This is a genomic window from Isoptericola sp. NPDC055881 (assembly GCF_053615895.1).
Genome location: NZ_JBSHCR010000009.1, coordinates 57,672 through 101,877 on the forward strand (window position 1 = coordinate 57,672; position 44,206 = coordinate 101,877).

Consider the following 44,206-nt stretch of genomic DNA (forward strand, 5'->3'; position numbering starts at 1 on the left):
TGCTCCTGCTCGCGGCCGCCGCGACGGGGGCCTGGGACGCCGCGCTGCGCGCCGTGCTCGGTGCCGTCGTCCTCGGCGGCGCGTACCTGGTGCTGCATCTCGTCAACCCGGCCGGGCTGGGCCGCGGGGACGTCAAGCTCGCCGTCCTGCTCGGCCTGGTGACCGCCTGGGCCGGGTGGCCCGTGCTGTGGGCGGGCCTGGTGCTGCCGTTCCTGCTCGGCGGCGCGGTCGCCCTCGTCCTCCTCGTCACCCGTCGGGCGGGCCGCGGCACGGCGATGGCCTTCGGGCCGTACATGCTCGTGGGCGCGGCGCTGGCGCTCACGGTCGCCCGGCTCTGAGGGATCGACGTCGCGGTTCCTCCTCGTCCCCGCGCAGGGCGCAGGAAGCGCTCCGTGACGGGCCGCCGAGCTAGACGGTGCGGTCCGCGAGGGTCTCGGCGAGGTCGGCGAGCGCCTGCCGGACGGGCCCGTCGGGCAGGGGCGCCAGCTCGGCCGCGGCCTCGCGTGCGCCGCGGGCCGCCAGGGCGCGGGTCTCGGCCAGCACGTCGTGGGCGCGCAGGTCGGCGACGACGGCGGCCAGCACGGCGTCGTCCGACAGGTCCCCGTCGAGCCGGGCGACGAGCGCGGCGTCCTGCTCCGTGCCCTCGCCGCGCGCGACGCGCTGCCGCAGCAGCAGCACCGGCATCGTCGGGACGTGCTCGCGCAGGTCGGTGCCGGGCGTCTTGCCGGACTCGTCACCGGTCGAGGAGATGTCGAGCACGTCGTCCGCGAGCTGGAACGCGACGCCCACCTTCTCGCCGTAGGCGGTGACCGCGTCCACGACCTCGGGGCCGCAGCCGCCGAACATCGCGCCGAGCCGCGCCGACGTCGCGAGCAGCGACGCCGTCTTGTCGCTGAGCACCTGCAGGTAGTGCTCCACCGGGTCCTCGCCGTCGCGGGGGCCGAGGGTCTCGTGCAGCTGGCCGAGGCACATCCGCTCGAACGTGCGCGACTGCAGCACCACGGCCTCGGGACCGAGGCCGGCCACGAGCGCCGAGGCCCGCGCGAACAGCAGGTCGCCCACGAGGATCGCGACGGAGTTGCCCCACACCGTGTGCGCGGACGGTGCACCGCGGCGCACCGGGGCGGAGTCCATGACGTCGTCGTGGTAGAGCGACGCCACCTGCGTGAGCTCCACGACGACCGCCGCGTCGACCAGCTCGGGGCGCGACCCGTCACCGAGCTCGCCCGCGAGCAACGTCAGCAGCGGCCGGAACCGCTTGCCGCCCGCCGCGACCAGGTGGCGCGACGCGTCGTCGGCCAGGGCGTCCGCCGAGGCCACGGCCGCGTCCAGGGCCGCGTCGACCTGCACCATGCGCTCCGCGAGCCGTTCGGCGAGCGCGGGGTCGGACAGCGGGATCGCCGTCGGCGGCGAGGGCGGCGTGTGCCCCGGCCGGGGGGCCGGTGCGGAAGGTGCGCGAGTCACTGTCCGAACCTATCCGTCCCCGGCGCTGAACACTGCACCGAAACCGCCCGCGGACCGCGTCGGTTCGCTCACGCCCGCCCCGCCGCCGCGCCCGTCACGGGCGGAACTGCGCCGCCTGTGCGGCGAGGTCCAGGGCGCCCGCGGGCAGGATGCCGAGCAGCAGCACGCCCACCGCGCAGACCGCGATCGCGAACGCCGCCGGGCCGCGCGACCCGACCACCGTCACCACCGTGCGCGAGACCAGCGTGCGGGTGGCCGCCCCCGTCAGGGTCGCCGTGCCTCCCGTCGTGCCCTCGCCCCGCTCCGCCGGCGACCCGGCGGGCGCGCCGGGCCCGGCAGCCGGTGCCGCGTCGTGCCCCGGCGCCGGGGTCAGCACCATGAGGACGATGACGCGGACGTAGAAGAAGACGGACACCGCGGACGCGAGGACGCCGAGCAGCGCCAGCGGCCACGCCCCCGCCTCGACGGCGGCGGAGAACACGCCGAACTTCGCCACGAAGCCCGCGGTGAGCGGGATGCCCGCCATCGAGAGGAGGAACAGCGAGAACGCGGCGGTGAGCCACGGCGCCTTCTGCCCCAGGCCCGCCCACTGCGCGAGGCGGGTGGCCTCGCCGAGCACGACGCCGTCGTCCGGGACCGGCCCGTCACCGGGAACGTCGTCCCCCGACACCGTGCGCTCCCGCACCAGCGTGACGACGGCGAACGCCCCGATCGACGCCAGCCCGTACGCGAGGAGGTAGAAGAGCACCGCCTGGGACCCGGTCTCGTCCATCCCGACCACGCCCACCAGGAGGAACCCGGCGTGCGCGATCGCCGAGTACGCCAGCAGCCGCTTGACGTCGGTCTGCACGGCACCGGCGACGGTGCCGACCAGCATCGTGAGGATCGCGACGGCCCACAGCGCGACCTCCAGGTCGTGGCGGATCGACGGGGTCAGGCCGTTCGCCAGGGTGAACAGCACGCGCACCAGCGCCCCGACCGCGGCGGCCTTCGTGCACGCGGCCATGAACCCGGTGATCGGGGTGGGCGCCCCCTGGTACACGTCGGGCGTCCAGGCGTGGAACGGCGCCGCCCCGATCTTGAACAGCAGGCCGCTGAGCACGAGCAGCAGCCCCACCACCACGAGCGCCGGCATGGTGCCGAGCGGCGAGGTCGACGGGTCCGCCAGCACCGCGACGACCTCCTGCAGGCGGACGGTGCCCGCGAAGCCGTAGACCAGCGCCACGCCGAAGATGAACAACGCGGAGGCGAACGCGCCCAGCACGAAGTACTTGAACGCCGCCTCCTGGCTGAGCAGGCGCCGGCGGCGGGCCGTCGCGCACAGCACGTACAGGGGCAGCGAGAGCACCTCGAGCGCCACGAACATGACGATGAGGTCGTCCGTGGCGGGGAACAGCAGCATGCCCCCGGTCGAGAACAGCAGCAGCGGGTAGATCTCGGTCTGCTGCAGGCCCGCCCGGCGGGTCTCGTCCTCGTACGCGGTACCAGGCACGGCGGCGGCCGCGGGCGCGAACGCGTCCTGGCCGGTGGTCGTGCGCTCCGCGACGACGAGCACGCCCAGGAGGGCGCACACGGCCACGACGGCCTGCACGCCGAGGCCGAAGGGGGTCAGCAGGTACGACCCGCCGACCACGGACACTGCGCCGTCCTGCACCCGGTCCCACAGGAGCCCGATCGCCACGAGCGACCCGGCGAGGGCCACGAGGGCCAGGGACAGCTGCGTGACGCGGCGCGCCCGGGCGGGGACGAACGCCTCCAGCAGGACGCCGAGCACGCCGGCGCCGAGCACGATCAGCACCGGGGACACGGCCGCCCAGTCGATGGGCGGAGGGACGAAGTCGTTCACAGCAGGCTCCCCTCGACGGAGGCGGACGGGCCGGGCGCGGCGTCGGCGGCCGACGACGAGAGGACGGGCGGCGGGTCGGTCTCCCCCACCTGCTCGACGGCGACCTCCCCGGGGGCGCGGACGTAGTCGAGCACCGGGCCGGGCACGAGGCCGAGCACCAGCAGCGCGCCGACGAGCACGCCGGCGACCGTCTTCTCCCGGCCGTCGAGGTCCCGCGCGCCGACGAGCTCGGGCGTCGTCGCGCCGGTGAACATCCGCTGGTAGGTGAGCAGCACGTACACCGCGGCGAGGACGACGGCGGGCACGGCCACGAGCACGGCCGCGGGCCAGCGGGAGTACGACCCGAGGAACACCATGATCTCGGAGACGAACGTCGCGAGGCCGGGCAGCGACGCGGCCGACAGGCCGGCCACGAGGAACGTGCCGCCCAGGATCGGCGCCACCCGGCGCAGGCCGCCGTAGTCGGCGATGAGCTGGCTCTGGCGCGGGTGCCGGGCGATCGCGAACCCGGCGACCAGGAACAGCGCCCCGGTCGAGATGCCGTGGTTGAGCATCATGAGGCTCGAGCCGGCGGTGCCCAGCGACGTGAACGTGAAGATGCCCAAGATGATGAACCCGAAGTGGGACACCGACGTGTACCCGATGAGGCGCAGCACGTCGCTCTGCCCGATGGCGAGGACCGCGCCGTACAGGATCGAGATCACCGCCAGCACGACGACGAACGGCGCCGCCCAGCGGCTGGCCTCGGGGAACAGCGGCAGGCACAGCGTGAGCATCCCGAAGGTGCCCACCTTGTCCAGCACGCAGATGAGCAGCGTCGAGGTGCCGGGCGTGGCGTGCTGCGTCACGTCGGGCAGCCACGAGTGCACGGGGAACATCGGCGCCTTGATCGCGAACGCGAGGAAGAAGGCGCAGAACATGAGCTTCTCGGTGGTCGGGTCGAGCGCCAGCCCCGTGAGGTTGTCGGTGAGGAACGTCTCCGGTCCGCGCTCCCCCGCCGGCACCTGCAGGTAGAGCGCGATGACGCCCACCAGCATGACCAGGCCGCCCGCGAGCGAGAACAGCAGGAACTTCACGGCCGCGTACCGACGCTGCGGGCCCTGCCCGAACCCGCCGACGAGGAAGTACGCGGGGATCAGCATCGCCTCGAACACCACGTAGAACAGGAACACGTCGCGCGCCGCGAAGACGGTCACCATGAACGCCTCGAGCACCAGCACGGTGGCGAGGTAGCGCCGCAGCCGCACGGTGTCGCCGCCCTGCTCGCGCCACGCGGCGAGGATCACCAGCGGCACGAGACCCACCGACAGCGCAATGAGCAGCAGGCCGACGCCGTCCACCCCGACCGCGTAGCTGGCGCCCAGCGCCGGGATCCACGAGTGCGTCTCGCTGAGCTGGTGGGCCCCGGCGTCGCCGGTGTCGAAGGCGGCGAACGCCCCCACCAGCAGCGCCACCTCGACGAGCGCGCCGACGAGCGCGACCGTGCGGGCCGCGCCCGCACCGAACCTGCCGCCACCCGTGACCGCGCCCGCGGCGGGGCGCCCCCGGCCCACCCCGGTGAGCGCCGTCGCGGCGGCCGCCACCAGCGGCCACACGATGAGGACCGTCAGCCAGGGGAACCCTGCGCTCATGGCCGTGGACGTTGCTGCGGACATCGTCATCCTTCCTTCGTCCGGGTCATCGGCGTCATCAGCGGGGCCCCGTCAGCTCGCCAGCGCCCACACGACGACGCCCACGACCCCGAGGCCGCCGAGCATCGTGGCGGCGTACGAGCGCACGTAGCCGTTCTGCATCCGGCGCAGCCTCGCGCCGAGCCGCCCGATCCCGCCGGCCATCCCGAGCCAGCCGCCGTCCACCGCCGCGCGGTCCGTGTAGACGAGCGACCGCGTCAGGTACTGGCCCGGCAGCATGACCAGGGACTCGTTGACGTCGTCCTGGTGCAGGTCGACGCGAGCGGCGCGCACGAGGGCGGAGGCCCGCGGCGGGTCCACCGGCACCGCGGCGACGACGTACTGGCGCCACGCCAGCACGATGCCGAGCGCCACGAGCAGCAGCGTGACCGTCACGAGCAGCCAGACCGGCAGGACGGGCTCGTGGTGCTCGGCGTGCCCGGTCACCGGCTCCAGCCAGGTGACGAACCGGTTCCCCAGCGCCAGGATCCCGCCGAGGGCCACGGACCCCACGGCCAGCACGATCATCGGCCACGTCATGAGCGCCGGGGCCTCGTGCGGGTGACGCACCGGGCGGCCGTCGTCCGCCGCCCCGTCGCGGCCGTCGTCCCAGCGCCGGCGGCCCAGGAACGTCATGAAGACCAGCCGCGACATGTAGTACGCGGTGATGCCCGCGCCGAGCAGCGCCGCGGTGCCGAACACCCACGGCCGCCAGCCCTCGCCGACGAACGCCGCCTCGATGATCTTGTCCTTCGACCAGAAGCCGGAGAACGGCGGCACGCCGAGGATCGCGAGCCAGCCCAGGCCCATCGTGACCGCGGTGACCGGCAGCAGCCGGCCCAGGCCGCCGAACCGGCGCATGTTCACGTCGTCGTCCATCGCGTGCATCACGGAGCCGGCACCGAGGAACAGGCCCGCCTTGAAGAAGCCGTGCGTGAGCAGGTGGAAGATCGCGAACGCGTACCCGACCGGGCCGAGGCCCGCGGCGAGCATCATGTAGCCGATCTGCGACATCGTCGACGCCGCGAGGGCCTTCTTGATGTCGTCCTTCGCGCAGCCGACGATCGCGCCGAACAGCAGGGTCAGCGCGCCGACGACGGCGATGACGAGCTGCGCGTCGGGGGCGACCTCGAGCAGCGGGCCGGAGCGCACCAGCAGGTACACGCCGGCGGTCACCATCGTGGCCGCGTGGATGAGCGCGGACACCGGCGTCGGGCCGGCCATCGCGTCCCCGAGCCAGGCCTGCAGCGGCAGCTGTGCCGACTTGCCGCACGCGGCGAGCAGCAGCATGAGGCCGATCGCCGTCATGACGCCCTGGCCGGCCGCCGTCGCCCCCTCGCCCGCCGCCGGCAGCACCGTCGCGAAGTCCACCGCCCCGAAGGTCGCGAGCATGAACATCATCGCGACGATGAGGCCCATGTCGCCCACACGGTTCATGACGAACGCCTTCTTGCCGGCGACCGCGTTCTCGCGCCTGCCGTCCCAGAACCCGATGAGCAGGAACGACGCCAGGCCCACGCCCTCCCAGCCGACGAAGAGCAGCAGGTAGGAGTCGGCGAGCACCAGCAGCAGCATGGCCGCGACGAACAGGTTGAGGTAGCCGAAGAACCGGCGCCGGTCGACGTCGTGGTCCATGTACGCCACCGAGTAGACGTGGATGAGCGTGCCGACGAACGTCACGAGCATCACGAACGTCATCGACAGCGGGTCCACCTGGAACCCGACGTCCACGTGCAGCGGGCCGGAGTCGATCCAGGTGCCCACGGTCTGGGTGCCCACCCGCTGGTCCGCGGGGGTGCCCAGCATGTCGAGGAGCATCACCAGCCCGACGACGAACGTCGCGGCGCTGGCCAGCACGCCCAGCCAGTGCCCCCACCGGTCGGTGCGCCGGCCCGCGACCAGCAGCACCAGGGCGCCGATCATGGGCGCCGCGACCAGCCAGGGGGCGAGGGAGAGAGTCTGCATCATCGCGTCGTCACCGGGGCCCTTCAGCTCTGGAGCAGGTTGACGTCGTCGACCGAGGCCGAGCGGCGGGAGCGGAAGATCGTGATGATGATCGCGAGCCCCACGACGACCTCCGCGGCGGCGACCACCATCACGAAGAAGGCGAGCACCTGCCCCGTCACGTCACCGTGGATGCGCGCGAACGTCACGAACGCGAGGTTGGTGGCGTTGAGCATCAGCTCCACGCCCATGAACACGACGATGGCGTTGCGGCGCAGCAGCACCGTCGTCGCACCGATCGCGAACAGGATCGCGGCCAGCCCCAGGTAGTTCGTGATCTCCATCAGCGCACCTCCCCGTCCTCGTCGCCCGCGCCGGCCGGGCGTCCGCCCGAGGCGTCGGCCGTGCCTGTCGCCACGGGGTCGCCCGCCTGCTCGACCGTCGTGTCCCCGGCAGGCCCCACGCCGATGAGGCGCAGGTCGTCGCGCGGCACGAGCGTCTCCTCCTCGGCGAGGACGGCCGTGGCGGACCGCTCCTGGCCGCGGATGCGCAGCACCCGGGGCACCGAGTGCGGCAGGGGCGCGCCGTCCGGCCCGAGCGCCGGCGTGTCCATCGCGTTGTTCTGCGCGTACACGCCGGGCGCGGGCAGGGGGGTGAGCGTGCGGCCCTGCTCGATGCCGGCGACCCGCGCGGCGGCCAGCACCCGCTGGGTGGGCCGCACGCTGAGCCGGCGGCGGTGCGTGAGCACGAGGCCCGCGAGCGCCGCGGTGACGAGCAGGACGCCGACCACCTCCATCGCGAGGACGTAGTCGCCGAGCAGCACCCGGGCGAGCGCGACGGGGTTGGTGACCGCGTTGGCGGTCTCCAGGCCGACGGCGGGCGGGAACTTCGCCTGCGCGAGCACGCCGAGCAGCACCACGACGAGCCCGAGGCCGAGCAGGACGCCCACCCAGCGCTGACCCTTGATGGTCTCGGTGAGCGAGTCGGCGGCGTCGACGCCCACGAGCATGAGCACGAACAGGAAGAGCATCATCACGGCGCCCGTGTACACGACCACCTGCACGACGCCGAGGAACGACGCCTCCTGCGCGACGTACAGGATGGCCAGACCGACCATCACGAACATGACGCAGACCGCGGCGTGCACCGCCTTGCGGGCGAACAGCAGCCCGAGCGCGGCGAGCACCATGAGCGGCGCGAGCACCCAGAACAGCGCGGCCTCCGCGCCCGACGCGGTCACGACCGGGCCTCGCTCTCGACGTTGCCGACGCTGCCGACGTTGCCGACGTGCCCGCCCTCGGCGGCCTGCCGGGTCGCGACGGCCGCCTTGGTCGCGCTGCCGCGCAGGCGGTGCCGGCGCGGCGTGGGGGGCGGCGCGTCCCCGTGGACGACGCGCGCGGCGGCGTCGAGGGAGGGGTCGTCGGGCCGGTGCTCGCGCACCCAGGCGACCTGCTCGGCCGTGGGCGCGCTGACCTCGCCGCGGTAGTACTCGGTGTCCGTGGTGCCCTCGACCATGGGGTGCGGGGCGGCGAGCATGCCCTCGGCGAGCGGGGCGAGCAGGTCCTTCTTCTCGTAGATCATCCCCGCCCGGTCGGGTCCGGCCAGCTCGTAGTCGTTCGTCATCGTGAGCGCCCGGGTCGGGCACGCCTCGATGCACAGCCCGCAGAAGATGCAGCGCAGGTAGTTGATCTGGTAGACGCGGCCGTACCGCTCCCCGGGCGACAGGTGGGCGCCGTCGGCCAGGTCGGCGTTGTCCGCGCCCTCCACGTAGATCGCGTCTGCGGGGCAGGCCCAGGCGCACAGCTCGCAGCCGATGCACTTCTCCAGCCCGTCGGCGTACCGGTTGAGCTGGTGGCGGCCGTGGTAGCGGCGCTGCGGCGGCGTCTTGGTGCGGGGGTACTGCTCCGTCACCGTGGGCCGGAACATGGAGGAGAACGTCACGCCGAACCCGGCGACCGGGGCGAGCAGGTCGCCCAGCGGCCCCTTGCTCGGGCGCAGCGGCTCGTAGGGCTTGTCGGTCATCGCGTCTCCTCGGATCGGTCGACGGCGGAGGCGGTGGCGGGGACCTCGGCGGCCTGCGGGACGTGCCGGCGCGCACGGGGCGACGGGGGCAGGGTCTGGCCCGGCAGCGGCGGCACGGGGAACCCGTCGGCGAAGGCGTCGAAGTCGCCGCCGGTCCGGCGGGCGCCGCCGGGCGGCCCGGAGGACCCGGACGCGGCGGCCGTGGCGGTGGCGCCCTTGCGGTCGGGCCACAGCCAGAGCAGCCCGACGACGACCGCGGCGGCGACGATCACGCCGGTGATGAGCTGGGTGCGGGTGATGCCCGCGAGGCCGAGGTACTGGAACACGGACAGCACCACGACCCAGCACAGCGCGACCGGGATGAGCACCTTCCAGCCGAACGACATGAACTGGTCGTAGCGCAGGCGCAACAGGGTGCCGCGCACCCAGACGAACACGAACATGACGAGCCAGAGCTTGGCGAGGAACCACAGCACCGGCCACCAGCCGGTGTTGAGCATGCCGTCGGCCACCGCCGACAGGGGCCACGGCGCCCGCCAGCCGCCGAGGAACAGCGTGGTGGCGACGGCCGAGACGTTGAGCATGTTGATGTACTCCGCCAGGAAGAACCAGGCGAACTTCATCGAGCTGTACTCGGTCATGTACCCGGAGACGAGCTCGCCCTCGGCCTCCGGCAGGTCGAACGGGAGGCGGTTGGTCTCGCCGATCATCGAGATGACGTAGACGACGAAGGCGGGCAGCAGCGGCAGGAACCACCAGACGCCGGCCTGCGACGCGACGATCTGCGACGTCGACATCGACCCGGCCATGATGAACACGCTGACCAGGGAGAGCCCCATCGCCAGCTCGTAGGAGATGACCTGGGCCGTGGAGCGCACGCTGCCGAGCAGCGGGTACGTGGACCCGGAGGACCAGCCGCCGAGCACGATGCCGTACACGCCCATCGACGCGCACGCGAGCACGTAGAGGATCGCGACCGGGAAGTCGGTGAGCTGGGCGGGCGTCGTGTAGTCGGTGAACGGGATCGTCACCTCGGGGCCGAACGGGATGACCGCGAAGACCAGCAGCGCGCAGAACACGGAGATCATCGGCGCCAGCAGGTAGACGACCCGGTCGGCGCGGGTGACGCTGACGTCCTCCTTGAGCAGCAGCTTCATCGCGTCCGCGAGCGACTGGAGCAGGCCGAAGGGGCCGTGCCAGTTGGGGCCGGGGCGCACCTGCATGCGTGCCACGACCTTGCGCTCGAACCAGATCGCGAACAGCACGCTCGTGAGCAGGAAGACGACGATGAGCACGGCCTTGATGAGCGAGACCCACAGCCAGTCGTTGCTGAAGTCGGCGGCGACTCCGGGGATCATGCGGCCCCTCCCTGTGCGTCGGTCGTGCCTGCGGTCGTGCCGGCGCCGACGGTCTCGACGGGCGGCCCGATGCGGACGAGGTCGCCGGGTGCGGCGCCGAGCGCGTCGTGCACGCGGCAGCCGCGCGACGCGAGCGGGAGCCACACGACGTGGTCGACCATGTCGGTGATCGCGACCGGGACGGTGATCTCGCCCCGGTCGGTCGCGACCGTCACGCGGTCGCCGTCGTACACGTCGACGGCGGCGGCCGTCGCGGCGGACATCCGTGCCACGGGCCGCTTGGCCGTGCCGGCGAGGAACTGCTCGCCGTCCTGCAGGGCGCCGTCGTCGAGCAGCAGGTGCCAGCTGGCCAGGACGGCGGATCCCGGCGGGACGGTCGGAGGTTCGACGGGCTCGCTCTCGGGGGCGGGCACCCGGGCCCCGCCCCAGGCCGGCAGGGCCGCGATCGCCCGGTGCGCGTCGAGCGGCGTGGCGGCGCCGAGGGTGATGCCCGCGTGCGTGGCGAGCGCGTCGAGCACCCGGTGGTCGGGCAGCGCGGCGCTCTCCAGCGCCGCACCGAACGCGCGGACGCGCCCTTCCCAGTTCCAGTAGGAGCCGGCCCGTTCGGCCGGCGGGGCGACCGGCAGGACGACGTCCGCCAGCCGCGTGACCTCGGACGTGCGCACCTCGAGCGAGACGACGAAGCCCGCGGCCGCGAGCGCCGTGCGGGCGTGCGCGGGGTCGGGGAGGTCGGCCAGCTCCACGCCGCCGACCAGGACGCCGCCGAGCTGTCCGACGGACAGGGCGTCGAGGATCTCCGCGGCGTCCCGGCCGGGGGCGGCGGGCAGGGCGCCGGCGTCGACGCCCCACGCGGCGGCGACCTCGGCCCGGGCGGCGGGGTCGGTCAGGGGCCGCCCACCGGGCAGCAGGCCGGGCAGGAGGCCGGCCTCGAGGCCGCCGCGCTCCCCCGCGCGCCGCGGGATCCACGCGAGGCGGGCACCGGTGACGGCGGCGAGCCGCAGCACCGCCGCGTACGCGCCGGGCGAGGAGGCGAGCCGCTCGCCCACCAGGATCAGCGCGCCGGGTCCGGCGAGCCCGTCGGCGACGGCGCCGAGCGCCTCCCCGGTCCTGCCCGTGTCGGAGTCGGCCGGCACGAGGCCGCCGCCGGCGCGGGTGGCGAGGATGCCGAGCCACTCGGCCTCGGTGCCGGGCGCGGCGGGCAGCAGGGTGCCGTCCAGGCGGGCCAGCCCGCGGCTGGCGAACGGCGCCAGCGACCAGACCTTCGTCCCGTGCTTGCGCACGCCCTTGCGCAGCCGCAGGAACGTGATCCCCGCCTCCTCCTCGGCCTCGAGGCCGGCGAGCAGGACGGCCGGCGCGGCCTCGACGTCGCCGAAGGTCACCCCGACGCCGGTGCCGGCCACCGCGTGGCCGAGGAACGCCGCCTCCTCGGCGGAGCCCACGCGGGCCCGCTGGTCGACGTCGTCCGTGCCGAGGACGGTGCGCGCGTACCGCGACCAGGCGAAGGCGTCCTCGACGGTGAGCCGGCCGCCCGGCAGGACGCCGACGCCGCCCGCGGCGCGGGCGGCGGCCAGGCCTTCGGCCGCCAGCTCGAGCGCCTCGGCCCAGGACGCGGGCCGCAGCTCGCCGCGGGACACGACGCGGCCGTCGGCCGCGAGCTCCCGGTCGCGCACGAGCGGGGTGGTGAGGCGGTCGGGCGCGGCCTGCCAGGTGAAGGCGAACCGGTCCTTGTCGGTGATCCACTCCTCGTTGACCGCCGGGTCCTCCCCCGACAGCCGGCGCAGCACGACGCCGCGGCGGTGGTCGACGCGGATCGCGGAGCCGCACGAGTCGTGCTCGGAGATCCCCGGGGTCGAGACGAGGTCGAACGGGCGGGAGCGGAACCGGTACGCCGCGCCCGTGAGCGCACCCACGGGGCAGATCTGCACGGTGTTGCCGGAGAAGTACGACGCGAACGGCTGCCCGCCGGCCGTGGCGGCGGCGGACCCGAACGTGGCCTCGGGGAGCTCGCCCTGCGGCGGCGCGAAGTCGAGCACGGTCTCGTCGAAGCGGCCGATCTGCTGGTGCGCGCCGCGCTCCTGCAGCGCGATGAACGCGTCGCCCGCGATCTCGTCGCTGAACCGGGTGCAGCGCTGGCACAGCACGCACCGTTCGCGGTCGAGCAGGATCTCGGTGGAGACCGCGATGGGCTTGGGGAAGGTGCGCTTGACGTCCTCGAACCGCGTCTCGGCGCGGCCGTTGCTCATCGCCTGGTTCTGCAGGGGGCACTCCCCGCCCTTGTCGCACACCGGGCAGTCCAGGGGGTGGTTCATGAGCAGCAGCTCCATGACCCCGTGCTGCGCCTTGTCGGCCACGGCGGAGGTGCGCTGCGTCTTGACGACCATGCCGGGCGTCACCGTCATCGTGCAGGAGGCCTGCGGCTTCGGCATGGGCCGCACGTTGCCCTCGCGGTCGGGCATCGCGACCTCGACGAGGCACTGGCGGCACGCGCCGGCCGGCTCCAGGAGCGGGTGGTCGCAGAACCGTGGGACCTGGATGCCCACCTGCTCCGCGGCGCGGATGATGAGCGTGCCCTTCGGCACGGTCACCTCGACCTCGTCGATGGTGAGCGTGACGGTCTCCACGGGTCGCTCGACCGGGCCGCCGCCCGCCGCGCCGGTGTTGTCGACGGTCGCCGTCATCAGTGACCTCCCGCCCCGGCGAGCGCCGGCGCCTGCTTGGGGGTGTAGGGGAACAGGGCGCTCGCGCGCGGGTCGAACGGGCACCCGTGGGAGTCGATGTGCGCCTGGTACTCGTCGCGGAACAGCTGGATGCTCGACGTCACGGGCGACGTCGCGCCGTCGCCGAGCGCGCAGAACGCGCGGCCGAGGATGTTGTCGCACAGGTCGAGCAGCAGGTCGACGTCGCGCTCCTCGCCGCGGCCCGCCTCGATGCGGTGAAGCACCTGCTTGAGCCAGTACGTGCCCTCGCGGCACGGCGTGCACTTGCCGCACGACTCGTGCGCGTAGAAGTCCGTCCAGCGGCTGACCGCCCGGACCACGCACGTCGTCTCGTCGAAGAGCTGCAGCGCGCGCGTGCCGAGCATCGAGCCGGCCGCCGCGACCGACTCGTAGTCGAGCGGGGTGTCGAGGTGGTCCGCCGTGAACAGGGGCGTCGACGAGCCGCCGGGCGTCCAGAACTTCAGCTGGTGCCCGGCCCGCATCCCGCCGGCGAGGTCGAGCAGCTCGCGCAGGGTGATGCCGAGCGGCGCCTCGTACTGCCCCGGGCGGGTGACGTGGCCGGACAGGGAGAACAGCCCGTGCCCCTGCGACTTCTCCGTGCCCATCCCGGCGAACCAGTCGGACCCGCGAGCCACGATGCCGGGGACCGACGCGACGGACTCGACGTTGTTCACCACGGTGGGCCGCGCGTACAGGCCCGCGACGGCGGGGAACGGCGGCTTGAGCCGCGGCTGGCCGCGCTTGCCCTCGAGGGAGTCGAGCAGCGCCGTCTCCTCGCCGCAGATGTAGGCGCCGGCCCCGGCGTGCACGGTGACGTCCAGGTCGAAGCCGGAGCCGAGCACGTCCTTGCCGAGGAATCCGGCGTCGTAGGCCTCCTGCACCGCGGCGAGCAGCCGCCGGTACACGTGCAGCACCTCGCCGCGCACGTACACGAACGCGTGGTCGCAGCCGATCGCGTAGCTCGTGATCGCGATGCCCTCCACGAGGTGCTGCGGGCTCGCCAGCATCAGCGGGATGTCCTTGCAGGTGCCCGGCTCCGACTCGTCCGCGTTGACCACGAGGTAGCGCGGTCCGCCGTCGGGCGGGGGCAGGAAGCCCCACTTCATGCCTGTGGGGAACCCGGCGCCGCCTCGCCCGCGCAGCCCGGAGTCCTTGACGGTCTGCACGATGTCGCCCGGCTCCATCGTCAGGGCCTTGCGCAGCCCGGCGTACCCGCCCGCCGCCTCGTAGGCGGCGAGCTTCCACGAGCGGTCCGCGTCCCACGTGTCCGTGAGCACCGGCATCAGGTCAGTCATCTCCGCGGCCCTCCTTCTCGGGCTCGGGCTTCGCGTCGCCGCCCGACGGCGACCGCCCCGGGCTCTCGTCCCCCGGCGCCGTCGCCGGCCGCTCGGCCGACGACTGCTCCCCGCCGGTCTCGGGCGGGACGTCGGCATCGGAGCCCGCAGAGGACGAGGAGGGGGCGGGGGATTCCTCGCCGCCGGGCTGGTCGGGCCTGGCGGGAGCCGAGGGAGGGACGACTGAGGCGGATGGCGCGCCCGGCGACGAGGAATCCCCCGCCCCCGCGTCGTCGACGGCCGCCGCAGCACGTGCGAGCCGGAGCCCGGCGAGCGACGGCTCTCCCGCCCCCACGCCCTCGTCGGCGCGGCCGTCGGGGAAGCCTGCCAGCACGCGGCTCATCTGCCGGAAGCTGCACACGGACGCCGCGCCGCGCGTGGGCGTCACGTCCTGCCCGGCGCGCAGCCGGTCGGCCAGCTCCGTCGCGGTCTCCGGCGTCTGGTTGTCGAAGAACTCCCAGTTCACCATCACGACCGGCGCGTAGTCGCAGGCGGCGTTGCACTCGACGCGCTCGAGGGTGATCGCGCCGTCCTCGGTCGTCTCGTCGTGCCCGACGCCGAGGTGGTCGCTGAGCTCGTCGAAGATGGCGTCGCCGCCCATGACGGCGCACAGCGTGTTGGTGCACACGCCCACCGTGTAGGTGCCGTTGGGGTGCCGCTTGTACTGCGTGTAGAAGGTGGCGACGGCGCTCACCTCGGCGGGCGTCAGCTCCAGCTGCTCGGAGCAGAACATGATCCCGTCCCGGCTCACGTACCCGTCCACCGACTGCACCAGGTGCAGCATCGGCAGCAGGCCCGAGCGCGGGTCGGGGTAGCGCGCCTTGATCGCCGCGGCGTCGGCGGCGAGCGACGCCAGCGTGTCGGCGTCGTACCGGGCCTGCGAGCGGGCGCTCGTGGGTTCTGCCGTCATCGGTCGACCCCTCCCAGCACGGGGTCCAGGGACGCGACGGCGACGACGACGTCGGCCACCTGGCCGCCCTCGCACATCACCGACACGGCCTGGAGGTTGTTGAACGACGGGTCGCGGAAGTGCGCCCGGTACGGCTTGGTGCCGCCGTCGGACACCGCGTGCACGCCGAGCTCGCCGCGCGGGTGCTCGACCGTCTGCCAGACCTGCCCGGCCGGGACGGAGAACCCCTCGGTGACCAGCTTGAAGTGGTGGATCAGGGCCTCCATCGAGGTGCCCATGATCTGTCGGATGTGGTCGAGCGAGTTGCCCTGCCCGTCCGCGCCGACGGCGAGCTGCGCCGGCCAGGCGATCTTCTTGTCCGCCACCATGACGGGCGCGCCCGCCGTGCGCTCGAGCCGGACCAGGCACTGCTCCACGATCCGCAGCGACTGGTAGCACTCCTCGATGCGCAGCACGACGCGGGAGTAGCAGTCCGCGTCGGTCGACGTCGGCACGTCGAAGTCGTACGTCTCGTAGCCGGAGTAGGGGAACGCCTTGCGCACGTCGTAGGGCAGGCCCGTGGAGCGCAGCACCGGGCCGGTGATGCCCAGCGCCATGCAGCCGGCGAGGTTGAGCACGCCGACGTCGGTGAGCCGCGCCTTGAAGATGGGGTTGGCGAGCATGAGGTCGCCGAGCTGCCCGAGGTACTGGCGCACCTTCGGCAGCGCCGCGCGCACCTGGGCCTCGAAGCCCTCCGGCACGTCCTGCGCGACCCCGCCGGGCCGCACGTACGCGTGGTTCATGCGCAGCCCCGTGACGGCCTCGAACAGCCGCAGGATCTCCTCGCGCGCCGTGAAGCCGATGGTCATGACCGTGGTCGCGCCCATCTCGTTGCCACCGGTGCCGAGGCACACGAGGTGGGACGCCACCCGGTTGAGCTCCATCATGAGCACCCGGATGATCGACGCCCGCTCCGGCACGTCGTCCGTGACGCCCAGCAGCTTCTCCGTGGCGAGGCAGTACGCCGTCTCCTGGAAGAGGGGCGCCAGGTAGTCCATCCGCGTGCAGAACGTGGTGCCCTGCGTCCAGGTGCGGAACTCCATGTTCTTCTCGATGCCGGTGTGCAGGTAGCCGATGCCGCACCGGGCCTCGGTGACCGTCTCGCCGTCGATCTCGAGCATGAGGCGCAGCACCCCGTGCGTGGACGGGTGCTGCGGGCCCATGTTGACGACGATGCGCTCCTCGCCCACGGCCTCGCGGGCGATCTCGTCCCAGTCGCCGCCCGACGCCTCGAACCCCGGGACGCCGGGGTCGAAGTCGTCGGTGGGGGGACGGGTGGCGTGCGGTGCGCCAGTGGTAGTCACGAGTACTGCCTCCTCGTGTCCGGCGGCGGCACCGTGGCGCCCTTGTACTCCACGGGAATGCCGCCGAGCGGGTAGTCCTTGCGCTGCGGGTGCCCGGGCCAGTCGTCCGGCATCTCGATGCGCGCCAGGCCCGGGTGGTCGTCGAAGACGATCCCGAAGAAGTCCCAGGTCTCGCGCTCGTGCCAGTCGTTGGTGGGGTACACCGCGGTGGTCGAGGGGATGTGCGGGTCGGCGTCCGCCACCGCCACCTCGAGGCGCAGCCGTCGGCCGTGCGTCACCGACGTCAGGTGGTAGACGGCGTGCAGCTCGCGGCCCGCGTCCTCGGGATAGTGCACGCCCGAGACACCGAGGCTCAGCTCGAACCGCAGGTCCTGGTCGTCGCGCAGCGCCCGGCAGACCGCCACCAGGTGCTCGCGCGCCACGTACAGCGTGAGCTCGGCGTGCGGGCTGGGCGGGTCGGCCTGCGGGTCGACGGCCACCCGCTGCACCGCGTCGTCGAACGCGACGCCCGACGCCGCGAGCACCTCCGCGAGCACGTCCACGGCCTCGTCGAACCAGCCGCCGTAGGGCCGCGTCGCCGCGCCCGGCAGCGCGACCGGCTGCACCAGCCCGCCGTAGCCGGACGTGTCGCCCGACCCCCGCACGCCGAACATGCCGCGGCGCACCTCGACGACCTCCGGCCCCTGCCCGCCGCGGCCGGCCTGCTCGCTGCCGGGCACCAGCTCCCCGGACCGGGGGCCGAGCACCCCCTCGGGCTGCGGGACGGGCTTGTCCGCCGCGCCCCCCGCCGTCGTGCCGTCGCTCATCGCAGCAGCCCCTTGAGCTCGAACGTCGGCGTGGCCTCGAGCGCCGCCGCCTCGGCGGCCGCGGCCGCCTCCCGGCGGTTGACGCCCAGCGGCGAGTCCTGGATGTGCTGGTGCAGCGCGAGGATCGCGTTGATGAGCATCTCCGGGCGCGGCGGGCAGCCGGGCAGGTACACGTCGACCGGGACGATGTGGTCCACGCCCTGCACGATCGCGTAGTTGTTGAACATGCCGCCGCTGGAGGCGCACACGCCCATGGACAGCACCCACTTGGGCTCGCTCATCTGGTCGTAGACCTGCCGCACGACCGGGGCCATCTTCTGGCTCACCCGGCCCGCGACGATCATGAGGTCCGCCTGCCGCGGCGACGCCCGGAAGACCTCCATGCCGAACCGAGACAGGTCGAACCGCGACGCGCCGGCCGCCATCATCTCGATGGCGCAGCACGCCAGCCCGAACGTCACCGGCCACACGGACGCCTTGCGCAGGTAGCCCGCCAGGTCCTCGATCGTCGTGAGCAGGAAGCCCGACGGAGCCTCTTCCAGGCCCATGAACCCTCCCCTTCGTGAGCATCGGTGCCGGATCTGCCCGGCACCGTCGCCGTCCGTCTTGCCGTGTCGTCCTGGGTGGTGCTGGTGGTGCTGGTGGTGCTGGTCGTGCTGGTCGTGCTGGTCGTGCGGGTGCTGCTACACCCAGCTGAGGCCGCCCCGCCGCCACTCGTAGACGAAGGGCACGGTGATGAGGGCGAGGAACGACAGCATCGCCACCAGGCCGAAGCCGGCGAGCGCGGCGAAGTCCACCGCCCACGGGTAGAGGAAGACCACCTCGATGTCGAAGACGATGAACGTCATCGCGACCAGGTAGTACTTGACCGGGAGGCGCCCGCCGCCGACCGCGTGCGGCGTCGGCTCGATGCCGCACTCGTACGCGTCGAGCTTGGCCCGGTTGTAGCGCTTCGGGCCGATGACGGCGCTCGCCGCCACACCGCCCACGGCCAGGACCAGGGCGACGCCCATGAGCATGAGGACCGGCACGTACGGGTTCGTCATCGTGCCGCCCCCGTCCGCGCCGTCGCGCTCGGACCTGCCTCGTGCATCTCGACCACTCCCTTGTGCTCGTGTGCGCTCATGCCGCTGGGACCACCCTGGTGAGCCCCGCGATGACCCGGTCCACCCAGTCACCGCCCCGCGGCTCGTAGCAGTCGGACAACAGCTTGAGCACGAACCGCATGACCACCTGCCGCGGCAGCCCGTACCGCACGCACAGCCGCATGATCTGCGGGTGCTCGATGAGCCGCACGAACCAGCGGCCCAACGTGTAGTAGCCGCCCAGGTCGGCGCGCATGCGGTCCGCGTAGGACGCGAGCGTGTGCTCCCGCGCGTCGTCGGTGGTGCGGGTCCGGGCCTGCGCGATGGCGTCGGCCGCGACCCGCCCGGCCTGCAGGGCGTAGGCGATGCCCTCGCCGTTGAACGGGCTGACCATCCCCGCGGCGTCACCCACCAGCAGCGCGCCCGCGGAGTAGAGCGGGCTGCGGTTGAACCCCATCGGCAGGGCCGCTCCGCGGACGGGGCCCACCTGGTTGTCGGGCGTGAAGCCCCACTCGGCGGGGGCGTTGCGCATCCAGGCCTGCATCATGCCGCGGTAGTCGTGCCCTGCCGCGGACTGCCGCGCGGGTGTGGAGCTCACCGAGCCGAGGCCGACGTTGGCCGTGCCGTCCCCGAGGGCGAAGATCCAGCCGTAGCCGGGAAGGAGGTTCGACGCGCCCGGCGCGCCGTCCCAGAGCTCGAGGTGCGACTCCATCCACGCGTCCTCGTGCCGCGACGTCCCCTCCGTGCGGAAGTAGGTGCGCACCGCCGTGCCGATCGGGCGGTCGTCACGGCGCGTGACGCCGAGGCCGGTCGCGAAGCGCGAGGAGACGCCGTCGGCGGCGACCACGACGGGCGCGCGGTAGACGGTCTCGGCGCCGTCGGCGCGACCGTCGCCGTCGAGGGGCTGGGTCCGCACGCCGACGACACGGCCGTCCCGCTCGTCGCGCAGGGGTGCGGTCACCTTGGTGCGCTCCAGCAGCTTGGCGCCGCTGGCCTGCGCGTGCTGCGCGAGGCGGTGGTCGAGAGACATCCGGGACCGCGCCATGCCGTAGCCGGGGAAGGAGTCCAGGTCGGGCCAGGGCAGCTCCCACGAGCGCGCCCCGGCCACCACGCGCAGGCCCTCGTTGCGGATCCACCCGTCCTCGGCCCGGGTGCCGAGGCCCATGCGGGCCAGCTCCCCGACCGCGCGGGGCGTGAGCCCGTCGCCGCAGACCTTGTCCCGGGGGAAGGACGCCTTGTCGAGCACGAGCACGTCGAGGCCGGCGGAGGCGCACCAGTGAGCGGTGGACGTCCCGGCCGGACCGGCACCCACCACGATGACGTCAGCGTCGTCCAGACGACCTGCCCGCACGTTCTCACCTCGCTCCCTCGAGCGCCCCGGCGACGGTGCCGGAGTCGATTTGTGAACCCCATCACAACTCTTGTCGAGCACTCTAGCCACGTTCGCGGGGCGATGTGTAGGAAGGTAACCCTTCCTCGTCGGCGGCCGGCCCCGGGTGCGCCGCGGTGGAGACGTCACCGCAGGTCCGGCGGGGTGCCACCAGTGTGCCAGCCGGGCCGCCCCAGGGGGATGTCGGGGACCTGCCGCAAGGTGCGTGGATCCCGTGACGTGCCTACGGTCGTGGGCACGGACCAAGGCAGCACCCGCACGAGACCCTCAGGAGGCTCGCCCCATGAAGGCAGGACCCGCATTCGTCGTCGGAGCAGCGCTCGGCTACCTGTTCGGCACCGAGAAGGGCCGGCAGAAGCTCGACCAGGCGAAGAACTGGGCGACGGAGACCTGGAAGGACCCGCGCGTCCAGGCCAAGGTCTCGGACGTCACGAGCACCGTGAGCGACTTCGCCAAGGAGCAGGGCGCCGCCCTCAAGGACCGCACCACCAGCGCCTGACCTCCGGCGCCCTGCACGAGGGCACGAGGGCCGGGCGACGACACCGTGCGTCGCCCGGCTTGTCCGCGCTCAGGCCCGAGCTCAGTTCCGTGCTCAGGCCCCCGCTCAGGTACTCAGGTGGCTCAGCTGCTCAGGTGGCTCGGCGGGCGGCCGCCGGCTCGGCGTCGTCGAGGTCCGCGCCGTAGCGCTCCCGCTCGATCGCCTTGAGGCTCTTGCCCGCGGTGTCCGGCGTCCAGACGACGCCGATGACGAGGGAGGCGACGAGCAGCGCGACCATGATGCCGCCCACGAACGGCACGCCCCGCTCGGCGAGCATCGTCGGGAACACGTAGCTCAGCAGGCCCACCGCGATGCGCGCCACGAAGAAGAGCACGCCCTGGGCCGAGGCCCGGTAGGCCGTGGCGAACAGCTCCGCCGTCCACAGCGCGTAGAACGCCTGGGCACCGATGCCGGCGGACACGCCCCACAGCACGGCGTAGGTGACGAGCAGCGGCATGGAGACGTGCGGCACGAAGGCCAGGATCATCCAGGCCGCCACGGCCAGGACCGCGCCGAGGCCGTAGAGCAGGCGGCGGCTCACCCGGTCGCCGTACCGCATGAAGCCCCAGAAGGTCGCGGCGGACGTCAGGCCCCAGACCAGCACCTGCAGGAGGTTCTGCGCGACGGCGCTCTCGACGCCGGCCGTCTGGTACACCCGGGGCATGAAGATGCCTGCCTGGCCCGCGACCGTGTTCCACAGGGCATAGACGCCGACGAGGAACAGCAGCGCCTTGACGTTCTGCGGGTGCGAGACCAGCTCGCGGAAGCCGCGGCGCCTGCGGCCGAGGGCGACCTGCTTGGCGTTCGACTCCTTCCACACGTCCGACTCCGCGAGCCCGCGCCGCACCCACCACGTGACGAACGCGATGACGAACAGGTGCGCGAAGACGATCCGGCTGCCGAGCAGCCCGAGGGGCACGAGCGCGGTGGCGAGCACGAAGCCGACGAACGGCCCGAGCGACCACGCGAGCTGTGCGGTGCCCACGTGCCGGGCCCGCTGGTGGTCGGGCGCCTCCTCGGCGATGTACGTCCAGGCGACGGGGACGCCGGCACCCACGGCGATGCCGGTGAGGACGATGCCGACGAACAGCATCCACGGGGCGGCGGCGAAGACGATGAACGCCGTGCCGAGCATGTACAGCAGCAGGTCGTAGGTGTAGATGAACTTGCGGCCGTACCGGTCGCCGAGCGGTCCCCCGACCATGGCGCCCACCGCCGCGCCGAACGCGTTGGCGCTCAGCGCGGCCGCGAGCCCCACGGCGAGGTTGCTGAGGCCGAAGTGCTCCTGCCACAGCGTGAGGCTGGTGGCCAGGGCGATGATCGAGCCCGCCTCGATGTAGTTGGACATCGCGACCGCGACGGTGGCCCGGTACCCGTGCAGCGGGGCCCCCGCCGTCGCGGGACGCGTCCCGTTCCCTGGTGTGGTCGTCGGTGTGGTCCCCGGTGTCGTCATCGACCCTGCCTTCCCTGCTGGGCACGTCACCGTGCCGCACGTCGTCCTTGAATCGTTTCAGGCGTCGGCGACGATACGTGCCCCGGTCCACGAGGTCAAAGGGCGCCGGAGGATCGCGGCGGCAGTTCGCGGTCCCGTCGGCACTTCGAAGTGCCGACGGAGCCGCGAGCTGCCGCGCAGAACGGTCAGGCGGGGCGCAGGCCCCGGTGCAGGGCGACGACGCCCCCGGCGAGGTTCCGGTAGGACACCCGCTCCCAGCCGGCGGCGAGCAGACGGCGGCCCAGCGCGGCCTGGTCGGGCCAGGCGCGGATCGACTCGGCGAGGTAGTCGTAGGACCCGCGGTCGCGGGTGACCGCGCCCGCCACCACGGGCAGCGCGCGCATCAGGTACTCCTGGTAGACGACGCGGAAGGGCGCCCAGGTGGGCGTGGAGAACTCGCACACGACGACGCGGCCGCCGGGCCGCACCACCCGCAGCATCTCGCGCAGGGCGGCGTCGGTGTCGACCACGTTGCGCAGCCCGAAGCTGATCGTCACGGCGTCGAAGGCGGCGTCCGCGAACGGGAGGCGGGTGGCGTCGCCGGCGACGAACGACAGGTCCGGGCGGCGCCCCTTGCCGACGGTGAGCATGCCGAGGCTGATGTCGGACGGCACGACGAGCGCGCCGTCGGCGGCGAACGGCTCGCTCGACGTGCCGGTGCCGGCGGCCAGGTCCAGCACCCGCTCGCCGGGGACGGCGGCGACGGCCTCGACCACGGCCCGGCGCCAGCGGCGGTCCTGCCCGAGCGAGACGAGATCGTTGACGAGGTCGTACCGGCGGGCGATGCCGTCGAACATCGACGCGACCTCGGCGGGGTCCTTGTCCAGGCTGGCGCGCGGCATGCGTGCCATCGTCGCACGGGACGGCCGACCGCCACGTGCCGCCACAGGTCGGCAGTTCCAGCTCACGTCGGCACCTCGGACTGCCGACGTGAGCGGGGACTGCCGATCTGACCGTTGCCTGACCGTTGCCACCCGGCCACCGGTGTCCTAGCGTCGTGCGGGACGGCGGCACGAGGCCGGCGCTCCCTGGATCGGCAGACAGGCCCACTGAGCCGGCGCGACGTGGCGCCGCTCCCCCGGCGTCGCCGTCAGGAGGCACCGATGAGCACCTGGATCAAGAACCCGCTGGCCGTCTTCACCGCCGACGACTCCACTGGAGCACCCGACGCGCGCGGCGGCGTCGTCGTCTCGGACGGCGTGATCAGCGAGCTGGTGGCGGCCGGCGCCAGCCCTGCGGCGCCCGTCGACGAGACGTTCGACGCGGCGGAGCACGTCGTCACGCCCGGCCTGATCAACACGCACCACCACTTCTACCAGACGCTCACGCGCGCCTGGGGCCCGGTCGCGGACGCCGAGCTCTTCCCGTGGCTGACGACGCTGTACCCGGTGTGGGCCCGGCTCACGCCGCGCGCGCACGAGCTCGCCACGAAGGTCGCGCTGACGGAGCTGCTGCTGTCGGGCTGCACCACGGCCGCCGACCACCACTACGTCTTCCCGGCGGGGCTGGACGACGCGATCGACATCCAGGTCGAGGCCGTGCGGGAGCTCGGCATGCGGGCCACGCTCACGCGCGGCTCGATGACGCTCGGCACGGACGACGGCGGGCTGCCCCCGCAGTCGGTGGTGCAGGACGCCGACACCATCCTGGCGGACTCGGAACGCCTGATCGGCGCGTACCACGAGCGCGGTGCGGGCGCCCGGATCCAGATCGCCCTCGCGCCCTGCTCACCCTTCTCCGTGACCACGCAGAACATGCGGGACACGGCCGAGCTGGCCGCGCGGCACGACGTGCGCCTGCACACCCACCTCGCGGAGACGATCGACGAGGAGGACTTCCTGCGCGAGCGGTTCGGGATGCGCACGGTGGACTACCTGGAGTCGGTCGGCTGGCTGACCGACCGGGCCTGGCTCGGGCACGGCATCCACTTCGACGGCCAGGAGATCGCGCGCCTGGGCGCGGCAGGGACCGGCGTGGCGCACTGCCCGACGTCGAACATGCGCCTCGCGTCCGGCATCGCCCGCGTCCTGGAGCTCGAGGACGCGGGGGTGCCGGTCGGGCTCGGCGTCGACGGCTCGGCGTCCAACGACGCGTCCACGATGATCCTGGAGGCCCGCCAGGCCCTCTACCTGCAGCGCCTCAAGTACGGGGCGTCGGTGCCGGTGGCCCGCGCTCTCGGCTGGGCGACGCGCGGCTCGGCCCGTGTGCTGGGCCGCGACGACCTCGGCGTCCTCGCCGTCGGCAAGCAGGCCGACCTCGCCCTGTGGCGTCTCGACGAGCCCCGCTTCTCGGGCTCGCACGACCCGGTCGCCGCGCTGCTGCTGTGCGGCGCCGACCGCGCCGACCGGGTCATGGTCGGCGGCGACTGGCGGGTCGTCGACGGCCACGTCGTCGACCTCGACCTGCCCGCGCTCCTCGCTGAGCACCGCGACGCCGCCCGCCGCCTCGTCGCCGGCTGACCCTCCGCGCGAGCCGCACGCGACGTCCGTGCGGGAAGTCCTTGTCGCGAGGCTGGTCGGGCCTGGCGGGAGCCGCGAGGAACGAGCGGCGGATGGCGTGCCTCGCGACAAGGACTTCCCGCTCGGACGCCACGTCACTCACGACCCGCCCGCTCCGCCCGACGACTACTCAACGGCAATCCGTGGCCCGGGAGGGGTTGACACGCCTCACCCTTTGCCGGTCGAATGATGGAAGGCTTCTTCCGCTAGTCGGAAGAGTGAACCTGACTCGGTAGCGAACAAGGAGGTCCGCTATGGCACGGTCCACCACCGCCCGCGCGGTGACCAGCCCCACCCGGCCCGAGGACGAGCGGCTGCCGCTCGGCGCCACGTTCGGGTACGGCTTCCAGCACGTCCTCACGATGTACGGCGGCATCATCGCCCCGCCGCTGATCGTCGGGAGCGCGGCCGGCCTGACGCCGGCGGAGATCGGGACGCTCGTCGCCGCCTCGCTGTTCATCGGCGGGCTCGCGACGATCCTGCAGACGGTGGGCATCAGGTTCTTCGGCTCCCAGCTGCCCCTGGTGCAGGGCGTGTCCTTCGCCGGCGTCTCGACGATGGTCGCCATCGTCGGCGGCGGGGGCGGGATCCAGGCGGTGCTGGGCGCCGTGCTCGTCTCGTCGGCGATCGGCTTCCTCATCACGCCGTTCTTCGCGCAGATCATCCGGTTCTTCCCGCCGGTGGTGACCGGCGTGGTGATCACCACGATCGGCCTGACGCTGATGCCCGTGGCGGCGAACTGGGCGATGGGCGGCAACGCCGAGGCGCCCGACTACGGTTCGACGAGCAACATCGGCCTCGCGTTCCTCACGTTCGCGATCGTCATCCTGCTGTCGAAGGTCGGGTCGGGGACGGTCTCGCGGCTGTCGATCCTCATCGCGATCGTCGCGGGCACGCTCATCGCGCTCGTGCTGGGCAAGGCGGACTTCGGGGGCGTCGGCGACGGCCCGATCTTCGCGTTCCCCACGCCGCTGGCGTACGGCCCGCCGACGTTCGAGGTCGCCGCGATCGTCTCGATGCTCATCGTGATCCTGGTGACGCTCACGGAGACGACGGCGGACATCATCGCGGTCGGCGAGATCGTCGGCACGAAGGTGGACCGCAAGCGGATCGCGAACGGTCTCCGCGCGGACATGGCGTCGTCGGTGGTGTCGCCGTTCTTCGGCTCCTTCACGCAGTCGGCGTTCGCGCAGAACGTCGGCCTGGTCGCGATCACGGGCATCAAGTCGCGCTTCGTCGTGTCGGCGGGCGGGGCGATCCTCGTCGTCCTGGGCCTGCTGCCGGTGCTGGGCCGCGTCGTCGCCGCGGTCCCGACGCCCGTGCTCGGCGGTGCGGGAGTCGTGCTGTTCGGCTCGGTCGCGGCGTCCGGCATCCGCACCCTCGCCAAGGTGGACTACGGCAACTCGATGAACCTCGTCATCGTGGCGGCGTCGATCTCGTTCGGCATGGTGCCGATCGCCAAGCCGGACTTCTACGACCAGTTCCCGACCTGGTTCGGCACCATCTTCCACTCGGGGATCAGCTCGGCCGCCCTCATGGCGATCCTGCTGAACATCCTGTTCAACCACATCAAGGCGGGCACGCCGGAGAACCCCTCGGTGTTCGTGAAGGGCACCGCGAGCAAGGCGGTCGACGACGAGCAGCTGGAGGACCTGGCGGACGACGGCGTCCTCAACCGCTCGAACCGCGCCCCGCGCGGCCGCGCGGACGCACCGGCCGACGAGCGTGCCGACGAGCGCCGCGACGGCGCGACCACGCCGTGACCGTGCGTCACACCTGAGCACCGCACGTGGAAGGGCGTGGCGGGCCTCCGGGCGTACTCTGGAGCCGATGTCCGCCACGCCCCTGCCGGCGCCGCGCCCCCACCCGGGCACGACCACCGGCACCGCCCCCGGTCCCGCGACCGAGCCCCTCGCGCTCCTGGTCCGCACCACCCGGATCGACGATCTCCCCGGCGGTCTGACCGCCCTCGTCGACCTCCTGCCCGACGCCCGGCCGCTGAGCTGGGTGCGGCGCGGCGACGGCCTCGTCGGCTGGGGCGAGGCGCTGCGCTTCGACACCTTCGGCCCCGGCCGGTTCGCGGACGCCGAGGCCGCCTGGCAGGCCACGCTCGCGCGGGCCGTGGTCCGCGACGACGTCCGCCTGCCCGGCACGGGACCGGTCGCGTTCGGCACCTTCGCGTTCGACGACGCCGGCCAGCTCGACGACCAGGACGGCGACGACGTCGGGCGCGCACGCCCGGACGGTTCCCTCGTGGTGCCGCGGGTGCTCGTGGGCCGCCGCGGCGGCGTGACCTGGATGACGACGATCACCCCGGGGGCGAGCCTCGACGCCGCACCGGGCACCGAGGCGCTGCGCCGCGAGCCCCGCAGCCCCGTCCCGGCGCCCGGCCGTGTCCGGTTCGCCGACGGCGCGGTCGCGGCGGGCGACTGGCCCGCCGTCGTGCGCGAGGGCGTGGCCCGGATCCAGTCGGGCGAGCTGGAGAAGGTCGTCCTGGCGCGCGACGTCCTGGCGACCACCGAGCACCCCCTGGACCCGCGGTGGCTGCTGCACCGGCTGGCCGACCGGTACGAGGCGTGCTGGACGTTCTCCGTGTCCGGCATGGTGGGCGCCACCCCGGAGCTGCTCGTGCGCAGCGAGAAGGGGCTGGTGACGTCCCGCGTGCTGGCGGGCACGATCCGCCGCGAGACGGGGATGTCGGACGACGACGCCCTGCTGCACGCGGCACAGCTGGCCCGCTCCTCGAAGGACCTCGAGGAGCACGAGTACGCGGTGCGCTCCGTGGCCCGCGCCCTGGAGCCGTTCTGCTCGTCGATGAACGTCCCCGACGCCCCGTTCGTGCTGCACCTGCCGAACGTCATGCACCTGGCGTCCGACGTCACGGGCGTGCTGGACCGCGTCGCGCCGGGCGGACGGGAGCGCCCCCCGTCGTCCCTGACCCTCGCCGCCGCGCTGCACCCGTCGGCCGCCGTGTGCGGCACGCCGACGGTCGTGGCGCGCGACCTCATCCGCGAGATCGAGGGCATGGACCGGTCCCGGTACGCCGGGCCCGTCGGCTGGGTCGGCGCGGACGGCGACGGCGAGTGGGGCATCGCCCTGCGCTCGGCGGAGCTGTCGCAGACGGACCCGCGGCACGTGCGCCTGTTCGCCGGCTGCGGCATCGTCGCGGCGTCCGACCCGGAGGCCGAGCTCGCCGAGTCCGAGGCCAAGCTGGTCCCCATGCGGTGGGCGCTCGGCGCGGATTGACGCCGAGGTAGTCCGCGCCCCGCCGAGGTAGTCCGCGCCCCGCCGAGGTAGTCCGCGCCCCGCCGAGGTAGTCCGCGCCGCGCCGAAATAGCACGAAGGGCGCCGAGGTAGTACGTCCCCCTCGGCGCCCTTCGTACTACCTCGGCTGCTACCGCTCCCAGACCTGCTCTCGGAAGTCGGACCACACCTGGACGTCCGAGGTCGCGCCCATGAGCCCGATCCGCGCGTCCGTGAGGCCCAGCAGCATCTCCACCAGCGACGCACCGCCGACGAGCTGCTCCCCCAGGTCGGCGAGGTCCTCGCCGTCGGGAAGGTTCGCGTGGATGGACGAGATGTACATCTGCGCGTTGCCCTGCATCGACACGGAGTCGGCGTCCGTGACCGTGCCGCCCAGCGTGCCGTTGTTGTCGGCGTACGTCTTGAGCCAGAAGCCGGGCACCTTCACGGAGTCGACCGAGAGGCGCAGGGCGTCGCGCCGCGGTCCGTCGTTCGTCACCGGGACGTTCACGACGTCGATCCCGTTGATGCCGGTGAGCGGGAGCTGGAGGTCACGCGTCTCGAGGTCGGCGTCGAGGGAGAACACGTTCGCGTCCTCGCGCCTGCCGCAGTCCCCCGGCAGGGAGATGGTGAGGTCGTACTCGCCGCCGAACGTGATCCGCGCACACGGACCGAGCTCGAGGCGAGCCTCCTTCTCGACGGAATCCTGCGCCTCCGCCTCGGTGGGCTCGTCGTCGGACTTCTCGTCGTCGGACTTCTCGTCGTCGGACTTCTCGTCGGACGTCTTGTCGGACTTCTCGGCGTCGTCGGTCGTCCCGGCCTGGTCGTCCGCCGTCGCGCCTGCCGCGCCGTCCGACGGGTCGATCACCGTGGACCCCGACCCGGAGCCGGTGCCGCCCGCGTCCCCCGACGCGGTGGCACCGGGCTCCGTGACCGTGTCGCCCGCCCCGTCACCGGTCGCCGCGCCGTCGTCGGCCGTGCCGCCGTCGGTCGTGCCGGCCCCGGCGGTCCCGTCGTCGGTCGTCCCGGCGTCGGTGGCGGACGGCGAGGGGCTGGGCGTCGCCCCCGGGTCGTCGGCGGACCCGCACGCCCACTCGAGCCAGCCGAGCGGGTCCCAGCAGTCCGACGCGGTGCGTACCTGCGCGGGGGCGACGACGCCGGTCTGCACCGCCGTCGCCCCGGTGCTGCCGAGCGCGAGCACCACCACCGCGGCCGCGACCGACGCGTGCCGGCCGCCCCGCGCCGGCCGGTCCTCGAACGGCAGGAGCTCGGCGAGGGTGACCTCCTCGCCGTCCGACCGCGGGTCGGCCGGGCCCGCGGCGGGTTCGGCGGTGTGACCCGCCGAGCCCGCCGTCGAGCCCGCCGTCGTGCCGTCCTCGGCGGTGCGCGGCATCCACGACACCGCGAGGATGCCGCCGACGACGCCCAGGACCATGCCGATCCCGAAGCCGCCGAGGTTGACGCCGAGCAGGGAGTAGACCGCGATCGCCAGCGTGATGACCCCGTAGAACACCCGGAACTGGGGCTGGACCATCACCAGCACGCCGAGGAGCACCAGGGCCACCGGGAGCAGCGTGGACTGCATGCCCTCGATGCCGAGCTGGATCTCCATGTTGTCGAGCTGGAGCCGGCCCGAGAACCACAGGACCAGCCCTGCCAGGATCGTGACGGCGCCGCCCCAGAAGGGCCGGGCCACCCGCCATGCGGCGAACCGCTGACGGCGGGTGGCCGGCCCCTCGGGGGACGCCTCGACCGAGGTGTTCTCGTCGCTCACGCGGACTCCTCCCTGACTCCGGGGCGACTCAGAAGCACTCGGTGCCGTCGGAGATCTTCAGATGCAGGTCCGTGAGCTTGAACACCGCGGCCGACGTGCTCGTCGAGACCTGCTTCAGGTCCTTGATGTTGATCCCGTCGGAGTCCATCGCGAAGTCGCCCTCGGACCCGTGCTCCTTGGTGTTGACGGTCGACGCGTCCACCCCGATGCGGATCGTGTTGAACGTCGCGGTGCCGCGCAGGTCGCTCATGCCGATCTGCAGGTCGGTCGCCTCGACCGGCGCGTCCTTGTCGGTGCCCGCGGTGATGAGCAGGCCCAGCGGCATCTTGGGGATCTTCACCGACTGGCAGAGGTTGTACAGCTTCGCGTCCTTGATGTTCGCGATCGCGACCGGCTGCACCTTGCCCTGGGCGTCCTTGGTGGAGCCCGCGTACTGGGAGAAGCCGGTCCCCTTGAGGGTGTCCGCCGAGATCTTGAACTGCTGGCCGGAGACGGTCATCGACACGGGCACGGCGCCCTGGGCGACCCCGCCCATGAGAACACCGAGGACCGCGACCGTCGGGACCGCGGCGAGCATCGCACGGCCTCGACGCGTGCGCGTCAGTGCGCTGAGCTTCATTTTCCCTCCACAGACGACTTGGCGACCCCTGTGTCGCCGACGAGTCGCGACGGTACGCCCCTTACTGAGGCGCCGTCAATAGACCCGCAGCAGCGCGCCCCGGCCGCGGTGCGCGGCCCGTCTGCGACCTCGCGGGCGGACATATGCTCTGGTCATGGCAGCCGCGCGACGCACCCGGATGAGCCCCGACGAACGTCGGCAGCAGCTCGTCGCGCTGGGCGTCGCGGCCCTCGCCGACCGCCCGCTGGAGGCCGTCACCGTCGAGGACCTCGCGGCGCAGGCCGGCGTCTCCCCCGGCCTCGTGCACTACTACTTCGGCAACCGGCAGGGGCTGCACTCCGCCATCGTCCGCACCGCGCGCGACGCCATGCTGCACGCGACCCGGCCCCGCCCCGAGCTGCCGCCCCGCGAGCGCCTGCGCGACACCCTCGACCGGTTCGTCGAGTTCGTGCACGACCACGACGCGACCTTCTACTCCTTGGTGCGCGGCGCGGCGTCGGGGGACGAGGAGGTGCGCACCACCGTGCAGCACGCCCGCGACGTCCTCGCCGGTCACCTGCGTGACGCCTTCCAGGAGATCGGCGTCGAGTCCGGTCCGCTCCTCGACGTCGCGCTGAACGCCTGGATCTCGTTCGCCGAGCAGGCCCTCGTGGAGGCCGCGACCGATCCCCGCATCCCCGCGTCGGAGCTGGCCGACTTCCTGGAGCGCAGCGCGCTCGGCGTTCTCGCGGCCCTGCGCCCGACGACGGCGCCCACCGGCACCGCCGGCTGACCACCCCGCCGACCCGTCCGGCCGACCTCAGGGACGGCAAAGCCCCGCGGGCCGCGACGGGGAGGGGGAGGTGGTCGCGGGCCCGCGGGGCTGTCTGACTCCGGTCAGCTGCCGTTCCCGCCCTGGAGCAGGTCGCGCAGCCAGTCCGGAAGATTGTTCGGGTTGGTCGAGTCGGAGCCGTCGCCGCTCTGGCCACCCTGGTCCTGGTTGTCCTGACCGTCCTGGCCCTGACCGTTCTGGCCGTCCTGGCCGTTCTGGTTCCCGCTGCCCTGGCCGGCGGACGACGACTCGTCGCGGACCGCCAGCGTGACGTCGACGGTCTGCGTCTTGCCGTCCCGGACGTACGTCAGCGTGACCTTCTGGTCGGCCGCCTTCTCCCGCACGTACGCGGTGAGGGACTCGGCACCGTTGACGGCGTCGTCGTCGATCGCGACGATCACGTCGCCGGACTGCAGGCCGGCGTCGGCGGCAGGCGAGCCGGACGACACGTCGATGACCTTGGCGCCCCGACGCGTGACGTCGTCGGCCGTGACCGTGGTGTCCTGCATGGTGACGCCCAGGAAGGCGTGCTGCGCCGTGCCGTCCTTGATCAGCTGGTCCGCGATGTTCTTCGCGAGGTCCACAGGGATGGCGAACCCGAGGCCGATCGAGCCGGACTGGCTGCTGCCGCTCATCCCGCCGGAGAGCGTCGCGATCGACGACGTGATGCCGATGACCTGGCCCTGCGCGTTGAACAGCGGGCCGCCCGAGTTGCCCGGGTTGATCGCGGCGTCGATCTGGATGGCGTTCGTGACGACCTGCGTGCTGCCGTCCTCGCCCGTCGCGGAGACGGGCCGGTCGAGCGCCGACACGATGCCCGTCGTGGCGGTGTTCGCCAGGCCGAGCGGGTTGCCCACGGCGAGGACCGCGTCGCCCACCGTGACGTCGTCGGCGGTGCCGAAGGACGCCGGCTTCAGGTCGTCCGGCGGGTTCTTCAGCTGGACGACGGCGAGGTCGGTGGTCGGGTCGGTGCCGACGATGGTCGCCTCGTACAGGCGGCCGTCGGACAGGGTGACCTGCACCGTGTCGTCCTGCGCGCCGGACACGACGTGGTTGTTGGTGAGGATGTGGCCCTTGTCGTCGTAGACCACGCCGGAGCCCTCGGCGCCGCCCGCCTGGCTCTGCACCTGGATCGCCACGACGGACGGTGCGACGGCCGTCGTGACGGCCTCCCAGTTCGGGTTGCTCGACGTCGAGCTCTTCACCGGCGCCTCGTCGGTCGACTGGTTCTGCGACGAGCCGACGCTGGCCAGGGACGACGGGTCGCCCTCGTCGAACGCACCGGTCGCGGCGGCCGTGCCCAGGCTCGCCAGGATCGCGGCGGCGACGGCGGCGGTCGTGACCGGCACCCACACGGGGCGCTGGCGCTGCGTGGTCGTGGCCGTGTCGCGGCTGCCCTGCGGTCCCTGCGGACCGTGCTGACCGTGCTGACCCTGCGGGCTCTGCGCCGTCGCGTAGGGGTTGCCGGGCACGCCCTGCTGGCCGTACGGCTGGCCGGGCTGGTGGCCCTGCTGGCCGTGCTGGGCCTGCTGGCCGTACGGCTGCTGCGGCGCGCCGTGCTGCTGGTACGGCTGCTGCTGCCCGTAGTACGGCGAACCGGGTGCCATCTGGCCGTAGCGCGGCTGGGGCGCGGTCGGCTGCGGCGGCGCCGGCTGCTGCGCCGGGGACGTCGGGAGCTGCTGGGTCGGCTGCACGGAGAGGTGCTGGGTGTCCTGCGAGGCCGGCTGCGAGGCGGCCTGCTCCGCGGCGCCCGGCTGCTGGCCCGGCTGCTCGGCGGGCGGGGTCGCGCGGCGGTTCGGCTCTTCGGCGTCCGACGGCTGCGGTGCGCCCGGGTTGTCGGTGCTCATGGTGCCCTCCTCGATGTGTGCCCCTAGGACACCATCCGATCCTGGTGCGGTGCTTGGCTCAACCTGAGAAGATCCTGCGAATCATGTCGTCGCAGGTCAGAGCGTCGAACGGACGGCGTCAGCGACCTGCGCGGCCAGGCGGCGCGACTCCTCGAGCCGGTCGGCGCGCGGCACGCGCACCTCGATGACCTGCACACCCCGGGTCGGTGCGCGCAGCGCGTGCCGCAGCGACCCGACGTCGAGCACCAGCTGGTGGTCCACGCCGTACCCCGCGCACAGCTGCGCCAGGTTGGCGCCGTGCGGGGTGCCGAACACCCGCTCGAACGTGGCCGACCCGGCCGCGGACGACGCGGCGAGCGCGCCGTGCTCCAGGGTGGCGAAGATCGACCCGCCGTCGTCGTTGACCACGACGATCTCGAGGTCGACGGGCGGCTCGTGCGGGCCGCGCAGCAGCCCGCCGGCGTCGTGCAGGAAGGTGAGGTCGCCGACGAGCGCGCGCGTGCGACGGCCCTGCCGGGCGGCGGCCAGCGCCACCCCGGTCGCGGTCGAGACGGTCCCGTCGATCCCGGCGAGCCCGCGGTTGGCGAGCACGTCGGGCAGGTCGCCCGCCTGCGGGTGGTCGAGGCCGAGCACCAGGTCGAGGTCGCGGACGGGGTTGGAGGAGCCCACGACCAGCAGGTCGTCCGGACCGAGGACGGAGGCCACGGCCCGCGCGACGGCGAGGGCCGCCTGCGGGGCGGTGTGCAGCCCGTCCGTGACGGCCTCGTCGGCGGTCGCCGCGGCCACGACAGCGGCCGCCGCGTGCCCCGCCGCCTGCCAGCGGGCGAGGAACCCGTCGCCCGGGCGACCGTCGGCACCGTGGGACGCGGGGGACACGGCGGACGCCGGGGGTGCGGGCGGCGCGGTCGGCGACGACCACCGGTCCGCGAGCCGCGGGACGACCACCTCGGCGTTGCGCGCGGCGTCCGGCCACGGACCGCCGCCCGGCGCGACGACCGTGACGACCACGTCCGGCCGCGCCAGGAGCCGCTGCACGGGACGGGACAGGGTCGGGCGGCCGAAGACGACCACCTGCTCCACCTCGCGGGCGAGCTCGTCGACGCCCAGGACCGACCGGTACGCGGCGACGGCGTTCGGCCCGCCGCACGCCCCGGACGACGGCTCCGCGAGCAACGGCCAGCCCTGCGCCTCCGCGACGGCACGCGCGTCGGGGCCCGCGCCGTCGCCGGCGACGACGAGCGTGCGGGCGGGGTCGCCCCCGAGCGCGGGGTCGCCGCCGGGGCCGGGCGCGGCCGGGGCGACGGCGGTCCGGCGGAAGCCGTCGGGCCAGACCTCCTCCGGCGCGGGCGGGGCGAGCGGGGCCGGCGGGTGCAGCGGGTCCCGGAAGGCGAGGTTGACCTGCACGGGACCGGGGTGGCCGTCGCGCAGCCCCTGGGCCGCGGCGAGCGCCCGGCCGAGGGCGCCGAGCAGGTCGCGCACCTCGCCGTCGCGCCCGTCGGGGGCGGGCACGTCGACGGCGTACCGGACGGCCGTGCCGAACAGCCCCACCTGGTCGGTGGTCTGGGAGGCGCCGGTGCCGCGCAGCTCGTGGGGCCGGTCGGCGGTGAGCAGCACGAGCGGCACCCCCGTGTGGTGCGCCTCCAGGACCGCCGGATGGAGATTGGCCACGGCGGTGCCGGACGTCGTCACGACGGCCACCGCGGGCGGCACCTCGACGGGGGCACCGCCCGCGTGCCGGAGGATCGGCTCGCTCCCCCGGGCGAGGCCGAGCGCCAGGAACCCGGCGGAGCGCTCGTCGACGCGCACGTGCAGCGTCAGCAGTCCGCGTTCCGCGGCCTCGGCGAGCGCGTACGCCAGGGGCGCCGAGCGCGATCCGGGCGCGAGCACGACGTCGCGCACCCCCTGCAGCGCGAGGTCGGTCACGACGGCGCGCGCCGCCACGACGGACGGCGGCAGCGCAGGGCTCCCCTGCGGCGCGCTCACGCGGGCACCTGCTCGACCAGCGTGGCCAGACGGGCGTACCGGGCGAGCCAGCGGTCGCGTGTCGTGTCGTCGGCCTCCGCGCGGGCGAAGGCGTCGGGGTCGGGCGCGGGCCGCCGCACCGGCAGCGCGCCGTCGACCGGGAGCAGCGGCTCCGCGACGACGTCGTGCACGAGGAGCTGCGACGTCGCGAGACCGCAGGCGTAGGGCAGCTCCGGCAGGGCCGCGGCGAGCGCCACCCCCGCGGCCAGGCCCACGGACGACTCCAGGGCGGAGGACACGACGACGGGCAGCCCCACCTGCGCAGCGAGGTCGAGGCAGGCGCGCACGCCACCGAGGGGCTGGACCTTGAGCACGACGACGTCAGCGGCGTCCTCGCGCACCACCCGCAGCGGGTCGGCGGCGCGGCGGATCGACTCGTCCGCCGCGACCGGCACCGGCGAGCGGAGCCCGCGCCGCACGGCGGCCAGCTCGGGCACGGACGCGCACGGCTGCTCCACGTACTCCAGACCGCCCGCGGCGGCGTCGAGGACGGGGATGCGGGCCAGCGCCTCGTCGGTCGACCAGCCGCCGTTCGCGTCCACGCGGACGGCGCCGACGCCGGGGCCGTGCAGCTCGTCGAGCGCGGCGCGGACCGCGGCGACCCGCGCCTCCTCCGCAGCGAGCGGCTCGAGCGGGCCCGGCCTCCCCCCGACGGCGGGGCCGCGCTGCGCGACCTTCACCTTCGCGGTGCGGCACCCGCCGGAGGCCAGCACGATCTCGCGGGCGCGCTCGGGGCCGACGGCGGGCACGGTGACGTTGACGGGCACCCGGTCGCGGACCGGGGCGGGGAAGCCGACGTCCGCGGCCTCGCGCGCCGCGCGCAGCCAGGTGGCGGACTCGGCGTCGTCGTAGTCCCAGAACGGGGACAGCTCCCCCCAGCCGGCCGCACCGCGCAGCAGGACGCCGTCGCGCACGTCGAGGCCGCGGAACCGGGTGGTCAGCGGGGTGCGGTACACCAGTTCACGGAGGAGCTGCACGCGTTCAGGTTACTGGCCGCCCGCGGAGCGCACGCGCGCCAGGACGCCGGGGCCCGCGGCCGCGGGGCCTCGATCAGTCGGTGAACTCCGTCAGCCCCGGCTCGTACGACAGCGGGCTGGGAGCGGGACGGCCACCGATGCGCTGCGCGTCGCGGCGGACCGTCTCGGCGTCGTACACGAAGATCTCGTGCGCCACGTCCTGCGGGTCCACCACGTCGTCGTCGGGTTCCAGCATGCCCATACCCTCAGGGTGCGCCCGGAGGACGCCGAGGACCAGGATGATGTCGGCGCGCCGCGACCTCCGCCCGGCACCGGTACCCGGCGCCCGAACCGGAACTAGGGTGGCGGCGTGAGCAGCGCACCACTCCCCCGGCCCGTGTCCCAGACCTTCGACCCCGCCCGCTGGCGCGAGGTGACCGGGTTCGAGGGCCTCACCGACCTCACCTACCACCGGGGGGTGGAGCGTGCCGCGGACGGCGCCGTCGTGCGCGACCTGCCGGTGGTGCGCGTCGCCTTCGACCGGCCCGAGGTGCGCAACGCCTTCCGCCCGCACACCGTCGACGAGCTGTACCGGGTGCTCGACCACGCCCGCATGACGTCCGACGTCGGCACCGTCCTGCTCACCGGCAACGGCCCGTCGCCGAAGGACGGCGGCTGGGCGTTCTGCTCGGGCGGCGACCAGCGCATCCGCGGACGCTCCGGCTACCAGTACACGACCGCCGTCGACGACCCTGCCGGCGGCGGCGGCGAGGTCCTGGGCGAGACCGCCGACGCCGTCGACCCCGCCCGCGCCGGGCGCCTGCACATCCTGGAGGTGCAGCGGCTCATCCGCACCATGCCGAAGGTCGTGATCGCCGTCGTGGACGGCTGGGCCGCCGGCGGCGGGCACTCGTTGCACGTCGTGGCCGACCTGTCGATCGCGTGCCGCCAGCACGGGAGGTTCAAGCAGACCGACGCCGACGTCGGCTCGTTCGACGGCGGCTACGGGTCGGCGTACCTGGCCCGCCAGGTGGGCCAGAAGCGCGCGCGCGAGATCTTCTTCCTCGCCCGCGAGTACTCCGCCGACGACGCCGAGCGGTGGGGCGGCGTGAACGAGGTGGCCGAGCACGACGACCTCGAGACCCTGGCCGTCGAGTACGCCCGCACCATCGCCGGGAAGTCGCCGCAGGCCGTGCGCATGCTGAAGTTCGCCTTCAACCTCGCCGACGACGGTCTCATGGGCCAGCAGGTGTTCGCCGGCGAGGCCACCCGCCTCGCCTACCTGACGGACGAGGCCGTCGAGGGCCGCGACGCGTTCCTGGAGAAGCGCGACCCCGACTGGTCGCGGTTCCCGTACGCCTTCTGACGGCGCGCGCCACGGCCGGACGCGTCCGCGCGCGACGTCCTCGGCGCCGGTAGCCTCCGGGCATGCCGCCGAGGTTCCGTCGTCCCGACCTCATGACGTTCGAGCTCGTGCCGGACGACGAGCGCGAGGACGACGCGGACCTCGTCCCGGACGACCCCGAGCCGGGGCAGGCCCGACGGTGGCTGGCGGAGCTGCGCGACCGTGCGGTCGCCCGCTGGCGCGCCCTGTCCCGCGGCGGCCGCGTCGCCGTCGCGGCGAGCACCGCCGCCGTCGTGGTGGCCGCCGCGACCGCCGGGTTCGCGCCGGGCCTCCTGGACGCCCGGGCCGAGCGGCTCCGCGCCGAGGCGGTGCACGGGCTGCCGGGCGCGGTCGGCGACCTGTCCGAGCCGCTGACGGAGCGCTGGGAGCTCACGGACGGCACCGACGAGCTGACGACGCTCGCCGGCGGGCTCGTGCTCACCACCCAGGGGACCGACGCGGTGGCGACGGACGCGGGCACCGGGCGCGAGGCGTGGCGGCACGACGTCGGGCCGTACCCGACGTGCGGGCCGCAAGGGAGCTTCCGGGGCGACGCGAGCACGCCGGCCACCATCGCGGTCTGCCTCAGCGGCGCGGCTGACGACCGCCGCGTGACAGTGCTCGACGCCGACGGCGCCGTCCTCGGCGAGCGGCCCTTCGGCCCTGCGCGGTCCGACGCGTACGACGAGGCGGCCCCGCCCGACGCCCCCGTCGTGGTGCCCGCCGCCGGGGGCGCGCTCGCCGTGGCCGAGGGCGTCACGGACGCCACCGCGCCCTGGCCGCCCGACGGCGTGCCCGACGCGGACACCCTGCGCCGGCTCCGCGCCGACGGCTGGGTCGACCCGACGCTGCGCGTCGAGGACGCGCTCACCGGCGAGGTGCGGGGCGAGGCGACCCTGCGGCTCCGGCCGGAGGACCTCGAGCAGTGCGGCATGATGCAGGACGGGGGCGCCGAGCCGGAGGTGATGATCAACCCTGCGGTCGGCGCGTCCCCGACGGACGTCACGATGTCCGTGTGCAGCACGTCGGTGCTCATGACGCCCGGCGGCACCGTGATCGACGCGGCCACCGACGGGTGGACGCAGCCCCTGCCCGGTGGCCGCCACGTCGTCGTCAGCGACCAGAAGAGCACCGTGCTCGACGACGACGGCACGGTGGTCGCCACGGTGCCGGGATGGCTGGTCCCTCCGGCGGTGGACGACGACCCCGACGGCTCCTTCCTCGTGCTGCCCGACCTGGGCCAGGCGGTGGGGCAGCTGCAGCTCAGGGCGATCGGCGCGGACGGTGCAGAACAATGGCACGCCCCGCTCGACGACATCGGGGGCGTGCTCGCGCGGGTGGCAGGGGTCGTCGTCGTGCAGGACGGCGGCGAGCTCGTCGGGCTCGACGCCGCCACGGGCGCCGAGATCTGGGCCCGTGACGACCTGCTCCGGCGCACGGCGGACGGGTCCGGCGACTGGCTCGTCGGAGCGGTCACGGACGGCACCCGGCTGCTCGTCGGCATCAGCGGCGACGGCGACCGGCGCCGCCTGGTCGCCCTCGACCTCCGCGACGGCGTCACGGCGTGGGACCGGCTGGAGCGGGGCTACCTCGGTCAGCTGCAGTCCGTCGGCGGGCACGTGGTGGTCGTCGACGACACCGTGCACGGCCTGGGCTAGGTCCCCGGCGGACGGTGCGGGTCAGGAGACCTTCCAGCTGCCGCCGTCCTTCGGGACCAGCTCGACCCACGTGCTGCCCGGGTCGAGCTCGGCGGGCTCGCCGTCGTGGGTGACCTGCACCGGCGACCTCTGGTCCTTCTTCGACCACCGCACCGGCACCGTCTTGCCGCCCGTCGCGAGGACGCCCTTGCCCTGGCCGACCAGCTCGGTCTTGGGCACCGGGGCACCGGCCGGGTCCTTGTACTTCGTGTCCACGACGTCGACGGACAGCACCAGCACGTTGGTGGCCGCCAGCCGCTTCCCCGCCGCGGAGACGGACTCCCGCGAGCCCTCGCTGCGCAGCCACTGCTTCTGCTTGCCCGACCAGTCCCACACGCTGCGCTGCGCCGGGCTGAGCTCGACGTCCACCGTGGCGGCCTGGGATCCGTCGGCGCTCGCCGTGCCGTCGCCCGCGGCGCCCGCGTAGCGGAACTGTGCGGGCGGGGGGGCCGCCCGGTCGTCGTCGGCCTGGTCGAGGAAGGCGTGCACGTCCCCGACCACGTTGTGCGGTGCGGCGCGGTCCGGGTCGCGGGAGAAGCCCGCGTCGCCGCGGTCCATGATGACCGACTGCGTGCCGGACTTCTCGACCTCCGCGATGAAGGGCGCCTGCCCGCCCGAGTAGGCGAGGACGCCGCCGAGCGGGGCGACGACGTCCGGGTCCATCGGCCGCACCGAGCGCACCGGCTCCACGACCTTCGGGAGCCTCGAGTGGTACACGGCGACGAAGCGCGTGATGCCGCCCTCGACGACCTCCTCCCACACCAGGTCGGCGTCCTCCAGGCCGGTCTGCGGGCGCGCCTCCGGGGCGTTCTCGATCTTGACGGCGAGCGCCGGCCGGGCGGCGACCTCGTCCGACCGGACTCCCGTCAACGGCCAGGCCGGGGGCACCTCCGGGGAGGGGGGCGCGCCCTTGTCCGCGGTGGTGTCGGGCGTGGCCTGCGGGGCGGGCGCGTCGGACGAGCAGGCCCCGAGCGCCAGGAGGGCTGCCAGTGCGACGGCCGTCGCGGTGCCGGCGTGGGACGTGCGGTGCGTGGCGGTCATGCGGTCCTCCGGGAGGCGGCGGGCTGTGCGCGCGATCACAGCTCACCGTATGTCGGGGGATCCCCGATCCGGCGTCAACTCACCCGCCACGACCCGCTGCCGCGCGGCACGAGCTCGATCCACAGGTTCCCGGGGTCGAGCGTGGCGGGCTTCCCGTTCGGTGCCGTGAGGACGAGCCGCGCGCGCGTGCCCTTCTTCTTCCATGTCACGTGCAGTGCCGTGCCCCCGGTGAGGAGCACCCCGCCGCCGCGGCCGGAGAGCCGCGTCTTGGGCACGGGGGCGCCGCTGGGGTCGCGATACCTGGTGTTCTTCATCGCGACGGACAGGACGAGCACGTTCCGGGCGCGCAGCTGGTGCCCGGACGAGACCGACGGCGTCGAGCCGTCGTACCGGGCGTACGTCTTCGTCTTCGCCTTCCACCGCCACACGGTGCGCTGCAGCGGGGAGAGCCGGACGTCGACGACGTGCCCGCGGCGGTCGTTCGTGGCCGCCGAGCCCTGGCCGACCTTCGCCGCGTAGGAGAACTGGGCGGGCGGCGGCGTGGCGCGGCCCTTGTTCGCCTGCTTGGCGAACGTCTTCACCGAGCCGTACACGTTGTGCGGTGCGGGCCGGTCACCGCTGCGCCGGAACCCCGGGTCGCCGCTGTCCATCGTCACCGACTGCACGCCCGCCTTCCCGACGGCGCGGATGAAGGGCGGCTGGCCGCCCGAGTAGGCGAGGATCCCGTGCATCGGGGCGACGATCGCCGGGTCCATGGGCCGCACGGACCGGACCGGGCCCACCGTGGACGGCAGCGACGAGTGGTAGACGGCGACGTAGCGGGTGATCCCGCCCTCCACCACCTGTTCCCACACGATGTCCGCCCGCTGCAGCCCGCGCTGCGGGCGCGCTGCGGTGGAGTTCTCGATCTTCACGGCGACGGCGGGCCGTGCCGGGACCTTCGGGGTGCCGGTCCGCTTGCCGGTCAGCGGCCACACGACGGGCTTCGGCTTCGGCTCGGGCTTCGGCAGCACCGGGGCGGGTGCCGCCGTCTTCGGGACCGCGACGTCCGGCGAGGCGGTCACGGTGGGCGGCGCGGTGGGCTCGCCCGCCCCGCACGCCGTCGTGGCCAGCATCGCGAGCGCGACGAGCGCGGCGGCGGCTCCCGACCGGGCACGGCGCGCCCCGTGGGCGGTGCCTCCGGAGATCGTGGGCATCCTCGGCGTCCTCCTCGACGTGGTCCGGCAGGCGGCCCGCGGGCTCCCCCCGGGCCGGGACCGGACCACCCTACGGCAGGGCGGCCCGGGGGCCGGACCTACCCTGGTGCGGTGCCCGGACCCTCGCTCCCCCCAACCGTCGGCGCGCTCCGCCACGCCGTGCGCGACTCCCTCGACGGCGGACCCGCCGTCGTCCCCCTGCCCCGCACCACGGCCGCCGCACCGCCCGCGGGCACGGCTCTCGTGGTGCGCACGTCGGGCTCGACGGGCACCCCGCGCGAGGTGGCGCTGACGGCCGATGCGCTGCGGGCGTCGGCGGAGGCGACGCACGAGCGGCTCGGCGGGCCCGGCCGGTGGGTGCTGACGCTGCCCCCGACCCACGTGGCGGGCCTGCAGGTGCTGGTGCGTTCGGTCCTCGCCGGGACGCCCCTGGCGGCCGCGGACCCGGACGCCCGGTTCACGCCCGACGGACTTGCCGACCTGCTCGAGCCCGCGCTGGCGGCGGCGGGCGATGAGCCGGTCTACGTCTCGCTCGTGCCGACCCAGGTGCACCGGCTGCTCACGGCGGCCCAGGACGGCTCCCCGCGCGGGCTGGCGGCGCTGGCCCGGTGCGCCGCGGTGCTGCTCGGTGGCGCGGCGTCGCCGCCCGCGCTGCTGGACCGGGCGGCCGCGGCGGGCGTGCGCATCGTCACGACGTACGGCATGTCCGAGACCGCCGGCGGCTGCGTGTACGACGGCGTGCCCCTGCGCGGCGTCCGCGTGCGCCTGCGCCCCGACCTGTCAGAACCACGCGCGGGCAGGGCATGCCCTGGTTCTGACAGCCCTGCGGCGCTCGAGAGTTGTCAGAACCAGGACCCGTCATACCCGCGCCTGGGTCTGACAACTTCTGCGGTGGGGGTGGTCGAGCTGGGCGGGCCGACCCTCGCTGCAGGCTACCTGGGCGACGACGCAGCCACCGCGGCGGCGTTCCGCACGGACCCGGACGGCTCGCGCTGGTTCCGCACGTCGGACCTGGGGCAGCTCGCGCCGGACGGCACGCTGCGCGTCCTGGGACGCGCCGACGACGTCGTCGTGACGGGCGGGGTGAACGTGGCCCCGGCCCCGGTGGAGGCGCTCGTCGGCGAGCTGCTCGGCGCGGAGGCGTGCGTCGTCGGCGTCCCGGACCCGGAGTGGGGGCAGGCGCTCGTCGCCGTCGTGGCCGACCCCCCGGCATCGTCCGTGGCGGTGGGCCGGCTGCGCCCTGCCACGCCCGCCGAGCTGGCGCGGGTGCGGGCCGCCGTGACGACTAGGCTGGGGGCGCCGTCCGCGCCCCGCCGCGTGTACCGCGCGGCCGCGCTCCCGCTGCGCGGTCCCGGCAAGGTGGACCGCAGCGGCGTCGTCGCCCTCGTCCGCGAGCACGAGGCGCACGCCTGACCCGCTCGCGAACCGCGACGCCCTGGCGCCGCACCGACGGACGGAGAACGATGGCCACCTCGAGCGAGTGGATCGCCGGCGCACGCCCCCGCACGCTGCCGGCGGCAGCCGCACCCGTGCTGATCGGGTCAGGCGCGGCGGCCGACATCGATGCGTTCGCCTGGCTGCCCGCCGTGCTCGCCCTCGGCGTCGCGCTCGCCCTGCAGGTCGGCGTCAACTACGCCAACGACTACTCGGACGGCGTGCGCGGCACGGACCTGGACCGGGTGGGGCCGCTGCGCCTCACCGCGTCCGGCACCGTTCCGCCCGGCCGGGTCAAGGGCGCCGCGTTCGCGTCGTTCGGCGTCGCCGGCGTGCTGGGGCTGGCGCTGTGCGCGGTCACCGGGCACTGGTGGCTGCTCGCCGTGGGCGTGCTGTGCGTGCTCGCCGCGTGGTACTACACCGGCGGCAAGCGCCCGTACGGGTACGCGGGGCTGGGCGAGGTGGGCGTCTTCGTGTTCTTCGGGCTCGTGGCCACGCTCGGCACCACGTACACGCAGGCCGACACGCTCACCTGGCCGGCGGTGCTCGGCGCCGTCGGCGTCGGGATGATCGCCTGCGGGCTGCTCATGGTGAACAACGTGCGCGACATCCCGACCGACGCCGTCGCGGGCAAGCGCACCCTTGCGGTGCGGCTGGGCGACCACCGGGCGCGCCGCTGGTACGCCGCGTGCGTCGTGCTGCCCGTGGTGCTCGGGATGGTCTGCGCGGCATGGTCGCCGTGGGCGATGCTCGTCACGGTGCTGCTGCTGCCTGCGGCGCTGCTCGTGGTCCCGGTCATGGCCGGGGCGCGCGGCCCGGCGCTGATCCGCGTGCTCGCCGGCACGGGCATGTTCGAGCTGGCGTACGGCGTGCTGCTGGGGCTAGGCCTGGCGCTCTGAGCCGTCCGCACCACGGCCGTCCGCGCCACTGCCGTCGGCAGCGGTGCCCGTCCCCTCGGCCGACTCCCGGTCCACGACGGCGTCCTCGTAGTCGGTGTCCACGTCGTGCTTCGCGGAGCCGTCCTTGCGGCGCTGCTCCTTCTCGGCCAGCCAGCGAGCGGCCGAGTCGCGCGGGCCGCCGAGCGCCAGGTACGACACGGCGAAGGCGACGACGGCGGCGACGAGGACGAGGAGCCAGCTGCGCAGACCGAGCAGGTAGCCGCCGCCGAGGGCGGCGACGAACAGCAGGATCCGCCAGACGGTGTACATGACGAGAGGCACCCGTCCAGGGTAGGCGCGATTCCTGAGCCCCTTGACGCGGAACTAGGCTGGGGGCATGTTCGCGCGTGTGATCCTGCCGCTCCTCGTGGTAGGGCTCGCCCTCTACGCCCTGCTCGACCTCGCCGGGTCCGAGGAGGAGGAACGCGGCGGCCTCCCCCGGTGGCTGTGGGCGGTGATCATCGTGCTGCTGCCCATCTTCGGGGCCGTCGCATGGATCATCGTCAAGCAGGCGAGCCGCCGGGCGTCCGGCGGCCGCGGCCCGTCCTCGCGGCCGGGCCGCCCTGGCCCCGCCGGTCCGCGCCGCCCCTCGGGCCCCGTGGCGCCGGACGACGACCCGGAGTTCCTGTGGCGCCTCGAGCAGGAGAAGCGCCGCCGCCAGCGCGAGTCCGGCGACAGCTCCTGACCTCCAGCCGCGGGTCGGCCGACCCTGTGGGTACGAAAAGGGCGTGAATTACGGTGGGCAATGACCCCCGGTTGGTACACACACCACGGGGGGGGGGCGGGCGGGCGGCGGGGGTGGGGCCCCCGGACGAGTGCATGCCGTA

Annotated in this window: 38 protein-coding genes (1 of these 38 running past the window's edge); 11 read left to right on the plus strand and 27 right to left on the minus strand. The window is 74.1% G+C overall.

The window, feature by feature from the left end:
• Positions 1-338, plus strand: partial view of a prepilin peptidase gene (locus ACWGKI_RS04760; protein ID WP_452185088.1) — the 3' portion only. 235 nt of this gene lie to the left of the window's left edge; the window shows 338 of its 573 coding nt (coding positions 236-573); the start codon falls outside the window, past its left edge; it ends in the stop codon at positions 336-338.
• Positions 339-408: 70 nt separating this feature from the next.
• On the opposite strand, the gene ACWGKI_RS04765 is transcribed toward ACWGKI_RS04760, so the two are convergent.
• From ACWGKI_RS04765 to ACWGKI_RS04840, 16 genes are all read right to left on the minus strand, one after another.
• Positions 409-1,464 (minus strand): polyprenyl synthetase family protein, encoded by a 1,056-nt coding sequence (locus tag ACWGKI_RS04765; RefSeq protein ID WP_452185089.1) that lies wholly within the window; start codon positions 1,462-1,464, stop codon positions 409-411.
• A gap of 94 nt (positions 1,465-1,558) precedes the next feature.
• Positions 1,559-3,310, minus strand: coding sequence for an NADH-quinone oxidoreductase subunit NuoN (nuoN, locus tag ACWGKI_RS04770; RefSeq protein ID WP_452185091.1), 1,752 nt, complete (start codon positions 3,308-3,310; stop codon positions 1,559-1,561).
• A complete protein-coding gene (locus ACWGKI_RS04775; RefSeq protein WP_452185139.1) occupies positions 3,307-4,941 on the minus strand; it encodes an NADH-quinone oxidoreductase subunit M in 1,635 nt (544 codons plus the stop codon). The genes nuoN and ACWGKI_RS04775 overlap by 4 nt, the downstream gene beginning before the upstream one ends.
• A gap of 72 nt (positions 4,942-5,013) precedes the next feature.
• Positions 5,014-6,945: an NADH-quinone oxidoreductase subunit L gene (nuoL, locus tag ACWGKI_RS04780; protein ID WP_452185093.1), complete on the minus strand. Its 1,932-nt coding sequence runs from the start codon at positions 6,943-6,945 to the stop codon at positions 5,014-5,016.
• A gap of 23 nt (positions 6,946-6,968) precedes the next feature.
• On the minus strand, positions 6,969-7,268 hold the full coding sequence (gene nuoK / locus ACWGKI_RS04785) for an NADH-quinone oxidoreductase subunit NuoK (protein WP_380241969.1): 300 nt from the start codon (positions 7,266-7,268) through the stop codon (positions 6,969-6,971).
• Entirely contained in the window at positions 7,268-8,164 is an 897-nt protein-coding gene (locus tag ACWGKI_RS04790; RefSeq protein ID WP_380241972.1) for an NADH-quinone oxidoreductase subunit J, read from the minus strand. The genes nuoK and ACWGKI_RS04790 overlap by 1 nt, the downstream gene beginning before the upstream one ends.
• Positions 8,161-8,946: an NADH-quinone oxidoreductase subunit NuoI gene (gene nuoI / locus ACWGKI_RS04795; protein ID WP_452185096.1), complete on the minus strand. Its 786-nt coding sequence runs from the start codon at positions 8,944-8,946 to the stop codon at positions 8,161-8,163. Before nuoI ends, ACWGKI_RS04790 begins: the two co-directional genes overlap by 4 nt.
• Positions 8,943-10,304 carry an NADH-quinone oxidoreductase subunit NuoH gene (gene nuoH / locus ACWGKI_RS04800; protein WP_452185100.1) on the minus strand — a complete coding sequence of 454 codons (1,362 nt, stop codon included), beginning with the start codon at positions 10,302-10,304 and terminating at the stop codon, positions 8,943-8,945. The genes nuoI and nuoH overlap by 4 nt, the downstream gene beginning before the upstream one ends.
• Positions 10,301-12,982: an NADH-quinone oxidoreductase subunit G gene (locus ACWGKI_RS04805; protein WP_452185102.1), complete on the minus strand. Its 2,682-nt coding sequence runs from the start codon at positions 12,980-12,982 to the stop codon at positions 10,301-10,303. Before ACWGKI_RS04805 ends, nuoH begins: the two co-directional genes overlap by 4 nt.
• A complete protein-coding gene (gene nuoF / locus ACWGKI_RS04810) occupies positions 12,982-14,316 on the minus strand; it encodes an NADH-quinone oxidoreductase subunit NuoF (RefSeq protein WP_380241981.1) in 1,335 nt (444 codons plus the stop codon). The genes ACWGKI_RS04805 and nuoF overlap by 1 nt, the downstream gene beginning before the upstream one ends.
• Positions 14,309-15,265: an NADH-quinone oxidoreductase subunit NuoE gene (nuoE, locus tag ACWGKI_RS04815; RefSeq protein WP_452185104.1), complete on the minus strand. Its 957-nt coding sequence runs from the start codon at positions 15,263-15,265 to the stop codon at positions 14,309-14,311. The genes nuoF and nuoE overlap by 8 nt, the downstream gene beginning before the upstream one ends.
• Complete coding sequence (locus ACWGKI_RS04820; protein WP_380245152.1) at positions 15,262-16,608, minus strand: NADH-quinone oxidoreductase subunit D; 1,347 nt, start codon at positions 16,606-16,608, stop codon at positions 15,262-15,264. The genes nuoE and ACWGKI_RS04820 overlap by 4 nt, the downstream gene beginning before the upstream one ends.
• Positions 16,605-17,414 carry an NADH-quinone oxidoreductase subunit C gene (locus ACWGKI_RS04825; protein WP_452185106.1) on the minus strand — a complete coding sequence of 270 codons (810 nt, stop codon included), beginning with the start codon at positions 17,412-17,414 and terminating at the stop codon, positions 16,605-16,607. The genes ACWGKI_RS04820 and ACWGKI_RS04825 overlap by 4 nt, the downstream gene beginning before the upstream one ends.
• A complete protein-coding gene (locus ACWGKI_RS04830; RefSeq protein ID WP_380245150.1) occupies positions 17,411-17,962 on the minus strand; it encodes a NuoB/complex I 20 kDa subunit family protein in 552 nt (183 codons plus the stop codon). Before ACWGKI_RS04830 ends, ACWGKI_RS04825 begins: the two co-directional genes overlap by 4 nt.
• Before the next feature lie 135 nt (positions 17,963-18,097).
• Positions 18,098-18,460, minus strand: a complete 363-nt coding sequence (locus ACWGKI_RS04835) for an NADH-quinone oxidoreductase subunit A (RefSeq protein ID WP_380245149.1) — start codon at positions 18,458-18,460, stop codon at positions 18,098-18,100.
• Between the two features lie 76 nt (positions 18,461-18,536).
• A complete protein-coding gene (locus tag ACWGKI_RS04840) occupies positions 18,537-19,850 on the minus strand; it encodes a geranylgeranyl reductase family protein (protein ID WP_452185108.1) in 1,314 nt (437 codons plus the stop codon).
• A gap of 322 nt (positions 19,851-20,172) precedes the next feature.
• Between ACWGKI_RS04840 and ACWGKI_RS04845 the strand changes: the two genes are divergently transcribed.
• The gene (locus ACWGKI_RS04845) at positions 20,173-20,388 is read left to right on the plus strand and encodes a hypothetical protein (RefSeq protein WP_380245147.1); all 216 of its coding nucleotides are present in this window, start codon (positions 20,173-20,175) and stop codon (positions 20,386-20,388) included.
• Positions 20,389-20,518: 130 nt separating this feature from the next.
• On the opposite strand, the gene ACWGKI_RS04850 is transcribed toward ACWGKI_RS04845, so the two are convergent.
• Both ACWGKI_RS04850 and ACWGKI_RS04855 read right to left on the minus strand, forming a co-directional pair.
• Positions 20,519-21,880 (minus strand): MFS transporter, encoded by a 1,362-nt coding sequence (locus ACWGKI_RS04850; RefSeq protein WP_452185110.1) that lies wholly within the window; start codon positions 21,878-21,880, stop codon positions 20,519-20,521.
• Between the two features lie 185 nt (positions 21,881-22,065).
• Positions 22,066-22,761 (minus strand): demethylmenaquinone methyltransferase, encoded by a 696-nt coding sequence (locus ACWGKI_RS04855; protein WP_452185141.1) that lies wholly within the window; start codon positions 22,759-22,761, stop codon positions 22,066-22,068.
• A 261-nt stretch (positions 22,762-23,022) separates the two neighbouring features.
• Here ACWGKI_RS04855 and ACWGKI_RS04860 point away from each other — a divergent pair, with 261 nt between their 5' ends.
• The 3 genes from ACWGKI_RS04860 to ACWGKI_RS04870 all read left to right on the plus strand — a co-directional run bounded on the left by ACWGKI_RS04860 (position 23,023) and on the right by ACWGKI_RS04870 (position 27,663).
• Complete coding sequence (locus tag ACWGKI_RS04860) at positions 23,023-24,378, plus strand: 8-oxoguanine deaminase (protein WP_452185112.1); 1,356 nt, start codon at positions 23,023-23,025, stop codon at positions 24,376-24,378.
• Between the two features lie 293 nt (positions 24,379-24,671).
• Positions 24,672-26,180: a nucleobase:cation symporter-2 family protein gene (locus ACWGKI_RS04865; protein ID WP_452185114.1), complete on the plus strand. Its 1,509-nt coding sequence runs from the start codon at positions 24,672-24,674 to the stop codon at positions 26,178-26,180.
• Positions 26,181-26,247: 67 nt separating this feature from the next.
• Positions 26,248-27,663, plus strand: coding sequence for an isochorismate synthase (locus tag ACWGKI_RS04870; protein WP_380245423.1), 1,416 nt, complete (start codon positions 26,248-26,250; stop codon positions 27,661-27,663).
• A gap of 148 nt (positions 27,664-27,811) precedes the next feature.
• On the opposite strand, the gene ACWGKI_RS04875 is transcribed toward ACWGKI_RS04870, so the two are convergent.
• Together ACWGKI_RS04875 and ACWGKI_RS04880 are read right to left on the minus strand one after the other, a co-directional pair.
• Complete coding sequence (locus ACWGKI_RS04875) at positions 27,812-29,434, minus strand: DUF6114 domain-containing protein (protein ID WP_452185116.1); 1,623 nt, start codon at positions 29,432-29,434, stop codon at positions 27,812-27,814.
• 28 nt (positions 29,435-29,462) lie between these two features.
• Positions 29,463-30,053 carry a DUF6230 family protein gene (locus ACWGKI_RS04880; RefSeq protein ID WP_380245332.1) on the minus strand — a complete coding sequence of 197 codons (591 nt, stop codon included), beginning with the start codon at positions 30,051-30,053 and terminating at the stop codon, positions 29,463-29,465.
• Positions 30,054-30,207: 154 nt separating this feature from the next.
• Between ACWGKI_RS04880 and ACWGKI_RS04885 the strand changes: the two genes are divergently transcribed.
• Complete coding sequence (locus ACWGKI_RS04885) at positions 30,208-30,825, plus strand: TetR/AcrR family transcriptional regulator (RefSeq protein ID WP_380245331.1); 618 nt, start codon at positions 30,208-30,210, stop codon at positions 30,823-30,825.
• A 104-nt stretch (positions 30,826-30,929) separates the two neighbouring features.
• On the opposite strand, the gene ACWGKI_RS04890 is transcribed toward ACWGKI_RS04885, so the two are convergent.
• From ACWGKI_RS04890 to ACWGKI_RS04905, 4 genes are all read right to left on the minus strand, one after another.
• Entirely contained in the window at positions 30,930-32,711 is a 1,782-nt protein-coding gene (locus ACWGKI_RS04890; protein WP_452185119.1) for a trypsin-like peptidase domain-containing protein, read from the minus strand.
• Between the two features lie 96 nt (positions 32,712-32,807).
• Positions 32,808-34,694 carry a 2-succinyl-5-enolpyruvyl-6-hydroxy-3-cyclohexene-1-carboxylic-acid synthase gene (menD, locus tag ACWGKI_RS04895; RefSeq protein ID WP_452185121.1) on the minus strand — a complete coding sequence of 629 codons (1,887 nt, stop codon included), beginning with the start codon at positions 34,692-34,694 and terminating at the stop codon, positions 32,808-32,810.
• Positions 34,691-35,710 (minus strand): o-succinylbenzoate synthase, encoded by a 1,020-nt coding sequence (locus tag ACWGKI_RS04900; RefSeq protein ID WP_380244971.1) that lies wholly within the window; start codon positions 35,708-35,710, stop codon positions 34,691-34,693. Before ACWGKI_RS04900 ends, menD begins: the two co-directional genes overlap by 4 nt.
• Before the next feature lie 73 nt (positions 35,711-35,783).
• Entirely contained in the window at positions 35,784-35,945 is a 162-nt protein-coding gene (locus ACWGKI_RS04905) for a hypothetical protein (RefSeq protein WP_380244972.1), read from the minus strand.
• A gap of 114 nt (positions 35,946-36,059) precedes the next feature.
• Between ACWGKI_RS04905 and ACWGKI_RS04910 the strand changes: the two genes are divergently transcribed.
• Entirely contained in the window at positions 36,060-37,055 is a 996-nt protein-coding gene (locus tag ACWGKI_RS04910; protein WP_452185123.1) for a 1,4-dihydroxy-2-naphthoyl-CoA synthase, read from the plus strand.
• A 62-nt stretch (positions 37,056-37,117) separates the two neighbouring features.
• A complete protein-coding gene (locus ACWGKI_RS04915; RefSeq protein ID WP_452185125.1) occupies positions 37,118-38,731 on the plus strand; it encodes an outer membrane protein assembly factor BamB family protein in 1,614 nt (537 codons plus the stop codon).
• Positions 38,732-38,752: 21 nt separating this feature from the next.
• Here the strand turns inward: ACWGKI_RS04915 and ACWGKI_RS04920 are convergent, their stop codons facing one another.
• On the minus strand, positions 38,753-39,811 hold the full coding sequence (locus ACWGKI_RS04920) for a DUF3048 domain-containing protein (RefSeq protein WP_452185129.1): 1,059 nt from the start codon (positions 39,809-39,811) through the stop codon (positions 38,753-38,755).
• Positions 39,812-39,885: 74 nt separating this feature from the next.
• Positions 39,886-41,007 carry a DUF3048 domain-containing protein gene (locus tag ACWGKI_RS04925; protein WP_452185131.1) on the minus strand — a complete coding sequence of 374 codons (1,122 nt, stop codon included), beginning with the start codon at positions 41,005-41,007 and terminating at the stop codon, positions 39,886-39,888.
• Between the two features lie 111 nt (positions 41,008-41,118).
• Between ACWGKI_RS04925 and ACWGKI_RS04930 the strand changes: the two genes are divergently transcribed.
• Complete coding sequence (locus tag ACWGKI_RS04930) at positions 41,119-42,420, plus strand: AMP-binding protein (protein ID WP_452185133.1); 1,302 nt, start codon at positions 41,119-41,121, stop codon at positions 42,418-42,420.
• Positions 42,421-42,470: 50 nt separating this feature from the next.
• Complete coding sequence (locus tag ACWGKI_RS04935) at positions 42,471-43,340, plus strand: 1,4-dihydroxy-2-naphthoate polyprenyltransferase (protein ID WP_452185135.1); 870 nt, start codon at positions 42,471-42,473, stop codon at positions 43,338-43,340.
• Here ACWGKI_RS04935 and ACWGKI_RS04940 read toward each other — a convergent pair.
• Positions 43,323-43,661, minus strand: coding sequence for a DUF4229 domain-containing protein (locus ACWGKI_RS04940; protein ID WP_452185137.1), 339 nt, complete (start codon positions 43,659-43,661; stop codon positions 43,323-43,325). The genes ACWGKI_RS04935 and ACWGKI_RS04940 overlap by 18 nt on opposite strands.
• Positions 43,662-43,716: 55 nt before the next feature.
• Here ACWGKI_RS04940 and ACWGKI_RS04945 point away from each other — a divergent pair, with 55 nt between their 5' ends.
• Positions 43,717-44,064, plus strand: a complete 348-nt coding sequence (locus tag ACWGKI_RS04945) for a PLD nuclease N-terminal domain-containing protein (RefSeq protein ID WP_380245619.1) — start codon at positions 43,717-43,719, stop codon at positions 44,062-44,064.
• The last annotated feature ends 142 nt before the right edge of the window (positions 44,065-44,206 follow it).

Coding starts and splice junctions, on each gene's coding strand:
- ACWGKI_RS04845 (WP_380245147.1), top strand. CDS start 20,173: ATGAAGGCAGGACCCGCATTCGTCGTCGGAGCAGCGCTCGGCTACCTG.
- ACWGKI_RS04805 (WP_452185102.1), bottom strand. CDS start 12,982: ATGACGGCGACCGTCGACAACACCGGCGCGGCGGGCGGCGGCCCGGTC.
- ACWGKI_RS04885 (WP_380245331.1), top strand. CDS start 30,208: ATGGCAGCCGCGCGACGCACCCGGATGAGCCCCGACGAACGTCGGCAG.
- nuoK (WP_380241969.1), bottom strand. CDS start 7,268: ATGGAGATCACGAACTACCTGGGGCTGGCCGCGATCCTGTTCGCGATC.
- ACWGKI_RS04890 (WP_452185119.1), bottom strand. CDS start 32,711: ATGAGCACCGACAACCCGGGCGCACCGCAGCCGTCGGACGCCGAAGAG.
- ACWGKI_RS04945 (WP_380245619.1), top strand. CDS start 43,717: ATGTTCGCGCGTGTGATCCTGCCGCTCCTCGTGGTAGGGCTCGCCCTC.
- ACWGKI_RS04920 (WP_452185129.1), bottom strand. CDS start 39,811: ATGACCGCCACGCACCGCACGTCCCACGCCGGCACCGCGACGGCCGTC.
- ACWGKI_RS04905 (WP_380244972.1), bottom strand. CDS start 35,945: ATGCTGGAACCCGACGACGACGTGGTGGACCCGCAGGACGTGGCGCAC.
- ACWGKI_RS04860 (WP_452185112.1), top strand. CDS start 23,023: ATGAGCACCTGGATCAAGAACCCGCTGGCCGTCTTCACCGCCGACGAC.
- ACWGKI_RS04775 (WP_452185139.1), bottom strand. CDS start 4,941: ATGAGCGCAGGGTTCCCCTGGCTGACGGTCCTCATCGTGTGGCCGCTG.
- ACWGKI_RS04915 (WP_452185125.1), top strand. CDS start 37,118: ATGCCGCCGAGGTTCCGTCGTCCCGACCTCATGACGTTCGAGCTCGTG.
- nuoI (WP_452185096.1), bottom strand. CDS start 8,946: ATGACCGACAAGCCCTACGAGCCGCTGCGCCCGAGCAAGGGGCCGCTG.
- nuoF (WP_380241981.1), bottom strand. CDS start 14,316: ATGACTGACCTGATGCCGGTGCTCACGGACACGTGGGACGCGGACCGC.
- ACWGKI_RS04880 (WP_380245332.1), bottom strand. CDS start 30,053: ATGAAGCTCAGCGCACTGACGCGCACGCGTCGAGGCCGTGCGATGCTC.
- ACWGKI_RS04835 (WP_380245149.1), bottom strand. CDS start 18,460: ATGACGAACCCGTACGTGCCGGTCCTCATGCTCATGGGCGTCGCCCTG.
- ACWGKI_RS04865 (WP_452185114.1), top strand. CDS start 24,672: ATGGCACGGTCCACCACCGCCCGCGCGGTGACCAGCCCCACCCGGCCC.
- ACWGKI_RS04855 (WP_452185141.1), bottom strand. CDS start 22,761: ATGCCGCGCGCCAGCCTGGACAAGGACCCCGCCGAGGTCGCGTCGATG.
- ACWGKI_RS04825 (WP_452185106.1), bottom strand. CDS start 17,414: ATGAGCGACGGCACGACGGCGGGGGGCGCGGCGGACAAGCCCGTCCCG.
- ACWGKI_RS04870 (WP_380245423.1), top strand. CDS start 26,248: ATGTCCGCCACGCCCCTGCCGGCGCCGCGCCCCCACCCGGGCACGACC.
- ACWGKI_RS04830 (WP_380245150.1), bottom strand. CDS start 17,962: ATGGGCCTGGAAGAGGCTCCGTCGGGCTTCCTGCTCACGACGATCGAG.
- nuoH (WP_452185100.1), bottom strand. CDS start 10,304: ATGATCCCCGGAGTCGCCGCCGACTTCAGCAACGACTGGCTGTGGGTC.
- ACWGKI_RS04850 (WP_452185110.1), bottom strand. CDS start 21,880: ATGACGACACCGGGGACCACACCGACGACCACACCAGGGAACGGGACG.
- ACWGKI_RS04935 (WP_452185135.1), top strand. CDS start 42,471: ATGGCCACCTCGAGCGAGTGGATCGCCGGCGCACGCCCCCGCACGCTG.
- ACWGKI_RS04925 (WP_452185131.1), bottom strand. CDS start 41,007: ATGCCCACGATCTCCGGAGGCACCGCCCACGGGGCGCGCCGTGCCCGG.
- nuoE (WP_452185104.1), bottom strand. CDS start 15,265: ATGACGGCAGAACCCACGAGCGCCCGCTCGCAGGCCCGGTACGACGCC.
- nuoL (WP_452185093.1), bottom strand. CDS start 6,945: ATGCAGACTCTCTCCCTCGCCCCCTGGCTGGTCGCGGCGCCCATGATC.